This window comes from Pseudoalteromonas sp. XMcav1-K (assembly GCF_044005875.1).
Taxonomy (GTDB): Bacteria; Pseudomonadota; Gammaproteobacteria; order Enterobacterales; family Alteromonadaceae; genus Pseudoalteromonas; species Pseudoalteromonas spongiae.
The window spans coordinates 57,672-115,342 of record NZ_JBIPJE010000052.1; the positions used below are offsets into that span (position 1 = coordinate 57,672).

General features: G+C 39.7%; 49 protein-coding genes, 5 tRNA genes and 1 riboswitch (2 of these 55 cut by a window edge). Of the genes, 38 read left to right on the top strand and 16 right to left on the bottom strand.

Annotation, left to right across the window (positions count from 1 at the left end; all coding sequences use genetic code 11):
- From ACHSBP_RS21335 to ACHSBP_RS21360, 6 genes are all read left to right on the top strand, one after another.
- Positions 1-157: the end of a class I adenylate-forming enzyme family protein gene (locus ACHSBP_RS21335; protein WP_395390367.1), read on the top strand. Its footprint begins 1,211 nt before the window's first position; 157 of the gene's 1,368 nt are visible here — the last part of the coding sequence; its start codon lies off the left edge, out of view; the stop codon is at positions 155-157.
- On the top strand, positions 147-677 hold the full coding sequence (locus tag ACHSBP_RS21340; protein WP_395390368.1) for a GNAT family N-acetyltransferase: 531 nt from the start codon (positions 147-149) through the stop codon (positions 675-677). Before ACHSBP_RS21335 ends, ACHSBP_RS21340 begins: the two co-directional genes overlap by 11 nt.
- Before the next feature lie 15 nt (positions 678-692).
- Positions 693-1,424, top strand: a complete 732-nt coding sequence (locus tag ACHSBP_RS21345; RefSeq protein WP_395390369.1) for a 4'-phosphopantetheinyl transferase family protein — start codon at positions 693-695, stop codon at positions 1,422-1,424.
- 17 nt (positions 1,425-1,441) lie between these two features.
- Positions 1,442-2,380 (top strand): class I SAM-dependent methyltransferase, encoded by a 939-nt coding sequence (locus ACHSBP_RS21350; RefSeq protein WP_395390370.1) that lies wholly within the window; start codon positions 1,442-1,444, stop codon positions 2,378-2,380.
- Positions 2,381-2,525: 145 nt separating this feature from the next.
- On the top strand, positions 2,526-3,323 hold the full coding sequence (locus ACHSBP_RS21355) for a sulfotransferase domain-containing protein (RefSeq protein ID WP_395390371.1): 798 nt from the start codon (positions 2,526-2,528) through the stop codon (positions 3,321-3,323).
- Between the two features lie 10 nt (positions 3,324-3,333).
- Positions 3,334-4,215 carry a hypothetical protein gene (locus tag ACHSBP_RS21360; protein ID WP_395390372.1) on the top strand — a complete coding sequence of 294 codons (882 nt, stop codon included), beginning with the start codon at positions 3,334-3,336 and terminating at the stop codon, positions 4,213-4,215.
- Here ACHSBP_RS21360 and ACHSBP_RS21365 read toward each other — a convergent pair.
- Positions 4,212-5,660 carry a tail fiber domain-containing protein gene (locus ACHSBP_RS21365; protein ID WP_395390373.1) on the bottom strand — a complete coding sequence of 483 codons (1,449 nt, stop codon included), beginning with the start codon at positions 5,658-5,660 and terminating at the stop codon, positions 4,212-4,214. The genes ACHSBP_RS21360 and ACHSBP_RS21365 overlap by 4 nt on opposite strands.
- An 11-nt stretch (positions 5,661-5,671) precedes the next feature.
- Positions 5,672-6,133 carry a hypothetical protein gene (locus tag ACHSBP_RS21370; RefSeq protein ID WP_395390374.1) on the bottom strand — a complete coding sequence of 154 codons (462 nt, stop codon included), beginning with the start codon at positions 6,131-6,133 and terminating at the stop codon, positions 5,672-5,674.
- 238 nt (positions 6,134-6,371) lie between these two features.
- On the opposite strand from ACHSBP_RS21370, the gene ACHSBP_RS21375 reads away from it, so the two are divergent.
- Both ACHSBP_RS21375 and ACHSBP_RS21380 read left to right on the top strand, forming a co-directional pair.
- Positions 6,372-9,455 carry a CRTAC1 family protein gene (locus ACHSBP_RS21375; RefSeq protein WP_395390375.1) on the top strand — a complete coding sequence of 1,028 codons (3,084 nt, stop codon included), beginning with the start codon at positions 6,372-6,374 and terminating at the stop codon, positions 9,453-9,455.
- Between the two features lie 3 nt (positions 9,456-9,458).
- Positions 9,459-11,666: a thioredoxin domain-containing protein gene (locus tag ACHSBP_RS21380; protein ID WP_395390376.1), complete on the top strand. Its 2,208-nt coding sequence runs from the start codon at positions 9,459-9,461 to the stop codon at positions 11,664-11,666.
- 49 nt (positions 11,667-11,715) lie between these two features.
- Here the strand turns inward: ACHSBP_RS21380 and ACHSBP_RS21385 are convergent, their stop codons facing one another.
- Positions 11,716-12,654 (bottom strand): hypothetical protein, encoded by a 939-nt coding sequence (locus tag ACHSBP_RS21385; RefSeq protein ID WP_395390377.1) that lies wholly within the window; start codon positions 12,652-12,654, stop codon positions 11,716-11,718.
- 145 nt (positions 12,655-12,799) lie between these two features.
- On the opposite strand from ACHSBP_RS21385, the gene ACHSBP_RS21390 reads away from it, so the two are divergent.
- From ACHSBP_RS21390 to galE, 7 genes are all read left to right on the top strand, one after another.
- Positions 12,800-20,089 carry an Ig-like domain-containing protein gene (locus tag ACHSBP_RS21390; RefSeq protein WP_395390378.1) on the top strand — a complete coding sequence of 2,430 codons (7,290 nt, stop codon included), beginning with the start codon at positions 12,800-12,802 and terminating at the stop codon, positions 20,087-20,089.
- 11 nt (positions 20,090-20,100) lie between these two features.
- Positions 20,101-21,099, top strand: coding sequence for a glycosyltransferase family 2 protein (locus tag ACHSBP_RS21395; RefSeq protein WP_395390379.1), 999 nt, complete (start codon positions 20,101-20,103; stop codon positions 21,097-21,099).
- A 6-nt stretch (positions 21,100-21,105) separates the two neighbouring features.
- A complete protein-coding gene (locus ACHSBP_RS21400) occupies positions 21,106-21,993 on the top strand; it encodes a glycosyltransferase (protein ID WP_395390380.1) in 888 nt (295 codons plus the stop codon).
- A 68-nt stretch (positions 21,994-22,061) separates the two neighbouring features.
- Entirely contained in the window at positions 22,062-22,772 is a 711-nt protein-coding gene (locus ACHSBP_RS21405; RefSeq protein WP_395390381.1) for a glycosyltransferase family 2 protein, read from the top strand.
- Entirely contained in the window at positions 22,772-23,134 is a 363-nt protein-coding gene (locus tag ACHSBP_RS21410) for a DUF2304 domain-containing protein (RefSeq protein WP_395390382.1), read from the top strand. Before ACHSBP_RS21405 ends, ACHSBP_RS21410 begins: the two co-directional genes overlap by 1 nt.
- A 105-nt stretch (positions 23,135-23,239) precedes the next feature.
- Positions 23,240-24,196, top strand: coding sequence for a DHH family phosphoesterase (locus ACHSBP_RS21415; RefSeq protein ID WP_395390383.1), 957 nt, complete (start codon positions 23,240-23,242; stop codon positions 24,194-24,196).
- 18 nt (positions 24,197-24,214) lie between these two features.
- A complete protein-coding gene (galE, locus tag ACHSBP_RS21420) occupies positions 24,215-25,234 on the top strand; it encodes a UDP-glucose 4-epimerase GalE (RefSeq protein ID WP_395390384.1) in 1,020 nt (339 codons plus the stop codon).
- 39 nt (positions 25,235-25,273) lie between these two features.
- Here galE and ACHSBP_RS21425 read toward each other — a convergent pair whose 3' ends face one another.
- Complete coding sequence (locus tag ACHSBP_RS21425; protein WP_054979048.1) at positions 25,274-25,678, bottom strand: thioesterase family protein; 405 nt, start codon at positions 25,676-25,678, stop codon at positions 25,274-25,276.
- 129 nt (positions 25,679-25,807) lie between these two features.
- On the opposite strand from ACHSBP_RS21425, the gene ACHSBP_RS21430 reads away from it, so the two are divergent.
- From ACHSBP_RS21430 to ACHSBP_RS21445, 4 genes are all read left to right on the top strand, one after another.
- Positions 25,808-27,943 carry a TonB-dependent receptor gene (locus tag ACHSBP_RS21430; RefSeq protein ID WP_395390385.1) on the top strand — a complete coding sequence of 712 codons (2,136 nt, stop codon included), beginning with the start codon at positions 25,808-25,810 and terminating at the stop codon, positions 27,941-27,943.
- A gap of 107 nt (positions 27,944-28,050) precedes the next feature.
- Positions 28,051-28,311: a YkoF family thiamine/hydroxymethylpyrimidine-binding protein gene (locus ACHSBP_RS21435; protein ID WP_395390386.1), complete on the top strand. Its 261-nt coding sequence runs from the start codon at positions 28,051-28,053 to the stop codon at positions 28,309-28,311.
- Positions 28,312-28,926, top strand: coding sequence for a nicotinamide riboside transporter PnuC (pnuC, locus tag ACHSBP_RS21440; RefSeq protein ID WP_395390387.1), 615 nt, complete (start codon positions 28,312-28,314; stop codon positions 28,924-28,926). It abuts the gene before it with no gap.
- Positions 28,919-29,701: a phosphotransferase gene (locus tag ACHSBP_RS21445; RefSeq protein ID WP_395390388.1), complete on the top strand. Its 783-nt coding sequence runs from the start codon at positions 28,919-28,921 to the stop codon at positions 29,699-29,701. The genes pnuC and ACHSBP_RS21445 overlap by 8 nt, the downstream gene beginning before the upstream one ends.
- Here the strand turns inward: ACHSBP_RS21445 and ACHSBP_RS21450 are convergent.
- On the bottom strand, positions 29,698-29,880 hold the full coding sequence (locus ACHSBP_RS21450; protein WP_010561097.1) for a helix-turn-helix domain-containing protein: 183 nt from the start codon (positions 29,878-29,880) through the stop codon (positions 29,698-29,700). The two genes, ACHSBP_RS21445 and ACHSBP_RS21450, sit on opposite strands and share 4 nt — an antisense overlap.
- 437 nt (positions 29,881-30,317) lie before the next feature.
- Between ACHSBP_RS21450 and ACHSBP_RS21455 the strand changes: the two genes are divergently transcribed.
- The 8 genes from ACHSBP_RS21455 to ACHSBP_RS21490 all read left to right on the top strand — a co-directional run bounded on the left by ACHSBP_RS21455 (position 30,318) and on the right by ACHSBP_RS21490 (position 39,410).
- Positions 30,318-30,392, top strand: a tRNA-Arg gene (locus tag ACHSBP_RS21455).
- A gap of 91 nt (positions 30,393-30,483) precedes the next feature.
- A riboswitch (TPP riboswitch) is annotated at positions 30,484-30,600 on the top strand.
- Positions 30,601-30,743: 143 nt separating this feature from the next.
- The gene (gene thiC / locus ACHSBP_RS21460) at positions 30,744-32,702 is read left to right on the top strand and encodes a phosphomethylpyrimidine synthase ThiC (protein WP_395390389.1); all 1,959 of its coding nucleotides are present in this window, start codon (positions 30,744-30,746) and stop codon (positions 32,700-32,702) included.
- A 75-nt stretch (positions 32,703-32,777) separates the two neighbouring features.
- The gene (locus ACHSBP_RS21465; protein WP_395390390.1) at positions 32,778-33,779 is read left to right on the top strand and encodes an FAD-dependent oxidoreductase; all 1,002 of its coding nucleotides are present in this window, start codon (positions 32,778-32,780) and stop codon (positions 33,777-33,779) included.
- 9 nt (positions 33,780-33,788) lie between these two features.
- The gene (gene thiS, locus ACHSBP_RS21470) at positions 33,789-33,986 is read left to right on the top strand and encodes a sulfur carrier protein ThiS (RefSeq protein ID WP_395390391.1); all 198 of its coding nucleotides are present in this window, start codon (positions 33,789-33,791) and stop codon (positions 33,984-33,986) included.
- A complete protein-coding gene (locus tag ACHSBP_RS21475) occupies positions 33,986-34,771 on the top strand; it encodes a thiazole synthase (protein ID WP_138634693.1) in 786 nt (261 codons plus the stop codon). Before thiS ends, ACHSBP_RS21475 begins: the two co-directional genes overlap by 1 nt.
- A gap of 36 nt (positions 34,772-34,807) precedes the next feature.
- Positions 34,808-36,322, top strand: coding sequence for a thiamine phosphate synthase (thiE, locus tag ACHSBP_RS21480; RefSeq protein WP_395390392.1), 1,515 nt, complete (start codon positions 34,808-34,810; stop codon positions 36,320-36,322).
- Between the two features lie 2 nt (positions 36,323-36,324).
- Positions 36,325-37,077 (top strand): HesA/MoeB/ThiF family protein, encoded by a 753-nt coding sequence (locus ACHSBP_RS21485; protein ID WP_395390393.1) that lies wholly within the window; start codon positions 36,325-36,327, stop codon positions 37,075-37,077.
- Positions 37,078-37,208: 131 nt separating this feature from the next.
- Complete coding sequence (locus ACHSBP_RS21490; RefSeq protein ID WP_395390394.1) at positions 37,209-39,410, top strand: M14 family zinc carboxypeptidase; 2,202 nt, start codon at positions 37,209-37,211, stop codon at positions 39,408-39,410.
- Between the two features lie 40 nt (positions 39,411-39,450).
- Here ACHSBP_RS21490 and asd read toward each other — a convergent pair whose 3' ends face one another.
- Both asd and rsgA read right to left on the bottom strand, forming a co-directional pair.
- Entirely contained in the window at positions 39,451-40,359 is a 909-nt protein-coding gene (gene asd / locus ACHSBP_RS21495) for an archaetidylserine decarboxylase (protein ID WP_105170994.1), read from the bottom strand.
- Between the two features lie 54 nt (positions 40,360-40,413).
- The gene (rsgA, locus tag ACHSBP_RS21500) at positions 40,414-41,469 is read right to left on the bottom strand and encodes a small ribosomal subunit biogenesis GTPase RsgA (protein ID WP_010561088.1); all 1,056 of its coding nucleotides are present in this window, start codon (positions 41,467-41,469) and stop codon (positions 40,414-40,416) included.
- A gap of 111 nt (positions 41,470-41,580) precedes the next feature.
- Here rsgA and orn point away from each other — a divergent pair, with 111 nt between their 5' ends.
- The 5 genes from orn (at position 41,581) to ACHSBP_RS21525 (ending at position 42,784) form a co-directional block, all read left to right on the top strand.
- Positions 41,581-42,126 carry an oligoribonuclease gene (orn, locus tag ACHSBP_RS21505; protein WP_010561087.1) on the top strand — a complete coding sequence of 182 codons (546 nt, stop codon included), beginning with the start codon at positions 41,581-41,583 and terminating at the stop codon, positions 42,124-42,126.
- A 170-nt stretch (positions 42,127-42,296) separates the two neighbouring features.
- Positions 42,297-42,372: transfer RNA gene (locus ACHSBP_RS21510), tRNA-Gly, on the top strand.
- Between the two features lie 54 nt (positions 42,373-42,426).
- Positions 42,427-42,502, top strand: a tRNA-Gly gene (locus tag ACHSBP_RS21515).
- Between the two features lie 105 nt (positions 42,503-42,607).
- Positions 42,608-42,683, top strand: a tRNA-Gly gene (locus tag ACHSBP_RS21520).
- Between the two features lie 25 nt (positions 42,684-42,708).
- Positions 42,709-42,784, top strand: a tRNA-Gly gene (locus ACHSBP_RS21525).
- 305 nt (positions 42,785-43,089) lie between these two features.
- On the opposite strand, the gene ACHSBP_RS21530 is transcribed toward ACHSBP_RS21525, so the two are convergent.
- On the bottom strand, positions 43,090-43,989 hold the full coding sequence (locus ACHSBP_RS21530; RefSeq protein ID WP_010561086.1) for a phosphoribulokinase: 900 nt from the start codon (positions 43,987-43,989) through the stop codon (positions 43,090-43,092).
- A gap of 124 nt (positions 43,990-44,113) precedes the next feature.
- Here ACHSBP_RS21530 and ACHSBP_RS21535 point away from each other — a divergent pair, with 124 nt between their 5' ends.
- On the top strand, positions 44,114-44,995 hold the full coding sequence (locus ACHSBP_RS21535) for a hypothetical protein (protein ID WP_010561085.1): 882 nt from the start codon (positions 44,114-44,116) through the stop codon (positions 44,993-44,995).
- 23 nt (positions 44,996-45,018) lie between these two features.
- On the opposite strand, the gene ACHSBP_RS21540 is transcribed toward ACHSBP_RS21535, so the two are convergent.
- From ACHSBP_RS21540 to ACHSBP_RS21560, 5 genes are all read right to left on the bottom strand, one after another.
- Positions 45,019-45,693: a hypothetical protein gene (locus ACHSBP_RS21540; protein ID WP_010561084.1), complete on the bottom strand. Its 675-nt coding sequence runs from the start codon at positions 45,691-45,693 to the stop codon at positions 45,019-45,021.
- A 114-nt stretch (positions 45,694-45,807) separates the two neighbouring features.
- The gene (locus ACHSBP_RS21545; RefSeq protein WP_010561083.1) at positions 45,808-47,157 is read right to left on the bottom strand and encodes an FAD-binding oxidoreductase; all 1,350 of its coding nucleotides are present in this window, start codon (positions 47,155-47,157) and stop codon (positions 45,808-45,810) included.
- Positions 47,154-47,714 carry a GNAT family N-acetyltransferase gene (locus tag ACHSBP_RS21550; protein WP_010561082.1) on the bottom strand — a complete coding sequence of 187 codons (561 nt, stop codon included), beginning with the start codon at positions 47,712-47,714 and terminating at the stop codon, positions 47,154-47,156. The genes ACHSBP_RS21545 and ACHSBP_RS21550 overlap by 4 nt, the downstream gene beginning before the upstream one ends.
- Entirely contained in the window at positions 47,707-48,048 is a 342-nt protein-coding gene (locus tag ACHSBP_RS21555; protein ID WP_010561081.1) for a DUF2750 domain-containing protein, read from the bottom strand. Before ACHSBP_RS21555 ends, ACHSBP_RS21550 begins: the two co-directional genes overlap by 8 nt.
- Positions 48,049-48,053: 5 nt before the next feature.
- Entirely contained in the window at positions 48,054-48,632 is a 579-nt protein-coding gene (locus ACHSBP_RS21560) for a glutathione S-transferase family protein (RefSeq protein WP_010561080.1), read from the bottom strand.
- 96 nt (positions 48,633-48,728) lie between these two features.
- Between ACHSBP_RS21560 and ACHSBP_RS21565 the strand changes: the two genes are divergently transcribed.
- A complete protein-coding gene (locus ACHSBP_RS21565) occupies positions 48,729-49,223 on the top strand; it encodes a GNAT family N-acetyltransferase (protein ID WP_010561079.1) in 495 nt (164 codons plus the stop codon).
- Positions 49,224-49,550: 327 nt separating this feature from the next.
- Here the strand turns inward: ACHSBP_RS21565 and ACHSBP_RS21570 are convergent, their stop codons facing one another.
- Entirely contained in the window at positions 49,551-50,405 is an 855-nt protein-coding gene (locus ACHSBP_RS21570) for a collagenase (protein ID WP_395390395.1), read from the bottom strand.
- A 249-nt stretch (positions 50,406-50,654) separates the two neighbouring features.
- Positions 50,655-51,161, bottom strand: a complete 507-nt coding sequence (locus ACHSBP_RS21575; RefSeq protein ID WP_010561077.1) for a hypothetical protein — start codon at positions 51,159-51,161, stop codon at positions 50,655-50,657.
- 198 nt (positions 51,162-51,359) lie between these two features.
- On the opposite strand from ACHSBP_RS21575, the gene ACHSBP_RS21580 reads away from it, so the two are divergent.
- The 3 genes from ACHSBP_RS21580 to ACHSBP_RS21590 all read left to right on the top strand — a co-directional run bounded on the left by ACHSBP_RS21580 (position 51,360) and on the right by ACHSBP_RS21590 (position 56,903).
- A complete protein-coding gene (locus tag ACHSBP_RS21580) occupies positions 51,360-53,180 on the top strand; it encodes a sodium:proton antiporter (RefSeq protein ID WP_010561076.1) in 1,821 nt (606 codons plus the stop codon).
- A gap of 19 nt (positions 53,181-53,199) precedes the next feature.
- Positions 53,200-53,928: an ABC transporter substrate-binding protein gene (locus tag ACHSBP_RS21585; RefSeq protein WP_010561075.1), complete on the top strand. Its 729-nt coding sequence runs from the start codon at positions 53,200-53,202 to the stop codon at positions 53,926-53,928.
- 383 nt (positions 53,929-54,311) lie between these two features.
- Positions 54,312-56,903 (top strand): hypothetical protein, encoded by a 2,592-nt coding sequence (locus ACHSBP_RS21590; protein ID WP_395390396.1) that lies wholly within the window; start codon positions 54,312-54,314, stop codon positions 56,901-56,903.
- 97 nt (positions 56,904-57,000) lie between these two features.
- Here ACHSBP_RS21590 and ACHSBP_RS21595 read toward each other — a convergent pair whose 3' ends face one another.
- Positions 57,001-57,507 (bottom strand): hypothetical protein, encoded by a 507-nt coding sequence (locus ACHSBP_RS21595; protein WP_010561073.1) that lies wholly within the window; start codon positions 57,505-57,507, stop codon positions 57,001-57,003.
- A gap of 93 nt (positions 57,508-57,600) precedes the next feature.
- Here ACHSBP_RS21595 and ACHSBP_RS21600 point away from each other — a divergent pair, with 93 nt between their 5' ends.
- Positions 57,601-57,671, top strand: partial view of a DUF1289 domain-containing protein gene (locus ACHSBP_RS21600; protein WP_010561072.1) — the start only. 133 nt of this gene lie beyond the right edge of the window; 71 of the gene's 204 nt are visible here — the first part of the coding sequence; the start codon lies at positions 57,601-57,603; its stop codon lies off the right edge, out of view.

Below are 57,671 nucleotides of genomic sequence, written 5' to 3' on the forward strand. Positions count from 1 at the left end.
AGAAAAAGATGCCAAGAAGGAAATTAGAAGTCACTGTAAAGAGAGGCTAGACACCTATAAAATTCCTGTACGCTTTAAATTTAGCGACAAAACTAACTTTGGTGAACGGTTTAAAAAAATGCGTTTAACAAAAGTAGGTGATAAGGATGAAGCTTAGTAATTTTAGTGTAGAGCTACATCCGCTAAAGGAAGAGCATCTAGAACTCATGCGGTCTTGGAGAAATAGTGATTTTGTAAAGCAATATCTTCACTTTCAAGGAGAAATTACAGAGGAGATGCAGCGAAATTGGTTTTATTCTCTAAATGAGAGTAATAGCTACTATTTTTTAATGCATAATGGAAGTGAGTACTTTGGAAGTTGTGGCTTAAAAAATGTAAATGCGCAGCGTCGCGAAGCAGAAGGAACTATCTTTGTTGGTGAGGAGCGTTTTGTAGGTGGTTTAGATTCCATTAAGGCAATATTTATTATGTATGAATTTGCGTTTTCCTACTTAGGCGTTGACAAGATTGTTGGCGATATTATTAGTTCTAACAAACGTGCTATCCGATTCAACAAGTTGCTTGGTTTCAATATCGCGAAGCCCGACGAAAACGGTAATTGCGATATTTTATTAACTAAAGAAAACTTTAATTCAGCTTTAAGCAAGCATGAAAGTATTCTTAATAAAAGTCGCTGAGCCATTTAGTAATGTATGCCTAACTTAGATATTTATTACTACAAATGTAATTATATCGGTCAACGAAATTTTATTGACCGATGTAATTCCTTTCTAACTACATTAGATATTACTTTTGATGAAAGAAACGACTATCGAAGTATTTCTCGAGTTTTATTAATACAACTGCTTAATCAAATCTATAAGCTGCCATTGTCAGTAATATGTTTTGATTATACATCAACGGGTAAACCGTACCTAAGCGATAATTCAGCAGGAATTTTTTTTAGTATTAGCCACAAGAAAGATGTATTCGTTATCGCTATTTCAACGCAGTATGAAATTGGGGTGGATGTTGAGTATATTGCCAAACGACCAAAACTACTCAGGATTGCACAAAGGTTTTTTACAACCCGAGAAATACATAACATTACATCTAAGGTTTCTATCGACTGTAAATTAGACACGTTTTTTGATTTGTGGATTTTAAAAGAATCTTACCTTAAGGCATGTGGAGCAGGCTTTCAATTTGGAGTTGAAAAAGTTGAAGTTTATTCATCTGGTTTAAAACAGTACGGTTTTAAAGTAGGTGAAACCGATAACACTCAATATTCGGGGAAACTTTTTGAAAAAATATACTCAGAATATAAGTTTGGCATTGTCTTTCCTGGCAAATTAACACCAAAGTTTAAAACTTTTGAGCTGCTTGACCAAGATTTAAGTCTAAATAATCTTGCTATTCAAGAAACCAATTTAATGCGCGTATAATTAAGCAGGAGAGTGCTTTGAAAATAGTTGATTTAGGGTGTGGAAGAAAAAAAATTGAAGGTTCGATAGGAGTCGACTTTTCTTCCTTGTCTGATGCCGATATTTCACTTGACCTCAATACAGAAAAACTTCCTTTTGAAAATGACTCGATAGATTACTTTTTTAGTTCACATACGTTAGAACATTTGACGGTTGAAGGTTTTTTAAATGTAATTTCAGAGGTATATCGGTGTTTAAAACCTAGCGGACAGTTTCTATTATTAGTTCCTTATTATCAGGTTGATGTCAACTTTGCCAATATTTTTCATAATAATCAGATCGCGTTTAATGAACACACCTTTAGGTTTTTTTCATCAAGTTCAGAGTGCCTCGCGCTCGACAAAGAAGATTATCAAACGGCAGGGTGCCCTCATTGGGGGTTAAGATATTCTGCAAACTCTGAGCTGGCAATCGAATTTGAAACAATCGCAATTAACTTTTATTACTTTAGAGAATTTGAGGAGCTTTCGCAGCAAGAAAAGAGAATGTTGCGCCGGAAGTCAATGAATGTGGTTGAACAAATTAGCTACCATCTTAAACCTATAAAGCCTTGCCCAGTTAGACCCGAAACTGGCCCCATCGATGATGATACTGATAAATATGCATATATTGACGGACAAATAGATTATTTAATAGGGCAGGTGGATTATATTAAACACCATATCGAGCCACATTTAAATGGACCGAGTGTAATTGACTCGATGCTTACATTTGTGGATAAACATAAGAGTACCCTTGAGGCTTACAAAAAAGTTAAACAAATGGATAAAACACAGATATATCGTAGACAAGGAGAGCTTTTTATTGATGATGATGGCCTATTGTTTCCTCCTGGAATGGTGATTATGAACTTGCAGTCGAAAATAGATCAGTTTCAACAGTTTATTGATCAGTACGTTGTAAGTGTAACTATTTAACAGGTACATTTAACTATTTTGTAAATGTTAGATGCGATTGGTATCGTGGTTTTGTTGTGAGCTGCTAAATTAAGCCACTATGAATTGTTACTCATTGCTTCAGCAGAATAAATAGACAGAGAGAAAATTAATTAAAGGTATTTAAATGGATGAGCTCATATCAAAAATTGCGGAAAACTTCTCAAGCGATTTTGAGGTTAGCAAACTCAGAAACAGAGAAAAGCAATTTATTTGGCATGTTGCAATGCCAAAAAGTGGTTCCACATGGGTTAGTAATACGCTTTCTGAAATTCTTAATGGATTGGGTTGGGAGACTATGTCGTTATTACCCTGTTATGGCTATCGTCAACAGGAATTAGACACTAAATCAATTTTACAAAATAATCGACTCAATAAAGATTTATTTGCTATTCAACAACACTGTTGCGCTTCAGAATATGTTTTAGAGACTATTGCACTTTATGATATTAAAGTTGTGCTTCAGGTTCGTGATTTGCTTGATTGTTTAGTTAGCTCGTTAGATCACCTAGATAAAGAAAGTGTGATACAGCCAAATTCATTTATGACTATAGAGCAGTGGCAAGTTTTGGACAAAGATCAACGCACGAACTATATCGTTGATTTCATAGCTCCTTGGTATTTTAAATTTATTACAAGTTGGACTACGCTATTAAAGCAATACAATATCAAATATCACATTGTAAAATATGAGCAACTTTTGTTACAACCAGAACAAGTATTTGTTGATTTGTTTGAGTTTTGTGGTGTCTCTATGGACAACTTAGGTGCTAGTGTTGAAGAAATAATTACACCCGATAGGCCAAGTCGGTTAAATGTTGGAATAACTGGTCGTGGACAGACATTAAGTAATAATGTAAAACAAAAAGTCGATCAATTAAGGTCCTACTATTCTGAAATAGACCTCTCACTTGTTGGGCTATAAACAGTAGTTTATGTTGCCTATCCCTAACCTTGCAGCGGTAGTTATTGCATTTGAGCCGGATTGCCGAGTATTAAATAAGTTATTGACTCAGTTATCTTCAAGTGTAGAACACCTTATTGTCGTGTTTAACTCTGACTACCAGTCTTCACAAATTGAAGACTTTGAAAACTTATTGCTGATTCAAAATAACGAAAATTTAGGCATTGCTGAAGCATTGAATCAGGGAGTTCGCAAAGCGCTCGCACTAGACGCCTCGAAAGTGGTATTGTTTGACCAAGACTCTGATATTTGCAGTAACCACATACCATCACTTTACAATGAATTTCTAACCGCTCGAAAGTTATTGCCTAATGTGGCTGCTTTAAGTCCTAGGTTTTTCAATATCCATACGGGTATTCGAGAACCTTTTTACTCTTATAATAAAGGTAAACTGAAAAAAGATATTTATGCAAACAGTAGCATTTCCCTATTTTATAGCGACTTTTCGATTACATCGTCAATTCTGATTTCTAGTGAAGTATTTAGTCGGGTTGGTTTGTTTGATTCGAAACTATTTATTGATCAAGTCGATACCGAGTGGAATTTCCGAGTAAAAAAAAATGGGTATATAATTTGTGGTACTGATGGCGTTCAAATGAAGCATAGCCTAGGTGAAGAAGGCACGGATTTTTTTGGTAAAAAAGTATATATTCATAGTCCTTTTCGAGTTATGTATCAATTAAGAAATAGTATTCGCTTGGCTAAGTCGTGTTATATGCCAAAATGGTTTTTAATTAAACAAGCATGTTACCTACTTGTTTTATATTCTTATATAGGGTTTAAAAAAAGGGATTTAAACTACTTTAAATCCCTTGTGAGTGGATTAGTTAAAGGATTATTTAGCAAACATTAATTGCTACTAAGTGCGTTTACTTTTTGTTCTAGAGCTTCAATTTGTGCTGTTTTAGTATCAAGCTGATTTTTAAGTGCTTGAATCGCTGCTAATGATACGCCCGCAATATCAGTGATTGAGATGCGATCTGAGTACGTACCATTTAAGCCAAATACCTTGTGAAAGTCTTCTGCTATTGGCCCAATATGTTTGATATTACTTCCGTCTTTAATGTAGTTCCATTGCGATATATTCAAGCTCGAAACGCCGTCAAGAATGGTGTCTAAGTTTAGATTAGAAAAGTTCTCTTTTGTCATTATCGACGAGGTATAAGTTGTCCCGTTAGCAGTTAAGTTGCCAGGAATGGTCAAGTTACCACTGCTGTCCAATTGAAATGTAGAAAGGTAAGTGACAGCATTTAAATCTGCATAGTTTTGTTTAGAAATGCGAAAATCACCCGCACCATCTCTCAATATTAACCACCTATCTTGGTCTGCAGTGTGGTCTAGACCAATCCATGCTGGTCCGTTATTTTCTAAGTTCAATAGTAGTTTTGGATCGGTAGAGGGATCATTATCACGTAATTTAGCTAATGTGTCTGTCCGAGAGGATTTAGAACCAACAGCTTCAAAAGTTACGTCTGGTGATGAAGTTCCAATCCCCACATCACCATCAGACTGCACTATAAATTGTGATTGTCCGCCTGTCGTTTGCACATCAAACAATCCATTTGGCGTGTACCCGTTGTCGATATTTACACCTACATTACTTGAAGGGTCAATTAAAAAAGCATGGTTGTTAGCGTTTGACGAATGGGCAACGTCAAATTGACCATCAGGTGAGGTCGTTTCTAAACCAACATCGCCATCAGAAGCTATATAAATACTCGCATTGGACGCACCTGGTTGGATTCTAAATGGAAGTGTACCGCTGTTCGTTGCATCACGCACAAAGAAGTTACTCTCATTACCTGCAACATCCCAAGTCTGAGCAGAAAAGCCCGACGAACCGTCTTGTTCTAAGCGAAGTGTTGGTGTGTTACCCTCTTTAATGTGTACATTCGCAATTGGAGCACTGGTACCAACACCTATGCGACCCACATCGTCAATATATAGTGCGTTAGTTCTAGCGCCTGCTTCTACTGTAAATGGGGTTTTACCACCATCAATATCATCTATTGAGAATCGATTCGCGCCACCATTTGTAGAGTCATTTGCTGTAAGTTGCCAGTCATTTGATGGGAAAGAAGCCGATGAACTGGTATCTTGAAATTTAATGCGAACGTTATTTTCTTTTAAGCGAATAGTATCAAAATTGAAACTTTCACCGTTGTTACAATCTAGGCCAACACATACACTGCCTTGAACAATCAAATTATCTGAAATTTGTTGGTCAGCCTGAGCCTGTAAGCTCATCAATAGAGCTGTTGTTAGGGCACTGGTTTTAAATATATTTTTTGCGTTCATTATTTAGTACCCTATTCTAATCCTAGCTTAAAAGTTGGTTTTTTCTCAGTTGCTTGTTGATGTGTTTTTACTGAAAAATTCTCGGTAGTAAACTTACCACCAGTCACGTCTACTTTACTAATGTAGCCTCTCGCGTCTTCAGAACGACCATTGTTCATAGTGTCCTTGATTTCTTGCAGATAAGTAACAGCTTGTATCTGATAATTAAAAGTGCCATCCACAGGCAAGTTCAAATCACCAATATCTAGTGACGGCGTGTCAGACTCAAATGATTTCGAGAAGCCACTTGGGCCCGAAACAGAGATTATGTATTTGTCGTAGTGTTTTACCGGAGTGAAGTCGATATGGCTTGTCGATTTTGTAATGGCAATATGCTCAGATTTAGATTTTTGAATTTTTATTATATCGGCATTAGCTAATGCGCTGCCACTGGCAAACACACAGGCCAACATTAAGGTTAGCTTGCTGGACATTGTTCGTTCCTCTACGTTCGGGTACAACCCTAGTAAACGTGTGCGTTAGTTACACTGTTAAACACGAGATTGCTATTCAGTAATAGTTATTTATTAGTTTAACAAATATTTACAATTGTGGAATAATAGTTTCTATAATTATTGGTCTGAACAGTTCATGTTCGACCCATTTGTTATCATTCATAATAGATGAATAAATTCTTAATTATCCCTTGCTCATCGGTGGATACTAACGCGTATGTTTCTTTTAAAGCCTATTTATTTTTTTGCTATTGTTTGGGTGTTAATTCACTCTCAAGCTGTTTTGGCAAGTTCTAATAACTCCTTGAAAACGATTTTAAATGCCATTAATGAGCTCGAAAAAAAATCTGAGCCCAAATGTTATGCAACGGCTTCTCGTTTAGAGGACTTTATGTTTGGGACTCCACTAAGTGATAAGGCAAGATTTGCTAAAAACATGCTGCAAAAAGAGTATATTGAAATTCTATGGCAGCACGCACACGTTTTAGCTGAAGCTGAATCCGAGCAAGTCGTATTGAAAAGCCATATACTTGAAGCGCAAAAGCAGTTTTTTTTAGTGAATCAGGATAAAAATCAACACTGGCGCATCACGTTTTCTGGCGACAATAGTGTAACGTTACACAAAGATGATAAGCGTCAGTATGGAAGTATTGCTTATTCATTGAGGGCAGTCCTTGCCGTTCAACAAGATGCATTGCTCGATTTTGACAACCAACTACTGCCACTAACAGCTAGGGCTGTTGATGCAATGAAGAATAGCTTAGATTTTTACACGTTGGCAGCATTAAAAGTTGCAGACAACACTGCACGCATCAACAATCAAGCTGAAATTGAACTTGAAGTCATTAATTCGATTTGGCGTGAACTTGGTGTGAGAGAGAAGCCTGTTCAAAAACAAAATGGCTCTATTAAATACGCTAAGCGCTCACCTACATTACTTAATGCAATGGTTGAGAAAAAACTCAGTTCATATTCAGCTTACAATCAAGTTTCAAATCAAGTGTTTTTACGAAACCTACAGGTATATTTTGCTCGAACTTCTTGGCCAAGCAACAAATCTGATAGTGATGCAATAATTAATCTATACGCTGAGATAATAAGTGAGTTTGCAAGCGACCTCTATTTAGGCGCTCAGCAATTGGCGATGGAAAATAAACAAAGCTTAGTGCAAGAGAGTGATGTATATGAATTTGCTAATCAATTTATACCTCATAAAATTAATGAGTATGAAGATGCTTTGTTCTTCCCCAAGTTAGGTAATAAGGGAATGGTGTATATTGAGTCTTATGACATGGATGCATTTCGTGATGCTGGCGCACATTGGCATTACTTAAAAACAGCGATAAACAAGCCCGAGTTTGACTTATATATTGAACCAGACCCATTCGCAGCAGAGTTATTGACTGAAAACATTGCTCAATATGGTGTTTTACTATTACGAGAAGCTGGCTCAATTGCCAAACAAGATAATGCGGCTAATTTAAACGTTGCCCATTTATCTCGGGCAAAGCAGCTTATCATCGATAAAACCAAACAACATACTAACGCATTAGTATCTAATAATTATGAGCAACCATTAGCTTCTGCTGAACATAGTATTAAATCTGCAACGTTTTCTAATGTATCCAAACAAGCAAAATTTGATTATGAGCATCGCTCGTCAGATTGGTTAAATCGCCAACTTAGAACATTTTTACGTCGTGACAAGTCTACAGGTGTTATTACTATTCCTCCGGCATTCGGTGGCTCAGGGGTTGCTGCAGAAGATATAAACAATGACGGATTAATTGATATTTTTATATTAGGGGGGCGCGGCAACAAGCTGTTTTTGAACATGGGGGATGCTCAGTTTAATGATGTGACTGAACGCTACAAATTAAACTGGTCAAGAAAACAGGACAACCATCCAGGTGAAGCTCGTCAGCCGATAGTTGCCGATATTAATAACGATGGGTGGCAAGATATTATTGTTACTTACGTCAATGATACGCATCGCGTTTATCAAAATATCAAAGGGCAATATTTTAAAGATGTAACTGAAATCGCTCAACTGGGAGGGCAAGGTCTCGTCGGCGGTCCGGCTACCGTGTTTGATTATGATCGTGATGGCGATCTTGACTTATACATTACTTATTTTGGTAACTATATCACCGGCGATTTACCTACCTTAAAACGCCGTAATACCAATGGGAAACCCAATCAATTGTATGAAAATATTGGTAATTTCAAATTTAAAAATGTAACAAAAGGCTCTGGTTTAGACAATACAGGATGGGCTCAAGCAGTTGCGCACACCGATCTGAATAATGATGGTTGGCAAGACGTGATCGTTGGGAATGATTTTGGTGTTAATGGTTACTACATAAATCAAAAAAATGGCACATTCATCGATGTTTCCTCAAAAATTGGTACCGATAAGCCTTCATATACTATGGGAATTGGTATAGCGGACCTAAATCAAGATTCGTTACCTGATATATATATTTCAAATATCGTAACCATGAATAAAGATGAAACTTACGTCCTGCCAAATGAAGATACTCAAATGAAGTTCGATGCAGAGAAGCTTGCTCATATGCGAGTGATTGAAGCAAATGATCTGTTTATGTCCTCAAAAAGCGATGGCTTAAGTTATCAACCAAGTGAGCGTGTGGGGCGGGGGTACTCCTCAACGGGATGGTCTTGGGATGCTGACTTTTTTGATTATGATCTTGATGGAGATGATGATTTATATGTTCTAAATGGAATGAATGAGTTCAATTTATACAGTAGTAAAAACCCTTACTTTGAGGATCAACACGGAAACAAGCAAAAAGCACTTCTTCCTGTTAGCGAGAAAGAATTAAATATTTTCTTTGAGAATAAAGATGGGCACTTACAAACAATGGATAGTTCGCTAGGTTTAAATTTATTGAGTAACTCTCGAAGCGCCAGTTATTTTGACCTTGAAAATGATGGTGACTTGGATATCGTTTTAAACAATTACCATGAACCAGCAGCATTGTTTCAAAATAATTTAAAGACGAGCAGTGGCTGGTTAAAAGTTAAACTGTTAGGCGCTCCCCAAAAAAATGTAACGAAAGACGCTATTGGAGCTCGAATCTACCTAACACTTCCTAATGGACATAATATTTGGCGCGAGGTGCGAAGTACGGACGGATATATGTCAGTACATCCTAAAGTGCAGCACTTTGGTCTGGGCAATGCAAAATCGGTTAAACTTAAAGTCGTGTGGCCTAACGGCGAAACAAGCACTATTGAAAATGTAAAACCCAATCAATTGAAAGTAATAGAGCTTTAAACCGTGAATTATTTTAAATACGTAATTTTAGCTTTTTACCTAGTGTTAACCCTAGTGTTTAGTTTTGCACTTAACGCAAAAGTAATGCCTCCAATTAATGTAAACATAAATAACGTAGAGTTTACAAATTGGCTTGATCAATACAAAGAAAAGGCTACTGTCATTGATGAGTTGTTGTATTCCGCAGGGATAGAAAAACCAAGGCAAGTTTATTTGAATGGACTGGTGGTTGAAGCCTCCCCCTATCTACTTCGACACGCTGTCAACCCGATAAATTGGCAAGCGTGGAGTGACAAAGCACTTAATAATGCGAAACAAAAAAATAAACTAATTTTTTTATCAATAGGTTATTCAACATGTCACTGGTGCCATGTGATGGAAAAAGAAAGTTTTGTCGATATTGAAGTTGCAGAATTTCTTAATCAAAACTTTATTAACCTAAAGGTAGATAGAGAATTACAGCCTGCTGTTGACGCATATTTTACAGAGGTACTTACAACGGTTAAGGGCAGTGCCGGGTGGCCGATAACTGCTATTTTAACACCTGATGCTAAGCCAATTTGGATTGATTCATACGTATCTAAATCCGACTTATTAAAGATTAGCGCCCGCTTAGTTACTATTTGGGAAAAAAGTCCAAAGCGCCTGGAGCAAGTGGCTACAAATATTACCCAACAAGTTACGGCACCTAGTAGCGATAATAATGCAAAGTGGTCGCTCGAACGCGTTACTCAAAATATATCAGACACATTAAATCAGTTAGATGTTGATTTTGGAGGATTACCAGGTGCTCCTAAGTTTCCTAGTGAGGCTTTATTGTTACTAAGCCTAGAGCAATACAAGATAAACCCATCCAATGAATTAAAGAAAAAGTTAGTTGTGTGGTTAGATAATTTAAGTCAAAAAGGCATTCGTGATCATGTTCATGGTGGGTTTCACAGGTATGCAACTGATGCCTTTTGGCAGTTGCCACACTATGAAAAAATGCTTTATAACCAAGCGCTTTTAATTCAAGTTTTTGCACGTGCTAGTCATTTGTTAGAACGACCTGATTATCTTGATGTTGCCATAGATACCTTAGAATTTGCTACACACGTAATGCGTTCTCCTGAAGGTGGTTACTATAGCGCAATTGATGCCGACTATCAGAATCAAGAAGGGGGTTATTATCTGTTTAGCAGGCAAGATAAAGCACTTTTAAGTAAAGAAATAAAAGATGCCTTCTTATGGTATCAATTTAAAGACAAAGAGTTATTTGCACCATACTTACGTAACTCTGATTTACCGCCTATTGCACGTAATACACTGAGGGAAAGTAGAGAAAGTCTTCCTCTACCACATATCGATAAAAAAATATTGCTGTCTTGGAATGCACTTTTTGTTGATGCATTGATTGAATTGTATTTTGTTACCTCTGAACATAATTATTTAAAGTCAGCAGAGCAATTAATAGAATACCTTGAGGATAATCTTATTGTGCAAGGTGCATTAAAACGAGCCGTTTATCTTGATACAGCTGGAGGAGATGCAGCACTCGAAGATTATACATATTTGGCTCAGGTGTATGACAGAATGTACATCGCGACATTTAATAATGAATGGCGTAACAAAACAAAGAGCTTGCTTCATAATATTATTGGTGATCAAAAGTTGAATAAAAAGATTCTGAATGTAAATGATGGCGAATTAATATCTGTCGATGCTCTATTTTTGTCACTTTCGGAGCGTTACCGATATTCTGATAGTGTAATAGCTAGTGCTTATAGAAAGCACAAAAAAGACGTTCAAAAAGCGTATCTACGCGCTCCGATCTCTGCATTTAGTGTTGCAAAAGTGTTTTCTAGCGCAGTTCACCCAGTTGGCAGGGCATCATTTGCTCAGGGAAACGGTATGATATCAATTGAAGGGTTGTCTGATACCACGCCATATTTAACAATAGAGCTAAAGCCTGGATGGCATATCAACTCAAACTCGCCAAATCAAGCATCGCTATTAGCAACTTCAATATCTATTGACGGAAGTGCTATTGATAGTAGTTTTTATCCCCAACCAATAGAGAAAAAACTAGGATTTAGTGAACAGCCTTTAAGCTTATTTGATGAAAAAATAAAAGTTAGGTTACCAAGTTATGGCAGCTGGCTAACGCTGGAACTGCAGGCCTGTAGTGAACAGGTTTGTTTATTACCTGAGTCTTTTACATTTAAATTGTAAGTATGTACGGCATAAATTATCACTATGCCGTACAGCACGTTAAATAGGGCTATTTAAATTTAAACTGTTCAATGAGTTGTTCTAATTCTTGTATAAACTCAACCCGCTCAGGCTTCTTGCTGAGGGCTTGAACGACTAAAAATTTATTTTTTTGAAATGATGTAATTTGATAAACCCAAGATTGATTGCTTTGATGCAAAGCATAGGCTTGGGTCGCGAGCGCAGGGATTGAATCTATCTTTATCTGATTATTGGATATAATTTCAGGATCCGAAATACTATTACTATTTGATAAAAAGTGATTACTTAGTTGCTCGATATTATCTATCGGTTTGGCTAGTTTTCCGTGACTAAGAACAACTGTGGCACCTTTAATTTTATTTGAAATAAACACAACAGAGTTTAAATTTCTCTGAACAAGTTTGAACCCACTCGTATCTTTGAAGTAAAAAGGCAAGCCTGTGTATAAACGAGACGAATTATCGGTTTTTACTGCGGTGCTAAATAAACTTTTCTTTATCGCAGCCTTATGATTCATTGAAGACCCTTCAGGATAACTTGCCTCAATTTTAATACTCGACAACTTATCGCCTGCAATTAACCACAACTTTTCATAATAGGTGCCAGAAATTACCTGTTTAAATGTCAATAATGAACACTTTGCACCATTTACTTCTACGATTTCTGATTTCATTAGTTGTAGCTGATTTTTAAGAAAGTTCTCAGGTGTTAACTGCGTCAGATATGTTTGATAGGGAATTTCCACTTCACTAATCTTTATACGCGAAAAAGATTCGGGTTGTATAAAACCATAATGCTCTTGCGTTAACTTGAACCCTTGTGGTACTGAAAGTCGGACTTCGATACCTTGGTTTAGGCGGAAAGTCTGTGCAATTTCTTGGTTCTTATTCTGGTCAGATGTGCTTGAACATGCAGTCAATAACACAAAATATAGAGCCAGAGACAGCGTAATTAAAGGCTTTTTCATCAGATACTTTTTTTTGTAATACTTCATTACTTAGATTAACAAAAATTAATCTTTGTGAATAGATTGTGGTGCTGCTGGCTCTATACTAAAATTACTGTTTATTTTTCCCCAATAAACAGAGCAGTGTTCTCCTGAGCGTAGCGTAATGATAAATATAAATAAAAAACTTTCGTGGTTGTTTGGGGGGGCGTTGATAAGCGCAGCCTGCAACAGCTATGCAGCATCTTCAGTTACTCCAGTTTTTTCAACTGATACTATAGGCCCAGGTGCTAGTAGTCCGTTAGTTATGACTCTAAGCAATGGGAGCGGCACAAGTGATAGAAATATATCATTTACAGCGCCTTTGCCTGCAGGAGTTACTATTTCTAATCCAGTAATAGCGTCTAGCGATTGTGGTATTGACTCTCAGGTAACCGCTACTGCCGGGGGGGCAAGTTTTAGTTTGTCAAATGGCTCTCTAGCTACAGGTAGTGTATGTTCCGTTACTGTTTGGACAACAAGTTCAACACCCGGTACACATACTTTTACAATGCCATCAATCACCATTGGAAGTGATACGACATCATCAGCTAATGATGATTTAGTTGTAAATACATCTCGACCTGGAGTGTCTTTTTCATTTGCATCAGGAACTGCTGTTGTAGGAGAAAATATTAGAGCAACACTGACATTTGATAACTCTTCAAATGGTTCATTAGCGAGCTCATTAACAGCAAGCTTTACACTGCCTGACGGGCTGGAAATATCAGATTTTCCTGACACAACCAATACTTGTGATGCTAATGTTTTCACAGGCGGCAGTGTTGGTGCTCCTGGAGATAGCACCTTCTCACTGTCATTTGGAGGGGGGCTTGACGTCGCCGCTGTTGATGCAGGGGCAACATGCAGCGTTAGTCAAAATTTAAAAGCTAAGAAGCCCGTAAGTGGCATAGTTGCGTCATCTCTAATTAATTATCAAATGGGAGCTTTAGGTTATGCTGCTGATGATATTGTAATAAGTCAACCAGCTTTGATTATGGATGTGCTGTCGCCAGTTTCTCCTGGGCAAAGTACCCAGCTGCAATTTACAATAACAAACTTTGAGCGCTCGTCTTCAGCATCTGATATTGATTTTTCGGTGGATTTAGATGCGCTTACGCCGAGTTCAATTGCAGGGATTAGTTGGACATCTTCTGCAGTGAATAATGTATGTGGCAATGGCGATTTGTCAGGAAGTGGCAGTTCACTTATCACTTTTTCCAATGGCTCGTTAGGTGCGGAACAGAGTTGTACATTTAGCGTTGATGTAAATGTACCACTGGGTACAACTCCTGGATCATATAAAGTTAATTCAAGTACCGTACTAATCGACAGCGTATCTAAAGGCACGGCTACAACTGATCTCGTTGTTGTTGGAGCTCCTACAGCCGCGTTACGTTTTACTCAAAGTGGCGCGAGTGTATCTAGCGTTGCTGCTGGTAGCACCGTAGGTGTGGAATTCACTTTTTCCGATACTAGTAACTCGTCAGTAACTGACCTTCAGGCTTTACTTGAGTTAACTGGTGGGCTGCCATTCCCTATAAGTGCTACACTTCCGCCTACGCCCAACCCTCCATGTGGATCAGGCTCTTCATTATCACTGGTATTTATTGATTCTGACAGGCAAGGGTTGCAGTTGACTGGTGGTAATATAGCTGCAAACGGGTCCTGTACATTTACAGCGGATGTTACTATACCATCTGGACTAGAGACGAGTGTATTAAACTATACAATGACGTCCGCCTCGGCTACGGTAAATGCGCAAACAGTTAACCCAAAACTCCCCAGTTTTTCAATTACTGTAGTGGGTGCTCCAAGCTTAAAAGTAGATATGCCAAAAGGTGTATTAGGTGGGGATTCAGCAAATGCAGTATTCACTTTATCGCACCGAGATATTAGTCCTGCAGCTGCATCTAACATTGGCTTTACAATTGATTTAAATAGCGTTTTATCAGGTCTAACAGCTTCTAACCTTCCATTGTCAGATGTATGTGGCTCTGGTTCTAGTTTAACTGGGTCGGCAGGGGACAGTTTTGTCACTCTTACCGGAGCGAGTTTATCGCCAGACTCGAGTTGTAATTTTAACCTCGCGCTTAATATACCAAACGGTGTTACACCTGGTGAATTTAACGCTACTACTTCTAATGTGACAGCGACAGTTGATGGGTTGAATGTTACTGGTAAATCAGCATCTAGTGATTTATTGGTGGCTGGTCTTGAAGGAACTCTAGAGTTTCTAAGTTCCGCGATTCCAGGCGGCACAGTTACGGCAAGATATTCATTTAGTAATGTAGGGCCTACAGATGCTACATCAATAGTTTTTACTCATAACTTATCAGATCTTACATCAGGAACAGTCTATACTGGCGGTGATTTGAATAACATATGTGGTTCTGGTTCTGCGCTAACTGGAACAACACTTTTGACATTGACCGGTGGCAACCTTCAATCAGGCCAGAATTGCAGTTTTGACCTTGAGATAACGATTCCAGGTGGAGCTGCTTTGGGCAGCTATAACGCAATAACAAGCTCTGTAACATACAACGTAGGGTCCAGTGTTTCAATTGATGCATTGGTTGCGCAATTGAAAGTAGATGTACCTCTTGAGGTTACAGCTAAATTCACATCAGATTTTGTTAACGACAACAGCGCTGCGACACTCGAATACACTTTAATGAACTCAGGGTCACAGCCTATTACGAATATAGCTTTTACTGAGGATTTCAACAGTGCTTTACCAGGATCGAGTGCGAACATTAGCTCTGCAACTCAATGTGGAGGCTCTCTATCGGGGAGCTCAACTTTATCATTCAGTGGTGGTAGCTTAGCTGTAGGAGCATCTTGTACATTGACTGTTGGAGTTGATATGCCTAATGTGGACAGTCAAACCATTTTTTCATCATCTTCCTCGTCAATTACTGGTAATAGTAACTCTATTGCATTTTCTGTTTATCCGGTTTCCACAAATATAAAGGTAATAGATAGCGCGCAGGATATTGTTACAACAATTGGTGTACCAAGTTTGACGTTAACCAATACAGGCCCTGTTTCATTCCCAATTACATTTACCAACGCTGAAGAAGTTAATCTAACTGTGAGTGATGTGCTACTTACAACAACGGGTACAGCGAGCGCCTCTGTTTTTGTTAATAATGGTACAACTACAACTCCTGAAATAGTCTTGTCAAATATCTCAGGAGATGGCTCGTTAGCTTTTTCGATAAAAGCGAGCGTGGCAAGAAACAGTGCAGGTATCTCAATAGCGAGTTTGTCTTCGCAATCAATTAATGTGGATAATGTAAAACCCGTTATCACGATGACTTCAAGTCAAAATGGTAATACCTTGAATAACACAGTGCCATTTGTTGTAGCGATTGATTTTGCTACTGATCTTGACACGTTGAGTGTCAGTAAAAGTGATTTAACATTGGTAAACGCAAGTGTATCTGATTTTTCTGTAACTGATGGAAACAGTGCGAATATCACTTTTAATGCACTTGCAGATGGACCAGTTAGCATTACCTTACCGGCTAACCAAGTTAGAGATAGTGCGGGTAATGGTAATGACGTTCAAACGGTGAACTTTATCTCCGACAATACAAGACCAGTAGTGACTATCAGTACGAATAAAGTAGCTAACAATGGCTCATTTTCGGCAAGCATTAATTTTTCAGAAGTGGTAACGGGCTTCGACGTGAACGATATTGTTGTCGGAAACGCTGCGTTATCTGGTTTCAGTGGTGCAGGCAGCGACTATTCCGTTACAGTGACTCCAGGGGTTGAGGGAACGGTTACACTGGATGTTGCAGAAAATGTTGCCACAGATAATGCAAATAATGGCAATTTGGCGTCCAGTCAGTTAAGTGTTGAATATGACATAACTTTGCCAACTGTTGTTATTACGGCCCCTAGCACTACTCAAACTAACAGTTTCTCTATTTCAGTTGCTTTTAGCGAAATAGTTTCAGGTTTCGACATTGGAGATGTTAACGCAACTAATGCGGTTCTCAGTAACTTTACAGACAATGGCTCTGGTAGCTATTCAATAGATGTAACACCGTCATCTGATGGTGTCGTTTTAATTGATATTTTGGCTGGCGTTGCTTCGGATGCGGCCGGGAATAATAATACTGCAGCTGAACAAAAGAGTGTCTCTTTTGATGGTTCAAGACCAACCGTTGCTATTAGTGGTCCAGCTCAAGTCGGCGGAGCCAAGTTTGATATTCAAATAGCTTTCTCGGAACCGGTAATTGGTTTTGAAAGCTCAGACATTTCTGTTTCAAATGCTAGTGTCGTTTCACTTGATGGGTCTGGGAGTAATTATACAGCGACAATTGTACCCTCAGCAGGTAATTTAGTCACAATCTCAATACCTGAAAACATCGCATTAGACAGTAATGGCAATGCTAATCAAGCTTCTAATCAGCTAGACATAGCGATAGATGACACTAAGGTCAGAGTTACAATAAATGCTCCAGAGAAAGCAAAATCAACGTTTACGACAACAATTGACTTTACTGATAGTGTGACAGGATTCGATATCTCTGACATCCAAGTTATAAACGGGCAATTGAGTAATTTTGTAGCACTTTCAGGGTCTAGTTATAGTGTAGATGTTACAGGTTCACAATCTCTTCAAATCAAACTATTTATTCCTGAAGATGTTGTTTTAGATCAGCTAGGAAATGGTAATGTAGAATCATTAGAGGTTTTAGTTTCTTATGATAGCTTAGCTCCAAAAGTAGAGAGTCTAGTTCCCGTGAATAATAGCGATTCGATTCCAATAACGACTTCGTTCAGTATTGGTTTTGATGAATCGATTGAACTAGGTTCTGGGAAAATCAAGCTGATTGATATTGATAATGGTGACACGATAGAGGCGTCTCAAAGAACAATATTAGGAAACACAATTGAGTTTTCATTTGGTGTCGACTTAAAAGTAGAGACTCGATACCAGGTGCTTGTTGAGCAGGGAGCCGTTCAAGATACTATTGGAAATACAGCACTAGAAATTACAAATTGGTTTTTCACCACTAGCAATACCGCCCCACTAGCAAATGACGATTCAGTAATTGTTAATGAAGATTCAGTGGCAACGATTAATGTGGTGGAAAATGATACTGACGTGGAGGGAGAATTAGATCTTTCCTCTATTGAATTGAATCAGCCTCGTAATGGTTCCGCGGTAGTTAATAATTCTGGGGGGGTAATCTATACTCCAAATTCAGATTATTTTGGAAATGATAGTTTTAGTTATTCAATTGCTGATAAGGCTGGCTTGCGCTCCAATTTAGCTGAGGTTGTGATTACTGTAGAGAATGTTAACGATGCCCCTAAATTTGATTCTCAACCAAATACGGTCGCTGTAGGTGAAGAACTCTATAGTTATGATGTGAAAATATCGGATATCGATAGTGAATCTACTTCTGTAAGGGCTTTGACTAAACCAGATTGGATTGAACTCAATGGCACTAAACTTACTGGAACTCCATCAAGTGAGTTGATTGGTCAATCAATTCCTATCGTTTTGGAGGCATCTGATGGTGAATTAACACAGCAGCAAGCGTTCTCGGTCGAAGTGATCGCATTTGATAATTCCAATTTGATTGTTAGTCAGGAAATAAGCGTATCACCTATTTTAGTTGGGGATGCATTCTTACTGACATTAGAAATTGCGAATAATTCGTCTCAAAGTATTTCTATTGATGCATTGTCTATAGATATTGAAGGTGTGACTATTGAACAGATGACTAATGAATGTTCAGTGTCAGACGCTTCTATTAATTGTCAGATTCCGCAATCATTAGAACCTAGTGCTAAGGAAATTGTGCTGGTGACACTATCTGCAAATTCGGCCGGCGAATTTGTATCAACAGCGACACTAGATTTTAATAGCGGGTACACGAAAAACAATAAATTAGCGAAGGCAATTACGGAGTCTAAATCAGATGAAGTTGGGGCTTCGATAGATATTACCGATGTAAATAGTTTTGCTTTGGGTGATATGAATAATGATGATCTGATTGATATTATTTATGCAGGTAACAAAACTAGTTCTATATATCTCAACCAGGGCGCAGGGCAATATATATTAGGTGCCAATGTTTTAAGTTCTGAAAATGTTTTAGATGTTGAAATATCGGACTTAGATGGTGATGGTAACAATGATATTATTTTTGCAACCGAATCTGAATATGGCTCAGGAGTTTGGTTTAACTCTGGAGACCTAAGCACCGCATCAATACAAATACTCTCAAAATTACCTAGTAAAGCTGTGTTTGTATTTGATGTTACAGGTGATGAAGTTGAAGATGTTGTCTTCCTTGACAATTCTCAGCCAGGGTTCAGTATATTCGCTCAACCATTTGAGCCGCTAATTCAATCTACAAATCGATCTGTACAATTTACGTTAGGTGATCAAGTTCAAGTCAATGATTTGACCAGTGCTGATTTAAATGGTGACGGCCTAGAGGATATGATCTTAGCAATTTCAGAGGCACCTCTAGAGCTTTGGATTCAAACTGAAGTAGGCGAGTTCGAAAAACAGCAGACTTCAATTTCTAATGTCCAACGTGTCTTAACTGCTGAGCTATTAGAGAGCGGTATTCTCAACATAGTCACATTGTCCCAAGATGGTGTTCGAGTACTTAATAATTCAGGCACAGAAATAGAGTCCCTATCGAGTATTGAGTATATCGATATTAGCATTGATAATTTACTTGGTGATGAGGCAAGCGAAATCTTACTTCTAGCCGAAAATGGTGATATTACTTACCTAGAGCGTATGGGAAATGGTTATAAGTTGTCACCGACTGTATTCACTAGTGAAGGTGCAAGCAAATTTAAAGTTGCTGATGTAGATTCAGATGACGACTTAGATATTGTAAGTATCTCTAAAGATGGAAGAAGTCATATTCGTTATAATCAGGGTAGCGGGCGATTTGGTCTGCAGACGACCGACTTAAATCTTACAACAAGTAACTCTTCATTAAATGCTATTGAAGGAAATAGCGAAGAAATTTCAATTGTTATTTCAAATAACGGCTTGTCTCAAGCAGAGATGTTTGAATTAAACATAGCGGCTATTGGTAATACGGTTTCAATTACAAATTCGGGTATTGTTACCTGTGAGGAGAACTCAACAGGTCATTTGTGTAAGGGCAATGAGCCTCTTACTAAAGGTGAAAGCGCCAATATTCAAGTTACCGTGATGTTTAATCAAGTTGGTGATGGTTCTATAAACCTATCTGTAACAAGTAATCGAGTAGATGATAATTTTGAGGATAATGTGGTTGAAGTTTCGACTAAAACCACTGCGAAACCAATCATTGTCGAACCTCCGAAGAAAAAGTCTTCGGGAGGGACTAGTTATCTACTATTTATAATTATATTCTTAGTGTACCGTCGGATACGTTAAAAAAGTTAAAGGTGCTAGAGTTAGCGCCTTTTTTGTATAAATCAATCATGACTGAAAAATATAAAATATTAGTACTATTAGCTACTTATAATGGTGAAAAATTCTTAGAGGCACAGCTGAACTCTATAATGAACCAAAAAAATGTTGAAGTTCATGTTTGTGTTCGAGATGATTCTTCTGAAGATAAAACCTTAGAAATACTGGACTCATTTAGTGCTAAGTTTCCTGAAAAATTTAAAATCATAGAAAAATGTAAAGACAGTCGTCATAGCTCAGGAGTTCTCTCAAATTTTTCGGCTTTAGCAGAGTATGCATCGAAGACTGATTTCGATTATTTTTGTTTTTCAGATCAGGATGATATTTGGTTGCCATATAAATTATCAAGTTTATTAAGTCACTTAAAGTCTTCTGAAATAGCAGAATCAAATCCGATTTTGGTTTTTAGTGATCTAATGGGAATAGATGAAGAAGGAAACTTATTATTCAATTCATTTATGACTCGGCTAAATCTACCAACTCCTGAAAATCAAAATATTTATGAAGCATGTTTTCAAAATACAGTGACAGGATGTGCGTCGTTATTTAACAGGAGGCTGTTAGATATGGCATTGCCAATTTCAAAGTATGCGATAATTCATGATTTCTGGTTTGCCTTAATAGCAAAGTATTATGGTGAACTTATTTACGTAAATCAGCCCTTAGTACATTATCGACAACATGATAATAATGTCATTGGTGCTAATCAAAAGTCTTTTTTTATATTGCTGAAAAAGCTCTCTACATATCACTTGAGAGTTTTTGATTATATAAATCAAGCTAAAGCGTTGTTTAGCTTGAGAGATAATGAAGCAAACTCTAGGATTTTATTGTTAGAAAAGTTGGAGGATATATACACGCAAAGTCTAATACCTAGAATTAAGATGGCATTGTTATGTGCTCCAAAAGGTAGCATTTTTATCAAGTGTTATTATTGTGTCGTTTTCGCTTTTTTGCCATTCAGAAATAAATAACTTTATATGATTACTTTTGCTATTCCTTGCTTTAACTCGAATATAAGCTTTCTGATGCATGCTATAGAGTCTGTCAAAATGCAGACATTACCATGTTGGAAGTTGATTATTGTAGATGGAAACCAAGAAAGGAATCTAACTCTTGAATCTATAGTACTAAAGGAGAGAGACGAACGAATTTCGTATAAAAGAAATGATGATGACTTATCGATGGCAGGTAATTGGAATTTCGCATTTGATGCCGCTGAGACTGAATTTGTTGTTTTACTGCATGATGATGATGTTTTATCCGCAAACTATATAGAAGAAATGAGTAAGTTAATAGATTCTAATAAGCGAGCTGCATTGTACTTTTGTGATGTATTTCTGATAGATGCCTATGGCAAGAATGTATCAACGGTACCTGATTTGGTTAAATCGTTGATAAAACCTAAAAAAGCAATGTTGACTCTTGAGGGAGACATTGGCTTATCAAGCCTTCTGAAAGGGTGTTATATTTTTTGTCCAACGTCGTGTTATCGGAAAAGTCAGATAAAGAACTCGCCATTTACGAATAATTGGAAAATGGTGACAGATTTTCAGATGTATTTTGATTTATTGGCTTCTGGAAAAAAATTAACGGGTACAAATCAAAAATTATATTCCTATCGAAGACATAATAATAATCAAACGGTTCATTTGACAAGTAACTTCACCCGTTTTGAAGAAGAGGTAGAGTTTTACAATATGGTTAACAAAACAATAGGTATAAGCTGGGTGAGGTCGAAAAAATTGTCCGAGAAGAAGCGGATTATTAAATTACATTTACTATATGTCGCATTTAAAAATGCTGTGCAGCTAAACTTTCGTAATTCAATGAAGTGCTTTAGGTTTTTTTTTAAACTTAATGCATAGTTTAAACTACTATATCTAACACTTAAAATTAGTTAGACTTAGGTTTGATTTTTTTCCAAGCTATTGTAATGAATACGCCACTTGTAATAATCCCAGCCCACAATGAAGAATCAACTATCGGTTTAGTACTGGATGATTTACGTCGTCATGGCTATAAAAATATCCTAGTAGTAGATGATTGTAGTTCTGATAATACTGCGTCTTTAGCTTCTCAAAAGGGAGCTAAAGTTATGTCTTTGGCTTATAATCTTGGAGCTTGGAAGGCAACTCAAGCAGGCTTAAGGTATGCGGCAAAAATGGGCGTTTTTCATGCTGTGACTTTTGATGCAGATCAGCAACATTTAGCAAGCCAAATAAAAAAATTATTTACACATCAAGCTAAAAGTAAAAAAGATATGATTATTGGCTCTTGTATTAGTAGAGGGTCATTTTCTAGACATATAGCTTGGAGGTTTTTTAGAGCTTTGTCAGGGGTTAGTGTACTTGATCTAACCTCTGGGTTTAGACTTTATAATCGAAAAGCAATAGAGGTCCTCAGCCGAAGTGAAGGAACATTAATAGAGTATCAAGATGTTGGCGTTTTACTCCTTTTACGAACTTTTAATATTTCTAAAAGTGAAATTGATGTTGAGATGCAAGATAGAACTGTTGGCATCTCGAGGATTTTTTATTCGTGGTGGGCTGTACTGTACTATATGAGTTATACCACGGTATTATGTTGTAGTAAGTTGGCTAAATCTAACAAGCTACTTTCTTCTCCCGAAGTCAAGGATTCTTAGTGCATATTTATCAGATTTTCACTTCGATAGTCGCGATAGTATTTTTTCTTTTCGTAGTAATTTTAATTCGCCGAGACTCAATTTTAATGGGCGCTGCTTTTCGCTGGCTTATTCTGGCTATATCCATTTTAGTGTTAGGTGTGTTCCCGCAAGTGGCAGATATTGCCGCTGGTTGGGTTGGCATTGCTTACTCACCAATTTTACCGGTTATTCTCGCGTGTTTACTGTTAATGTTAAAAGCGCTAATAGCAGATATTGAGCGTGCAAAAACGCAAGTTAAAATGGATCGCATCGCGCAAAAACTCGCGATGGTTGAAATGGAACTTGAACAGTTAAAACAAACTAAGCGAGCTGGGTCTTAGTATTTGTTTCCAATTGCGTACTAAGGTTTATCTATGAATAAAAAGTTATTTGCATAACGTGACATAGCTCGCCAAGATCTGTTTTATTTTTAAGTGCATATTATTATGAACTACGACGTATTTAACGGTGATGCCGACGGCATTATCGCACTTCTTCAATTGCAGCTTGCAAACCCTACTGAAAGTAAAAAAATTACTGGTGTAAAACGCGATATTCAATTGCTTAAACAGGTAGATGTTAAGCCAGATGATAAAATTCGTGTACTCGATATCTCAATGGAAAAAAACATGGAAGCGCTCAATAAGTGTTTAGATGTTGGTGCAGAAGTGTTTTATGTCGATCATCATCGTGCAGGAGAAATTCCAACAAGTAATAAATTAGAAGCGCATATCGATTTAGATGCCAATACTTGTACAAGCTTGATTGTCAGTAATTTACTCGATAAGCAATATCATCTTTGGGCAATTACTGCGGCTTATGGCGATAATATGATTGCCACCGCAGATGCAGAGGCCGATAAACTCGGATTAACACAAGAGCAAAAAGACAAGCTAAAAGCGTTAGGGATTTATATTAACTATAACGGGTATGGTGGTTCGATTGAGGATTTATATTTTCATCCAGAAGCGCTGTTTGAACTATTGCTTGATTACCCATCACCTTTGCAAGTTATAGAGCAGAAAGATTCGATTTTTTACCAGTTAGAATCGCTATATGAAGCGGATATGGCAAAGGCGCAAGCTGCGCAAGTTATGTATGAAAGCGATGCGGTCAAAGTTATTTTATTGGAAGATGCACCATGGGCAAGGCGTGTAAGTGGCGTTTTAGGTAATGAACTCGCAAATCAATCACCAAATAAAGCGCATGCGGTACTCACTCACCATAAAGAGTCGGGCTATACTGTAAGTATTAGGGCGCCATTAAATAATAAACAAGGTGCAGACAAAGTAGTAAGTCAATTCGCGACAGGTGGTGGGCGAGCAGCAGCAGCTGGAATAAACCAACTAAGTGAAAGTGAACTCACTCGATTTTATCAAGTATTTAGCGATTACTACTCATAACGTTTAAGGATTTAACAAATGACGGTACTGGTTACTGGTGGGGCGGGATATATTGGCTCGCATACTGTAGTTGAGCTTTTGCAAACGAATTTTGATGTGGTTGTAATTGATAACTTATCAAATTCATCCGAAGAGGCGTTAAAGCGTGTTCAGCACATCACAGATAAGTCAGTAACATTTTATCAAGGTGATATTTTAGATTCTGACCTGTTAGATTCAATTTTTACTAAGCATAGAATTGATAGTGTTGTTCATTTTGCAGGGCTAAAGTCTGTGAATGAGTCTATTACCATGCCGCATAAGTATTATGAGAATAACGTTCAAGGCACGCTCAATCTGCTTGCAGCAATGGATAGAGCAGGTGTTAACAAATTAGTCTTTAGCTCGTCTGCAAATGTTTATGGTACGCCAGAATCACTACCTGTAGTTGAAACCGCTCCGGTAGGGGGAACAAGTAACCCTTACGGAACATCTAAATACATGGTTGAACGTATTTTACAAGATTTAGCCGCATCAAATGAAAAATGGCGTTTTGCAATTTTACGTTATTTCAACCCAGTAGGTGCGCATAAATCAGGCTTGATTGGTGAAGATCCTAACGATATTCCAAACAATTTGTTACCTTACATTTCGCAAGTAGCCATCGGTAAATTGGACTGCTTAGGCGTATTCGGTGATGACTACAATACGCCCGATGGTACAGGTGTACGTGACTATATTCATGTGGTTGACCTTGCACTTGGTCATCTGAAAGCGCTTAGCAAGTTAGAATCAGCTAGTGGGGCGTTAGTCTATAACTTAGGCACTGGTAATGGTTTTTCTGTACTTGAGATGGTCAAAGCCTTTGAAATTGCATCAAAAAGAAGCGTTAGGTTTAAAATAAAGCCACGTCGTCCTGGTGATATTGCAGTATGTTATGCAAATCCTGAAAAAGCTAAAAAAGAATTAGGCTGGGTAGCAGCGCGCGGACTAGAGGATATGATGGTCGATGCATGGCGTTGGCAAAGTCAAAACCCTAATGGCTACGCTGGCAACTAATTAATAAAAAGGATGCTTATGCATCCTTTTTAATGATTATTACTTGCTACCACTCAAAGGGAACAAGTCATTGATCTCATTTGGTAAAAATGGCCTGCCCTTTTCATTTACTGATGTGCCAATAACAAGTGCTTCTACGGCTACTTTGTTATCTTTTTTTCGCACAACGCGTTGGCGAAAACCAAATTTTAGTTTTGAAATGCGTTCTGGGCTCACTTCCACATAAAACTCGTCGCCCGGTTGCAATGAAGTTTTAAAATCAATTTCGCTGCGTATTACCACTAAGTTGATCTTATCGGCTGCTAGTTTGGCAAAATCGACATTGTTGGCATATAAAAACTCGTGGCGTGCATGTTCTAGGTAATTAAAATACACACCGTTGTTTACAATGCCTTGTAAGTCACATTCGTAATCTCTTACTTTTAGTTCTATTCGAAAGGTCATAAATTGGTACTCAAAATCTTTTTTAGCAGTTTACCTAAATCTTTGATTAAAGAGGTATGACTTATGCTCTCAAATACGAACTTTTCTCGCTTACACAATTAACTTCTTATAAACTATGCGGCAATTACTATGTATCAAAGATGGGATGCCAAAGTGAAAACCAGCTTAAAACTCGTTTCTGCAGCTATTCTCGCGTCAATTTCAGCAACCAGTGTTGCTAATCAAGAACCAGACAATATTGAAGTTATTACTGTTACTGGTGACTTTAAAAAAGAAAGTATTCAAACGTTAAGCGCAAGTGTGCATGTACTTGGTGAGCAAGATATTGCAATGCGTAATGCCGTGCATTTGGATGAAATGTTAAACACGGCTGCTAACGTTAATTATACGTCTGGCGCATCGCGCGGACGTTTTATTCAAATTCGTGGTATCGGTTTACGTTCGCAATTTGTTGATCCGATTAATCCATCAGTAGGGTTATTAATTGATGGTATTAATTACTCTGGTTTAGGCGGAGCAGCGTTGTTGTTTGATACACAGCAAGCTGAGATTTACCGTGGTCCTCAGGGAACGCGTTTTGGCGCAGACGCTCTGGCAGGCATGATCCACATTGATACAAGTGAAGCTACAACAGATGGGCGCGCCAAGTTGCAGCTCGGCGCCGGAAATTACAATTCCTATAACCTAGGTATTGCTGCTGGTGGCGGTATTGATGATGTTGTTGGTATGCGTGCTAGCGTGTACCAAAATAGCTCAGATGGTTATGTTGATAACATTTACTTAAATGAGTCTACCCAAGATCAAGATGAACTGGTTGCACGCTTTAAAGTAAAAACAGATTTCAGCGATGTGTTTGTCAGCGAATTGAACTTACATTATATCGATATTGAAAATGGTTATGATGCCTTTACCCTCGATAATTCACGTAAATCAGTAGCTGATCAGCCAGGGCAAGATAACCAAGAAAGTTACGGCGTTAGCTGGCGTAATAATTTTTCAGGTTTTGATAGTTTTGATATCAATTTCAATGTTAACGCGCTCAATGCTGATTTATTGTATAGCTATGATGAAGATTGGGTATGTAATGACCCAGAAGAAGCTGAGTTATGCAGTGCTGGTCTTCACCCTTGGGGCTATAGTTCGACCGATGCGTATGATCGAGACCGTAAAGACCGTTCCGTTGAATTAAACGTGCAAAGCAAAGAAGGGACTTGGATTGGCGGCGTATATTATCAAAGCAAAGACGTTGACTTAACACGCGTTTATACATGGCAAGCACAAGACTTTGAGTCAAATTATCAAATAGATAATATTGCTGTATTTGGTCAATTAGAAACACGCATTGATGATCGTACGGTTTTGATTACGGGCGTGCGTGCAGAAAATTACCAAGGTGATTATTTTGATAACAATGGTTTTTCAGAATCAGTTGATGATTCAATGGTAGGCGGAAAGCTTGCACTTGAGCACCAAGTAAACCAGCAAGCGATGATCTATACCAGCCTCACAAGTGGTTACAAAGCAGGTGGCATCAATGGTGAAGCACTAGCAAAAGCGCGAGATGAAGGCGTAGATCAAAGTTTCTTTGAAACCATTAAATATTTTGATCCAGAGTATTTATGGAGCGGTGAGTTTGGCGTTAAAGGTATGTCTAAAGATAAGCGACTGGTACTTCGTTTAGCTGCGTTTTATATGTACCGCGATAATATGCAAGTTAAGGCGTACAAAGAATACAAAGCCGATGAAACGTCAGAGCCTGTATTCGTTGGTTACCTTGATAACGCAGCTAGTGGCCGTAACTACGGTATCGAAATCGATGGACGTTATCAGTTAACTGAACGCATAAGTTTAAATGGTGCGGTAGGTTATTTACGTACCCGAATGGATGACTTTGTTAATGCTGATGGCGAGAGCAAAAATGGCCGCGAACAAGCCCAGGCACCGCGCTACAACTATGCCTTCTCGGCACGTTTCGATGCAACGGAAAATCTATACGTTAATTTAGGTATTGAAGGTAAAGATGACTACTACTTCTCAGATAGTCACGACTCAAGGGCTGAAAGTGTAAATCTGGTTAATGCTAAGATTGGTTATAGCCGCAATGGATGGGAAGTAAGTGCTTGGGTTCGCAATATGTTCAATCAAGATTACGCAACCCGTGGTTTTGAGTTTGGTAATGATCCGCGAGATTTTTACGAAACCCATACTTATGTGCAATTTGCTGAGCCGCGTATGGCAGGTGTAAGTTTTACCTATCAGTATTAATTCAATTATAAGTAATGTGTTTGGGTTTCAGATGTGGCTGTTAGGATCTTCTGAAACCTGAAACCTGAAACCTGAAACCTGAAACCTGAAACCTGAAACCAAAAGTTATGAAATTATCTGTAGAAATTAGTAAATACCCGTTGCACCAAGATTATATTCCATTTATCAAAGGGTTTATTGACCGTTTAAATGCGAACGCAAACCTAGAAGTGATTACTAACACCATGTCTACGCAGGTGTTTGGTGACTACGATGAGGTAATGAACGCAGTAACGAGTGAAATTAAACGTTCACATCAAGAATTTGGTAAGGCAATTTTTGTCTGTAAATTTATCGGTGGCGATTTATCACCAAATAAAGAGGCTTAAATGGAATTTCTATCGCAAGCACTAAATGGTTTTACAGCAATGAGCTATTGGGAATATATCGCGGTAGCGCTTGGCCTTGCTTACTTAGTGTTTGTGATGAAAGAAAGCTTGTGGGCGTGGCCCTGTGCCTTTGTCAGTACCTTTATTTACACTCTGCTATTTTGGAACGGTGCTTTATTAATGGAGTCATTACTGAATTTTTATTATTTGGCAATGGCGGTTTATGGTTTCTATTGTTGGAAAAATGGTAAAGAAAAAAAAGAATTACCCATCTCAAGTTGGCAGTTTAATACTCACCTTATCATTATCATGGTAACCAGTTTAATTGCACTAGCCTTGGGTTATGTGATGGATAACTACACGCATGCAGATTTTGCTTACCTAGACTCCTTTACTACCTGTTTCGCGGTAATGACTACTTACTTAGTTGCCAAAAAGGTACTTGAAAACTGGCTTTACTGGCTAGTGATTGATGCGGCATCTATTTATCTGTATCTACAAAAAGGGTATTACCCAACAGTTGTACTATTTGCGATTTATACCGGTATGGTGATTTGGGGCTATTTGCAATGGCGCCAGCATTTTCAGCTACAAAGAGAGCAGGCTTTTGCTTAATCAATGCCAAGACTATCTAGTTAAACTTGGCTTAGAGTTTGTAGCTAAAAAAGCGCTTTACCTTACTCAAGGCGTTAATAACACCTGTTTTCGGGTTGAAACCCAGTGTGGAAAAACTCTGCTATTAAAGCATTTTGATCGTGAAAATAACTTTAAAGTGACTTTGGTTGAGCAGCATTTAGCAAAAGAAGATGTTGTGCCAAACGTTATAGCGACTAGTGAAAAACATAAGCTTATTGCTTATCAATTTATTGAAAGCGTAGAGTTTAATAAACCGCTCCACCTTCAATCGTTAGTAGCAAAGTTAGTTGTTTTACATAATTTGAATAGTGATTATGACTATGAAGAGATAAATCTAAGTACACTCTTTAGTAGTTACATTGAGCTAGCAGAATATAAAAACTATCAAACAACAATTAATCAATTACTTGCGAAGTTAAAAAATTACCCATATGAACTTGGCGTGTGTCATAACGACTTAGTGCGAGAAAATCTAATTTTTTCAAATAAAACGAGTTGGTTAATCGATTTTGAGTATGTGGGACTTAATGATGTTTACTTTGATTTGGCGGCGCTTTGTAGCTCACTGACACTTAACCTCAGTGACAAAAAATATTTGTTAGCCTGCTATTTTAAGCTACCAAGCGTGTCGTCACAGCAATTAGAAAAGCTAGACTTATATCAGCAGCTTTACAATTTAATTTGTTACTTGTGGTATTTAAAGCATGGCTTTACAAGCCATGCTCAAGTGCTAAAGCCGTTTATAAACGATTAGATACCACCAATACGTTCAGCTAATTCTTTATAGCGTTTAACGTCGTCTTCGTTGAATTTTGCGTTGCCTGCATCGTCTTTTTCAGCAGCAATTAGCAAGCTCTCACGCTCTAAACGACGGACGCGTTCTTCTTTTACGCCAAGAAATTCTGCAACTTGTTCTGTAGTCATTAATGCCATTTTGTTCTCCTAGTAATTAGGGTCTGTTGATCTTTAAAGTTCGTTTTTGCAGCAGTTTGACTGGCTTTTATACAAGGCAGAGGCTGCGTGGCATGGTTATTCCACGTAAGTCAGCCGATAACGCTGTAGAAAAGCCAATCAAGCGCTGCCTCTCGGCTCTTTTGAGCGCACTTTTCTTGTTGTTGTTCGATATTCGCTTAGATGACTAGGCCACACATCGAACGCCGCGATAAAAGCACGCTCAAAGAGAGCAAAAATAGAACCGCAAAGGTCAACAGACCCTAGGCATGCTTCAAGTGAATCTTTTAATTAAAGCGTTTTTTATTAAAAAATGCGAGTAAATTACAACTTAATTGTAACTATCTTGTTGATATATTAGCCAAGTGAGTTTCCATTCGCTGGTAATTCGAAGGTTTAGCCATTATTATTGTCGCCGTGCTCTCGTGGTGAAATGGATATCACGTGGCCCTCCGGAGGCCGAGTTCTAGGTTCGATCCCTAGCGAGAGCGCCAATTCTTATTTGGCACAGTCAATTACTTCTCCATTGGTCTTATCAGCTTAATCTTTTATTGCGTCGTTTAGAATAAACGCATAGAATTCAATCGTTACTTGTCGGAGTGCCTTTTACTTTTTGAGTAAAACTAAGGCTGAGATCGCATAAGCGGGATCCGTGAACCTGAATAGATTAGAATCTACGTAGGAAACAAGCAGCTTGGTGGCAAGCGTTTGTTTGCCATTTGGCAAAAAACCTTTTCACTGTTGTCTTAATTATATTAAGAACTGCCTCCTAGGCGCTGTGTGCGCTTCAATCATCACGAACTTTGGCAAGACCGTCACTCGATTTAATTATTTAAAGGTGCGTCATGTCACAAAGTAATACTAAGCCAGCAAATCAAATGAGCCGTCGCGAAGCGCGACAAGCGGCATCTGATTATATATACAACCTAAAAACCCAGCCATTTCCTAATTCACAGAAAATTTATGTGGAAGGTGAAAACCCGGGCGTACGCGTTGGTATGCGCGAAATCACGTTAAGCGATACTTTTGCTGGTGGTACAGAAGAAAACCCTATTTTTGAAAAGAACGAGCCAGTACGCGTTTACGACACTTCGGGTCCTTATACCGACCCGAATGCTGAGCTTAATGTTGAAGTTGGTTTACCAAAATTCCGTCAAGCGTGGATTGAAGGTCGTGATGATACCGAAGAGCTAGAGTCGGTAACCTCACAATACACTCAGCAGCGTATGGCTGATGAAGGGTTAGATCACTTACGTTTTGAAAACCTACCAAAAGTGCGTTGTGCTAAAGCGGGTAAAAACGTCACGCAAATGCATTATGCGCGTCAGGGCATTATCACACCAGAAATGGAATACGTTGCGATTCGTGAAAATATGGGCCGTAAAAAAATTCGTGAAGAAATTTTAGCGCAGCAACACAAAGGCGAATCGTTTGGTGCAGAACTGCCAGATTTTATTACGCCAGAATTTGTCCGCGATGAAATTGCACGCGGCCGTGCGGTATTACCAAATAATATTAACCACCCTGAATCTGAGCCGATGATTATTGGCCGTAATTTCTTGGTTAAAGTAAATTCAAACATTGGTAACTCGTCAGTATCAAGCTCAATTGAAGAAGAAGTTGAGAAGCTCGTATGGTCAACTCGCTGGGGCGCAGATACGGTAATGGATTTATCGACTGGCCGTTATATTCACGAAACACGTGAATGGATTGTGCGTAACTCGCCAGTACCAATTGGTACCGTACCAATTTACCAAGCGCTTGAAAAAGTAAACGGTGTAGCAGAAGACCTAACTTGGGAAATCTTCCGTGACACGCTCATTGAGCAAGCAGAGCAGGGGGTGGATTACTTTACTATTCACGCCGGTGTTTTACTTCGCTATGTACCAATGACGGCAAAACGTGTCACAGGTATTGTGTCACGTGGTGGTTCAATTATGGCGAAATGGTGTTTAGCGCACCATAAAGAAAACTTCTTATACACTCACTTTGAAGAAATCTGTGAAATTTTAAAGCAATACGATGTGTGTTTCTCACTCGGTGATGGCCTGCGCCCAGGCTCTGTGGCTGATGCAAACGACGAGGCGCAATTTTCAGAGTTACGTACATTAGGTGAGCTAACTCAAATTGCTTGGAAACACGATGTGCAGGTATTCATCGAAGGCCCAGGTCACGTGCCAATGCACATGATCAAAGCCAATATGGACGAGCAGCTTAAGCATTGTCATGAAGCACCATTTTATACCTTAGGTCCACTAACAACCGATATTGCACCGGGTTATGATCACTTCACATCAGGTATTGGGGCAGCGCAAATTGCTTGGTACGGCACAGCAATGCTTTGTTATGTAACGCCAAAAGAGCATTTAGGTTTACCGAATAAAGATGATGTTAAAGAAGGCCTTATTACCTATAAGATTGCAGCGCATGCAGCAGATTTGGCAAAAGGTCACCCAGGTGCGCAAATTCGCGATAACGCCCTTTCTAAAGCACGTTTTGAGTTCCGTTGGCACGATCAGTTTAATCTTGGTTTAGATCCTGAACGCGCGCTTGAGTATCACGATGAAACCCTTCCGCAAGAATCAGGCAAAGTTGCACATTTTTGTTCAATGTGTGGTCCTAAATTCTGTTCGATGAAAATCACTCAAGAAGTGCGTGATTACGCGAAAGATTTAGAAAGTCAGGGCGTAGATATTTCTGATGCGAATGCAATTGAAATCAAAATGATTGACGTTGAAGCAGAAATGAAAGCGAAATCAGAAGAGTTCAAATCGGCTGGTTCTGAGATTTATCAGAAAGTATAAATCAGCAATAAGTAGTCAGAATTCAGTAACTAAACGTGCTGAATTCTGACACCTATTTAACTGCTTGGGCGTATTATGACAGCAACTTCACAGCGAAAAAAAATAGCGATTTTAGGTTACGGTTTAACGGGGCGCTTAGCGGCATTACAGCTTTATAAGCAGCATCAAGTATCGGTATTTGAGTCAGGTAAAGTGAGCGGTGAGCAAAGTGCAGGTTTTGTTGCCGCAGCCATGCTTGCGCCGTTGGCTGAATCGGTATTATGTGAAGCTGATTTAGCCGAGCTTGGCTTGCAGGCGATGCCGCTGTGGCAGTCAGTCCTTGAGTTGTTAGATGAGCCGGTGTTTTTTCAACAACACGGCAGCTTAGTGGTTGCACATCAGCAAGATAAAGGCGATTTAGAGTCGTTTGGCAATCGCTTAAAGCCGCTGGCAGAGCAAAGTGCTAAGAAGCTTAATGGTGCGCAGCTTGCAGAACTGGAGCCAGCACTTGCCGGGCGTTTTCACCAAGGTATTTATTTACCGTGTGAAGGTCAGCTTGATAATCGTGCGTTTTATGCGGCAAGTTACCAACAAGTAAAAGACAAGGTCACTTTCTTTGAGTCGTTTTCAGGCAATATTAACGAAAAACACTTTGATGTGATTTTGGATTGCCGTGGTTTAGGCGCTAAACCTCTCCTTAATAACCTTCGCGGTGTGCGCGGTGAAGTGGTGCGCTTATATGCGCCAGAAGTGACGCTTAATCGCCCTGTGCGCTTAATGCACCCGCGCTATCCAATCTATATTGTGCCAAAGCCGAATCATGAGTTTGTAATTGGCGCGACAGAAATTGAATCGCAATCAACAAAGCCAATGACGTTGCGCTCTGCCATGGAATTATTGTCAGCTGCATACACAGTGCACAGTGGCTTTGCTGAGGCCGAAATATTGGAAATGCAAGCAGGGCTAAGGCCAAGCTTGCCCGATAACCGTCCACTGGTTAAAAAGCAAGGCAAGCGTATTGTGATTAATGGCTTGTATAGACATGGTTATTTACTGGCGCCAAAAGTGGTTGAAATGGCGCTTGAACAGATGAACTAAGAGTGCAAAATGAATTTAATAATTAATGGTGAAAAGCGCGAAGTTGAAAGCAATACGACCTTGCTTGCTTTGCTATCGCAGCTTGGTGCGAGTGAACCTTACGCGGTGGCGGTAAATCAAAGCTTTGTGCCGCGTGAACAATGCGAAGGCATCACTTTGGCTGATGGCGATCAGATTGAAATTCTTTCGCCAATACAGGGGGGCTAATGGATAAGCCGTTAACTATTTATGGTCAAACGCTGTCGAGCCGTTTATTTATTGGCTCAGCCTTGTACCCATCTCCTGCAGTAATGCAACAATCAATTAAGGCATCGGGTGCTGAGGTGGTGACGGTATCGTTGCGCAGGCAAGGTACTCTTGAAGCTGGTAATGACTTTTGGCAATTAATTAAAGATACCGGCCTTAAAGTATTACCCAATACCGCAGGTTGCCATAGTGTGCAAGAAGCCGTAACGCTTGCCAAAATGTGTCGCGAAGTGTTTCAAACTAATTGGATAAAACTTGAACTTATTGGCGATGAGTACAACTTACAGCCCGACCCGATTGGTTTATTGGAAGCAACAAAACAACTAATTGATGACGGTTTTGAAGTATTACCTTATTGCACCGACGACTTAGTTATTTGCCAAAAATTAGTCGATTTAGGTTGTGAAGTTCTAATGCCATGGGGCGCGCCAATTGGTACTGGTAAAGGGTTGTTAAATCCGTATGCGTTAAAAACCATTCGTGAGCGTTTACCTAATACCACATTGCTTGTGGATGCAGGTCTTGGCTTACCTTCACACGCAGCAACCGCAATGGAAATGGGGTATGATGCGGTACTATTAAATAGTGCGGTAGCGCAAGCGGGCGACCCAATTGCAATGGCAAAGGCATTTTCACTTGCGGTAGACGCAGGCAGAATCGCTTATGAGGCCAAAGCAATGCCAGAGAAAGAGGTCGCAAAACCGTCAACCCCGACAATGGGTATGCCTTTTTGGCATCAGCAGTAAATCGCACAATATAAATCAGTTTAAAATTGGGAACTAATGGGTAATTTAATTTGGACTATTGCTGGCTCTGACGCTGGTGGCGGCGCGGGAATTCAAGCTGATATAAAAGCAGCGCAAAGTTTTGGTGTGCATGCATGTAGTGTAATTACGGCACTTACTGCGCAAAATAGCATGGGTGTTGAAGAGATTAATGGCGTTACAATCAAGGTGATTGAGTCCCAACTCGATGCCCTTGAGCAAGATGTACAACCTAAAGTGATTAAAATTGGCATGCTTGCCAATGAGCAACAGGTTGAGTTTATTGCTAATACACTTAAACGCTATAAAACCACATGGCAAACGCCGCCAATTGTTGTTTACGACCCAGTAGCGGTAGCCTCCAGCGGCGATAGCTTAACTGAAGAAGATATTCTGCCGGCAATTAAAACCCACTTGTTACCACAAATAGATGTGATCACCCCTAATACCCAAGAAACGCAAATCCTTACCGGGGTGTATTTAATTGGCCCAAGCGCAGTGCAAGATGCAGCGAAAGCGTTCAACGAATTAGGTGTACCAAGTGTGCTGATAAAAGGCGGACATTGGGATTATCCTAAAGGCTACTGCATCGATTTCGGCGCTCATCAAGGTGAAGAGTATTGGCTAGGCAATAAAGCCATTAACACACCGCACAGTCATGGTACAGGGTGTTCTTTTGCGTCCAGTGTTGCAGCCAATCTTGCTAAAGACTATCCACTGAAAGATGCCTTTATCCTTGCTAAAGCTTATATTAATCAAGGCTTAAAACATGCAGAGCGGTTTGGGCAAGGTATAGGCCCTGTGGCCCATTGTGGATTCCCACACGATATAAATGACTATCCAGAAGTGATTGAAGCGGATTCGTGGCTAGGTCAGGAACTTGATTTGGCAGTAGATTCAGAGCAAGTTAGCGCACGTGATTTTGCCAAAATAGAAACGCGTAATTTGGGTATTTACCCTGTGGTTGATTCCGTTGATTGGATTGAGCGCTGCTTAAAAGCGGGCATTAAAACCATTCAGCTGCGTATTAAAGATAGCAGCGATGCTGATCTTGAAGAGAAAATTGCAACCGCGATTACCCTTGGTAAAAAATACGACGCGCGTTTATTTATTAATGACTACTGGCAATTAGCGATAAAACATGGCGCTTACGGTATTCACCTTGGCCAAGAAGATATTTCGGTCGCTAATTTAGCTGAAATTAAACAAGCGGGTATTCGCTTAGGTGTATCGACTCACGGTTTTTATGAAATGCTGCGCGCGCATAATTATCGCCCAAGCTATTTAGCCTTTGGTGCAATTTATCCAACCACAACTAAAGATATGACGGGGCAAATTCAGGGCTTAGAAAAATTAAAACACTTTGTACCACTAATGCATGATTACCCTGTAGTGGCAATTGGCGGAATAGACTTAGCCCGTGCTGAAGAGGTTGCGAAAACTGGTGTTGGCAGTATTGCGGTTGTGCGCGCAATTACAGAAGCTGCTGACCCGGAAGCGGCGATTGTAGAACTTGAGAGTGTGCTGAACTAGCTATGTCATCGTTATCAAACCAAGAATTAATTCGTTATTCTCGCCAGCTACTATTGCCTGAAATTGATGAGAATGCGCAGCTTAAATTAAAAGCGGCGCGTGTGTTAATTATTGGTTTGGGTGGTCTTGGTTCTCCCGCAGCGTTTTATTTGGCAGCGTCGGGTATCGGGCAGCTAACGTTGGTCGACCATGATGAGGTTGAGCTATCTAATTTGCAGCGGCAAATTCTCTATAAAATTAGTCATATAGGGCAAAGTAAAAGTAAAGCCGCGGGCAAAACGCTGCAAGCGCTGAATAACCAAGTATCACTATCTTCAATCTCAGAAAAGTTGGATGAGCAAAATGCTAAATCGCTTGTCGAAAATTGTGATTTAGTACTCGATTGCAGTGATAACTTCAAAACACGCTATTTAATTAATCGCCTTGCTAAGCAGTTTGCTAAGCCGCTTGTTTCCGGTGCAGCTATGGGCTGGCAGGGGCAATTGTGTATTGTCGATAACAAAGATGATAACGCACCTTGCTACGAATGCTTGTTTGCCAACCAAGGTGCAAGTAGTGCACTAAACTGCGATACCTTAGGCGTTATCAGCCCGCTGCTTGGTGTAATTGGCGCGCAGCAGGCAATTGCAGCAATACTTTTACTGTTGGGGGAAGGTAACTTACCGCAGTTTTTACAATTTGATGCGCAGAGCTTTATGCAAAGTGCTTTTGCATTTACAAAGTCAAAAACCTGTACAGTGTGTAACAAACGTTAAGCTAAATAAGTATCTAGATAAAAGCGATACGATTCTACGCAAAACTACCTTTTATTTACATTTCCCAACGTTATGGTGTTTGTGTTTTTACCCAAATTAGGTATTTTAGTTTAATGCTAATTGGAGGGAACATGCTTAGAAAATTATTAATTTCAGCAGCAATGCTTGGCGCGGCAAATGCGCATGCACAGCCATCACAACACTACTTAGTCACTTTTCCTAATGAGGATATTGAAGCCAAAGCTAAGATAAGTTTGCATCATAACTTAATTGGCGATCGTCCAAATGGTGTGTTGTTTACACTCTCCAGTGAAGAACAATCCTTATTAAAGCGCTTTGGTGCAACCTTGCAACCTGCAGATAATCTGGCAAAGCAGTTTTTAACCAAGCAAAAAAATATTTTTGATAAGCTAACTAACACAAGCACAGGGATCCCTGGTTTTAGTTGTTACGCAACGGTAGAAGAAACTTTTCAGCAAGTAGATGATTTAGTAGCAGCTCACTCCGAATACACCGAACTGGTAGATATTGGTGATTCATGGCAAAAACAAAATAAAGGCGAAGGCTATGATTTAAAGGTTTTAAAAATCGGTAAAAAAGATTTAGTTAATCCGCCAATTTTATTTATTCAAAGCGCCATGCATGCCCGTGAGCTAGCTACAGCCGCGCTGACATTAGATTTTGCCAAACAGTTATTAGCAGAGCGCGAAACCAATGCCGATATCAACTGGATTTTAGAAACACAGCAAATTCATATTCTCTTTCAAACAAATCCTGATGGACGAAAAATTGCGGAAACAGGCGTTTCTCAGCGTAAAAATGTTAACGAAAATCATTGTTTAGAGGCCAATGTTGGTGTTGATTTAAATCGTAACTTTAGCTTTGGCTGGGGCTCGGTTGATGGAGGCTCTAGTGGTGATGCGTGCTCTGCAACGTATCGGGGAGATAGCCCCGGTTCAGAGCCTGAAGTGGCCGCAGTTGAGAATTATGTTCGTAGTATTTTCCCTGATCAACGCGGGCCAAACGTTAGTGATGCGGCGCCAGAAAATACTCAAGGCTTGTATTTAGACATTCACAGCTACAGTCAGCTTATTTTATGGCCTTGGGGGGGCAGTTATGATGCTGCGCCAAATGCCAAAGGGTTAGAATCGTTAGGTCGAAAACTTGCGTATTTTAATGACTATCGGCCAATGCAATCGGTAGGTTTATATCCGACCGATGGTACTTCAGATAATTTAGCTTATGGTGAACTTGGTATTGCGCATATTACCTTTGAATTAGGTACCGCATTTTTCCAATCGTGTGGTTATTATGGTGCGTTAATCAAGCCAGATAACTTAAAAGCACTACTTTATGCAGCTAAAGTAACAAAAGCGCCTTATCAGTTAACACAGGGTCCAGATATTGCCGATATAAGTTTGGCGTTGAATGCGCAGCAGCAAATAGTTTTAAAAGCGAACGCAACGGATACACGCTTTAAAAACAATAGCTCCTGGCCAATGCAAAATATTTCTAAGGTAAGGTATGCGGTTAATCAGCTGGTGTCAGATGACAATCAACAGCTGGCGATGTTTAGTGATGGTAACGCAGATAGCATCACTGAGCAGTTTGAGATTGTGATTAACGACAATCAACTAATCGACAAAAAAGCAATTGTGTATATGCAAGCGCAGGATAATGACGGTTATTGGGGTACCATTACGGCACAAAGTATCGATACGAATCCGCCAAGTGTTGCAGGCAAGGTTGTGTGTTCTGGCGCTAAATGCCAATTTAATGTGGAAAACCCAGTAAGTGGCTTCAACTACAAATGGCAACTGTCTACCGGTGATGCGCTCGAAGGGGAAGAGGCGACACATATATTGCCTTCACTTGGTGACTATTCAGCAACCCTTTTTGTGACTAACTCGATTGGTGTGTCAAATAGCTTAGCTATAGATTTTAATGTTACAGAGTTATTTGCGCCAGAAGTAGTTGCTTCACACCGGTGTAACTATTTAGCGTGTGAGTTTGATGCATCGCTTAGTACAGATGCTGATAGCAACACGTTAAGCTATGCTTGGAAAGCGGAAGACGCATCGGCGAGTGGTATGGTATTCTCGCATAACTTCTCTCAATCAGGCAGCTATAAAGTTGAGTTAGTGATAACTGATGAACATGAGCAAGCGGCGCGTTATGAGTTTGATTTACAAGTTGAGTCAGAACCAGATCCCGTGCCTCTTCCAGAGGTACTAGATGACGTTAAAAAAGAGTCTTCTGGCAGTAACTCATGGTTAATGTTGTTTATTCTTACTGCTGGCGCATTGATAAGAAGACAGCGCGTAAAAAATTAAAAAAGGGAGCGGTTGCTCCCTTTTTTGACTTTAATACTGATTAATCTTCAGTAGGGGTTTCAGCTGGTTCGCTTTGCTCTTCTTTATTTTTGATTTTCGCAAATGGCGTACCCATGCGCGTTACTGTGCCTGCAACTTCACCATCAAGGAAATCTGCTACTTCAGAACCCCACGCTAAAATAACGGTAGAGCCCAATTTAAAGCGGCCCATTTCATCACCTTTATTTAAAATAAGTTGATTGTGGCCGTTTTCAGGGTAATCCCATGTGAATACGTCTTTACCTGCTGGTGGTGTTACTGTGCCAGCCCAAATAGTTTCGATGCTAGCTACAATGGTTGCACCCACTAATACCATAGCAAGAGGGCCAATCTCAGTATCAAAAATAGCAACTACACGCTCATTGCGTGAGAACAAGTTTGGTACATTTTCAGCGGTAAGTGGGTTTACCGAGAATAAATCACCCGGTACATACACCATTTTGCGCAGTTTACCGCCAATTGGCATATGAATGCGGTGGTAGTCTTTTGGTGCTAAGTAAATCGTTGCAAATTTACCGCCTTGAAACGGCGCTGCTACATTTTCATCCCCGCCAAGTAATTCTTGTAAGCTAAAGTCGTGGCCTTTTGCTTGAATCAAACGATCATCAACTACGTCACCAAGTTGCGAAATTTTACCGTCTACAGGGTGAGCGATAATGTCTTTATCTTCCGCGATTGGGCGCAAGCCGTCTTTTAATGGACGAGTGAAAAATTCGTTAAAGGTTTTATAGTGAGCCGGATCTTCGTATTTGGCTTCGCTCATATCTATGCCGTACTGCTTAATAAAGCCTTTAATTAAGCTGGTGGTTAGTTTGCCTGCTTGTGCTGCTGCTAATTTACCCACTAAGCGAGATATAAGGTGTTTTGGCATGGCGTACTGCGCGCCAATTTTGAATTTATCTAAACTCACGAGGTCGTATCCCTAAAAAATTTTTCGTATTTTACATCAAGTTGTTGAATGACTCTATACTCTTGGATTGCGAGCACCTGCTCGACCATCTTCCATTGATTCTAAAATGCGATGGTAGCTATCAAAGCGTAATTCGCTGATTTTACCTTCGTCAACGGCTTCACGGATAATGCAACCAGGGTCATCAAGGTGTTTGCAGTCTCTAAACTTGCAGCCACCAATAAACTCACGGAACTCTTTAAAGCACCAGGTAACGCGATCATTTTCTAAATGCCATAAGCCAAACTCTCGAATTCCAGGTGAGTCGATTAAATCACCACCCGAGGCTAAATGATGCAGTGTTGAAACCGTTGTAGTGTGCTGACCTAAGCCTGAAACTTCAGATACTTCTTGGGTTAAGATATTCGCGTCGGGTAATAGGCTGTTCACTAATGTGGACTTACCAACACCTGACTGGCCAACAAAAATGCTGCTTTTATCTTTTAATAACGCTTTAAGTTCTTCGACGCCTTGGCCTGTTTTATTACTAATGAAATAAACTTGGTAGCCAATATCGCGATAAATATCGAGCACTTCATCTAAGTACTCAATGCCTTCATCATCGAGTAAGTCGACTTTGTTAAGCACTAAAATTGGCTCTATTCCCATATCTTCGCAGGCAACTAAGTAGCGGTCGATGATGTTGGGAGTAAATTCCGGTAATACGGCCGATACCATTAAAATTTGGTCAATATTGGCGGCAACTACTTTTACACCGTCGTAAAAGTCAGGGCGCGTAAGCTGGCTGGTGCGTTCTTCAACAAGTTCAATTACCCCTGCTAAATCACCTTCGCTTACTTTTGCTGGACGAAAAATAACGTTGTCACCGCAAACAAGGCTTTTAATCGTACGGCGAATATTACAGCGTAGGATCTCGCCGTCAGCTGTTTCAATATCAGCATGTTGACCAAAGCGGCTGATCACTCTGGCGTTTTGTTGCGGACCAAGATTATCGCTTTGCCAAGATTGCTCTTCAGTCTGCTGATTGCCTTTAGCCTGCTTTAAACGCTTTTGATGGTTTGCGCTAATTCTGCGAGATTGACCTTTGCTGAGTTTTTTCCGTTTTGCCACTTTTAGCCTATAACTTAAATAACACTTAAAAAAAGCGTTTTATCTATTGAAGAAGCATAATATGATATATCCAAATTCATTAAATCGAAAGGAAAGCACCGCTAGGTAGTTATGGCTTTTCATGAATCTAATTTAATTTGGCTTGATTTGGAAATGACCGGATTAGAGCCAAGCCAAGATCGCATCTTAGAAATTGCTACAGTAGTAACAGACTCTGAGCTTAATGTTTTAGCTGAAGGCCCTGTAATTGCAGTCCATCAGTCAGACGAAGTACTGGCCGGTATGGACGAGTGGTGCACCAATCAACACGGTAACTCGGGTTTAACTGAACGTGTTCGCAAAAGTAAGCACAGCGAAGAAATGGCAATTCGCGAAACCATCGCATTTCTCGAAAAGTGGGTGCCAAAAGGTGTTTCGCCAATGTGTGGTAACTCAATTGGACAAGATCGACGCTTTTTAAACGTGTATATGCGCGAATTGGAAGATTACTTTCATTACCGCAACATTGACGTTAGCTCAATTAAAGAGCTAGTAAGACGTTGGTCGCCAGACATGCTTAACCTTGTTAAAAAGCAAGGCACACACTTAGCGCTTGATGATATTCGTGAATCAATCGCTGAATTACGTGTTTATCGCCAAAATATCTTCAAAATTTAAAAAATTTTAGCTTTGCTGCTTGCAAAGCTAAATTCTTTATGTAAAATCACGCCCCGCTTAGACGATAAAAGACTTTAAGCATTGGTATGCGAGTACAGTTCAGCTGCTCGAGGTGATAGGTGCGACTAAGGTTGCGCTAACGCTAAGTTAAAAAACGGTTGGTATGGAATGCGAGTATAGCTCAGCTGGTAGAGCGCGACCTTGCCAAGGTCGAGGTCACGAGTTCGAACCTCGTTACTCGCTCCAAATACAATAGGTTAAAACAACCAGAACGTTTTAATCTTATATCTGCATGATTATGCGAGTATAGCTCAGCTGGTAGAGCGCGACCTTGCCAAGGTCGAGGTCACGAGTTCGAACCTCGTTACTCGCTCCAATCATTCAAAAATGCATTATGTAGTACGAGTATAGTTAAGCTGCTCGAGGTGATAGGCGCGACAAGTCGCGCTATAACCAAGTTAAAAAACGGTTTACATGGAATGCGAGTATAGCTCAGCTGGTAGAGCGCGACCTTGCCAAGGTCGAGGTCACGAGTTCGAACCTCGTTACTCGCTCCAATTATTCAAAAATGCATTATGTGACGCGAGTATAGCTCAGCTGGTAGAGCGCGACCTTGCCAAGGTCGAGGTCACGAGTTCGAACCTCGTTACTCGCTCCAACTCTTCTTCAAGTAAATCCCGATAAGTTAACCGCCAAGGTCGAACTTTTAATATTAAGAGTTCTAACCACGTTACTAGCTCCAATTCTTCTTCAAGTGAATTCAGATAAGTTAATTGCTAAGCACTAAATTTCTAACTTTATTTTAGTTTTTTTAGAAATTAGATAAAAAGATTTCAGAATTCAGAAAAACAATCTGAAACTTTCTTTAGAAATCTCAAATCTCAAATCTCAAATCTCAAATCTCAAATCTCAAATCTCAAATCTCAAATCTCAAATCTCAAATCTCAAATCTCAAATCTAGTTTTAAATTGGCAATGAGTTTTGTCTTAAGTCTTGAAGGGCACGCTTTTTATTGATGATATCCTCTATGAGAGGTCGCAGTATCAGCTCCATTGCTAAGCCCATCTTTCCGCCTGGTACCACCATGGTATTCATACGTGACATAAACGCACCATTGATCATTTGCAAATAGTACGGAAAATCTACATCACCAATACCGCGAAAACGAATAACCACAAAGCTTTCATCAAGTGATGGGATATCTTTTGCGCTAAATGGGTTTGATGTATCAACCGTTGGCACACGTTGAAAGTTAATATGGGTGCGAGAAAACTGTGGTGTAATATGGTTAATATAATCATCCATAGAACGCACGATAGAGCCCATTACAGCCTCATGTGAATGGCCTCGGTCTTGTGTATCGCGAATAAGTTTTTGGATCCATTCAAGGTTAATAATAGGAACCATGCCGATTAGCAAATCAACATGGCGTGCAACATCAACATCGTTGTCTACTGCGCCGCCATGTAATCCTTCATAGAATAAAATATCAGTGTCATTTTCAAGGTCTTGCCACGGCGTAAATGTGCCGGGTAACTGGTTGTAAGGAACAGCTTCGTCAAAGGTATGCAAATAGCGACGGCTTTTACCCGAACCAGTATTGCCGTAGTCAGTAAATAACTGTTCTAACGATGCAAGATCGTTGGCTTCTGTACCAAAATAGCTAATATGCTTGCCTTCTTGATGCGCTTCGCGAATACGCTTATCCATTTCAGGGCGTGTATAGCGGTGAAAGCTATCTCCCTCAACAAATGCCGCATTAATATTTAAGCTGCGGAAGATGTGTTTAATTGCATTGGTTGATGTGGTCGTTCCTGCACCGGATGAACCTGTGATTGCAATAATGGGGTGTTTGGCTGACATAGAGCACACTATTTTTAGTTGTTTATGTGTTTATATCTGGGCGGCAGTGATTGGTCAAGTTTGTCTTTATTACAATAGCTGTGATATTAATGGAAAAAATACGCATAATAGTTTGAAAATAATAATGAAAAAAACCGTGATCTTTGCTTTGTTGGCATCTGCATGTAGCACTGTTTTTGCTAGTAATACGGCATCGAGTTTACCTAATACCGATGTGTTTTTAGTTAAATTCAACAACAATAAACTCGTTAGCGCTAAAAATATCTCTAACCGTCTTGGATACGATAATCAACCTAACTTTATTGATGGTGGTTTGCTTTATACCGCAGGGCTACAGTCTGGTGAATCGTGGCAAACAGATGTAATGCATTACGATTTCAAAACCAAACAAACAACGAATTTAACCAACACCAAAGTTAGTGAATATTCGCCAACAAAAGTGCCAAATGAAGACAGCTTTTCAGTTATTTTAGAAGGACATGATGGTAGCCAAGAATTGTGGCAATACGGTTTAAATAAGCCAAAGCCTGCCAAATTATTACGCAAGGAAGTAGGCAAAATTGGCTATCACGCTTGGGGAAGAAATTACGATTTAATTACCTTTGTGCTTGGAGAGCCACATTCCCTTTATTTTGGTAATACACAAAAACAAACTGGTAAACCTGTTGCTGGCAATATAGGTCGCACTTTAGCGTTTAATCAAACGCTAAATGTGTATTCGTTTAGCCAATATAAAAATAATCAGCAGTGGGTTACGTTATTTAGTAGCGAAGATCATTCATTTAAACCTGTATTACAGTTGCCCGAAGGTGTTGATTATTATGCATGGCAAGGTGATGATGCGCTGATTTATGGTAAAGAAAATGTAATTTATCGTTGGTCATTAAACAGTGCTAAAAAGCCAGCTAAATGGCTTGATTTAAGTGCACACTGCGAGCATAAAATTACCCGACTAAAATATCAAAAAGAAACTGAGTTATTGGCTTTTGTTTGTGATAGAAGTTAGTTTTTGGGGTTAAAAATAAAAGCCTAGTGCCTATCACAAAAGCGTTGCCATGAAATACTGCCTGGCAGCGCTCTCACACCACGGATAATCTGCCACAATAATTTGCTGTTTTCGAATTCAGAGTGTGCGTAGTCCTTAAACCCCATTAAATAATTAAATGCATCTTTGCTACCAGCTTGAATGGATGAAATGCGAATTTGTGCTTCAAAGTTCAATCGAAACGAGCTTATTGCCGCTTTTCTGCCATCTAAATCAATATTTGGAATATGGCATTTTTGCAAGTAACCCGCGCGTTCACCTTCACCAGAGAACCATATGCGCACTTTTTCACTGTAACGGCCTGACTTAGCAGGCAAGTCGAACATTAAGCGTTGCTGCCCTTGTTGCTTTAAAAAGTGAAGGTAGTCTAAAAAACCATGCTCAATAAGCATAGGGTGCACAGGAATACGACGTGGTTTTATTTTGTTATTGGTATGAAAGTCAAAAAAGTAATGACCATCTTGCTTCGTTACATTATCCAGTGTGAGTTGACCAATTTCGTCACTAAATGTGCCAGTGTAATAACTTATTAATGGCAGCCAAAAGTGCCAATGCTTAGCTTGCTCTCGCGGCATTTTGTGGTCGCCATAAATATACCCTTTGAATAAGGTATGAATTTCCATATTAGTAAACGGGCGGCGGCCTAAATGGGTTTTCACTGAATATCCAATAAATGAATGAGTTAGCAACTATTTTAGCAAATATTGGTGGAATAACTAGAGCTTAGGTTGTTACTAAGTGAAATCGTTAAATAATGCGCATAAGCGCACCATTTAATAAAAGCGGTCTTTCACTTGTGCATATTGATAATAAGCAAACTGTCCTAACCGTCTAAAATGCGGAAAAGGTAAGTAGGGTAGAGGTGTGTTGTAAAGAGGTAAGTTTGGTACTGTTTTACCTGCTACCATTTGTGCCATGCGATAGCCTGCCTGTGCACTAAACGACACGCCTGCACCACAATAACCTAGTATAAAGCCAAGCTTACCGTCAAAATTAATATGCGGCATATCATCGAGAGCAGCAGCAATAAAACCATTCCAGTAATAATCATGCTCGATATTAGCAAGGCTTGGAAAACAATCGCTTAGGCCCTTTTTTAAGTTGGCTAAATACACCGATTTATTTTGATGTTTGGCATAAACAGCCCCGCGACCACCGAATAACAGCCGGTTGTCTGGCAATAATCGGTAATAGTATTTTAGTGTTCGCGTGTCCATACATACTTGGTTGGTTTGCAGGCCTGATTCTGCTAATTGTTTTGCTGTAAGTGGCTTAGAGACAAATATACTGCTTAAAATAGGCAGATATCGGTTGTTAATAGCCTTATGTGTTAGTTTGCTATTATATGCGTTGCCCGCGATAACTAATTTATTGCAGCTTAGTTGGCAGCCATTAACGGATAACTGAAAGCCACTTGCTGTTTCCGTTATATTTTCAACTAACGCGTTTTCAAACAGGGTGACACCGCTCTCAAGCATAGCAGTACGATAGCCAAGTAATAACTTTAATGGATTCACACCAAAACTATCGCTGTAGCGCAGTGCGCCATAGGCTTGTTGATTTTTCATGTAGTGCGCACTGAGCTCGTCTTGGCTCAGCCATTGGCAAGGCGGTGTGCTTGAACTTTGCAAGTGTGTTTGAATATATTCAGCTTGGGCATTTAAGGTTTGCAGTGCATTTTGATTGTGTGCAATTTTTAAATAACCGTTTTCTTGTTTATCACATGCAATATCATGTTTTGCAATAAGTTGCTCTACGCGATTTACAGCATCACTGAATTCGGCATAAATCCCTTTGCTAACATCCACTCCCCACTTCTCGGTCATTTGAGGGTAGCTTAGGCGACCTGAGCCTTTAAGCACAAAACCTGCATTTCGCGCACTGGCACCAAAACCTACCTGATTTGCTTCAAGTACGCATACATCTAAGTGATGTTCAGTTGCTAAATGATATGCAGTTAAAAGTCCTGAATAACCGCCGCCAATTATTGCAACATCAAACTGCTGTTGACTGGTGACGCTTGATTTAGCCGTTGGCAAATCAATAGTGCTGGCCCAATAACTAGGGGCAAAGGCTTGTCCTTGGCAGTGGGGATGTTGTAGCGGATCGTATAATTGGCTCATGCAAATTCAATCGCCATTTCTGCCGCACTGCAGTAGCAAGGTACGCCGCAAATAGTGCAGTGATAATTCTCTTCAATGCTGTAGTTATACCAGCGGTTTTTGTGCTCTTTAATCAATTTTCCGCCGGCATTAGTAAAATATTTTACCGCACCATTGCCTGGGCTTTGCTGCCATAAGTGGCCAATACCCGCTTTTGCACCTTGTTCCTTAAGCGCTTCGATTGATGCACTTAATAGCTTAGGGCCAATGCCTTTACCCTGTTGATTAGGATCAACGGCAATGCATTTAAAGTACGCCATTTTATCTTGTTGGCAAGGCCATAAAGACGGGCTGCACCATTCATCAAGTGGCCATTGATTGGCTGCATAACTTAAGCGCAGGCCCACGACGTTATCATCTTCTAATGCAATAAAGTTGGCATTGATACCATTTTTGTTAGCCTTGTTTTGCATTTCCATTAAGTTTGCTAAATCAAGGTAGTTGTCGCCGTGAACTAAGTTAGCAAGCGCAATCGCTTGCTGATAATACTGTTCACCAAGAGGGATAACTTTAATCATTTGAAAGTGCTTCAAGCAATGAATCGGCTTCTAGCTCAATTGCGATTTGTTCGTCACTTAAGTCTAAACCAATAAGTAACTCATCTTCTTTAAGGTGCGGTAACAAATCTAAAACATCATCATAATTGATTTCGATAACATTAAAGTGTTGCCACTCGCCTTGACACTGTTGTTGCGCAATTTCTGATGATGACCAAATTAATAGTGCATCGCGCTCATCATTAAATTCTGATTGCGCGATTAGTAAACCACTTTCACTTGATAGCACAAATGCTTGTTGTGACTGTTTTAACTGGTTTACAAAGTCATCAATGCGTTCTAAATGTTCGCTCATAGTGTCTAATCTCTTGGTGCTGTTTCTATGTTCGAAGCACGATTTTTATGTTCTGAATGGAATACTTGAAGCGCACTATAGCAAGTCAAATCGGTTAAGTTTCTGAAGATAATCCAATCTAGTAAGCAAAATAGTGATATAGCAACGTAGTTATAATCGCTAAATGTACCTTGTTCTGCGGCATCATTTAACACTGATAAAACACCGTTTATACGCTCACGTTGTAAATTGAAAAACAGTTTGTCGTCATTGGTGTCGAATTCCGAGCGCTGACAAATTAAAAGCTCAACCAAAGAATCGTTCGCAGAGTTAATTAGGGTTAGTGTATTTTCTTGGTTCCAGCTTAACGGGGTGAAATCTAATTTTTGGGCCAAGTAACGGTAAATAACGTTTGAATCAAAAATCACCTGCTCACCGTCAAGTAACATAGGAATTTTTCGCGTTGGGTTGAGTTTAACTAAGGTTTCTCGGTCTTTCTCGGCAAAAATATTAAGGTTTAAAAAGTGTAATTCAATATCTTTTTCGATAGCCAATGCGCGAAGGCGGCGTACATAAGGGGAGGTTAGCGAACCATAAAGTTGCATAAGTAGCTCTCGCTTAATATGAAATTTAGTTATTTATATCAGGTCTTGGCGAGTGATACTATGGCTTGGCAGTGACAATTTTATTTAGAACTAAAAATGAAAACGCGTATAGCAAAACAAATCGATTTACCCGCAATAGTCGACATTTATAACCAAACGATAGACAGTCGAATGGTAACCGCGGATACCGAACCACAATCAGTGGCAAGTAAACAAGCATGGTTTGATAGCCATACTGACACTCGGCCAATTTATGTTGTTGAAGATAATGAACAGGTGGTTGCATGGTTAAGCTTTAAGTCGTTTTACGGTCGCCCGGCATATAATGGTACTGTTGAAATTGCCATTTATGTTGACAGCAATCAGCGCGGTAAGCAGATTGGGCAAACGTTATTGCAGTTTGCAGAGTCTCTTTCACCTAAGCTTCAAATCAAAAGTTTGTTGGCATTTATTTTTAGCCACAATACACCCAGCATGCGACTTTTTATTAAAAATGATTTTGCCGTTTGGGGTGAGTTGCCAAATGTGGCAAAAATGGATGATAAAGAATACAGTTTAACGATTTTAGGTAAGCGAGTAGGCGAAAATTAAGTTTAAAAAAGGCTTTAATATTTAACATTAAAGCCTTTGCTAGGGTCTGTTGAACTTTGCTGTTCTATTTTTGTTCTGCTTGAGCGTGCTTTTATCGCGGCGCTCGATATGTGGCCTAGCAATCTAAGCGAATATCGAGCAACAATGAGAAAAGTGCGCTCAAAAGAACCATTCGGCAGCGCTTGATTGGGTTTTCTACTGTGTTATCGGCTGACTTACATAGAATAACTATGCCACGCAGCCTCTGCCTTGTATAAAACCCAATCAAACTGCTGCAAAAACGAACTTGAAAGGTCAACAGACCCTAGGTATAGCTTAGATAAGTTACTATTTAAGCTCTGCAAGCCATTGGCTAAAATCATTATCCATTGATTTACCCCATTGTTTTACCAACGCTTGGTAGCGGGTGTATTGACCTTTGCGCGTTAGTGCCAGCATTTGTTCAACTTTGTCGCGCTGTTTTTCCATCATATAGCGCGATGCTAAATAACCCCAAACATAAACGCGTTCCGAGCCGCCATTTTGCTCATAACTGGTGTTAAATAGTTCACTTAGATGAATGATTTGTTTTTTTGCTGCTTTTACTGCACGTTCGTTATCTTTACCTTTTGCGATGTACTCAGCAATACCTTCACTCCACCACACTAAGTGAGGTAATAACGGTGCTGGTTTTGGGCAGTATTCTGGGCCCGAATGAGAGTCATGTAGGTTAGCGCAAAAGTCACCAAACATATTAAAGCGGCCATCCAGATAATGCACATATTCATGGCTTAAATTCCAAATCTGACCTTTCTTTTGGTAAGCGACGAATTCAGCTGAGTTATTGGGTAAATGCGGTAAACCTTCCAGGTACATGCCGCCATTATCGCTTGGAACATCAAAGTGTTCAGTTACATACTGCACATAGGCATCGCGATCTTGATAAATATTGGCTCGCAAGCGGTGATTATTATCATTCGCTACAGGTTTACCTTTAGTATTAAAAACACTATGAAAACGAGCTTCTTGCGCTGACAGCATTTTACATGCAGCGTTTTCTTGTTCTTTGCTGAGCGCTTGATGACGCAGTACGATGGTATTACTGCAATTTTTAACATTGACCAAAACGTCGTCCACACTGGGTGTAGCTGCACAGGCATAAGTTGTAAATAAAAAGCTGGATAACAGCGTTAATCTTTTCATTGGTATATTGTATTCAATTTCAAATTAAAATGATTACAACAAATTAATTTACATTGGTCAATCAAGTGTTTTCCAAAGGTGCTCTTGCGTATGTTTTTCTCATTGTTGGCTAGGTGAATGTCAATTAGGGGCGTGAGAAGGATATACAGGGTTACTTGATATTCGCATAGATTGCTTAGCCACATATTGAATGCTGCAACAAAAACGCTCAATAGAGAGCAAGAATAGAATTGTAACGATCAACAGCCCCTAGGGGTAAAGTTGGGTTAAACCAGATTGGCCTTGCATATCGCCAATAATCCAAACTTGCTCAAATGGGTGCGGGGTTGGCATAGCAAAATGATGTTGCAGGGCTTGAATATCGTCATTGCGCCAAAATGGATTTGCGTTGCGGATCACCAGCCACACGCGTTTAGAATCATAATGTTTTAATGCTTTGTTAGCTAAAATGCGCTGCAGAGCTTTTGTTAAACGAGTTTCTATTGGTTCGAGTAGAAGCGCTTTTAGGTTGTCTTTGGTTTCGCTGCTGAGTTCGCGGTGCAGAATTGCCATTGCCTCTTTCTCGCTACCGTAAAGGTGGGCAATTTCAATATCGAGCTTATCTTCGCCTTGGTAACAGCTTACATCAGGTTTACTCGGTTGGTTATGCCAAATATGGCGCATGGGTAAGCTAAATTGTTTTTCAAATAGGCGTAAAAAGAGCTTGGCTGCTTGATGCTCTAGTTCAATTTTTTCTTTATCGCTGGCGCTTAACATGAAATATTTGGCTGAAAATACGGCTAAAATCGTTGCGATTACTGTAGCGTGAGAGTGTTTTAGAATGCAAGTGGTGGTGTGTGAAACAAACGTTAATACACTTGATTTGAAATAAAATTTTATTGTGAAAAAAGCTATAGAATTAATTATCCAAGATATACTATTGTAATATTCAATTTATAAATTTGTGAATTCTCAATGTCAGCGGTATATATTGCACTGGTTGCTTTGTTTTCAGTAGCAGCGCAGTGGTTAGCATGGATTTTTAAAGTACCAGCTATTTTATTCCTACTTGTTACCGGTCTTTTATTAGGGCCTGGTTTTAATGTAATTGACCCAGATGCGTTATTTGGTGACTTACTGTTTCCGATAATCTCCTTAGCTGTTGCCGTTATTTTATTTGAAGGTGCACTTACCCTCCATTTTAGAGAATTAAAAGGGCTCGAAAAAGTCGTGCGCAACCTGTGCTCCATCGGTATGTTGGCATCGTTTGTGGTGATCGGCTGTGCTGGGTATTTTGTGTTAGGTCTCGATTGGCGTGTGGCTGCTGTACTTGGCGCAGTGTTAGTTGTAACCGGCCCAACGGTTATCGCACCTTTATTAAATGCGATGAGGCCGCATAAAGACATTGATAAAGTATTACGTTGGGAAGGCATTGTAATTGATCCTATAGGTGCTTTATTCGCCGTATTAGTATTCGAAGCAGTTATGCTGACAGGCCAAGAAAGTATTTTTAACCACACACTTGGCGCGTTGTTTATGACATTAGTGGTGGGGTTATCACTGGGTCTCTTTGCCGGTTGGTTTACAAGTTTATTAATTCGCCGTCAATGGCTACCGTATGAATTGCATAAATTTGGTATTTTAGCATTGGTATTAGCAACCTTCAGTGTTTCAAATTACCTGAGCCACGAATCGGGATTACTTGCTGTAACCGTTTTTGGTATTTGGCTGGCGAATCAAGATGACTTAGAAATTGATGCTGTGCTTGAATTTAAAGAAGATTTATCAATGATCTTAATTTCAAGCTTGTTTATTTTACTCGCAGCGCGATTACATGTAGACGATATTAAACAACTTGGTGCTAATGTTCTTATTTTTATGGCATTTGTGTTGTTTGTGGCACGTCCGCTGTCGATTTTGTTATCAACATTTGGGTCAGACCTTAATTATCGCGCCCGTGCATTACTTAGCTGGATTGCTCCCCGTGGTATTGTTGCTGCCGCGGTAGGTTCTGTATTTGCGCTTAGTATGGTTAAGGCCGGTGTGCCTACTTCTGAGAAGTTAGTACCGCTTATCTTTACCGTTATTATTGTGACGGTTGTTTTGCAAAGTTTAACTGCTGTGCCACTTACCAAGTTGTTAAAGCTGCGCCAGCCTGAACCAGCAACAGTACTGATTATTGGTGCAAACCATGTGGCACGCGAAGTGGCAAGGGGCCTCAAAGATATCGGTGTGAGTGTTTACCTTTCAGATCCTGCATGGGAAAACTGCAAAATGGCGCGCATGGATGGTTTCCCTTGTTATTACGGTAACCCGCAATCAGAGCATGCTGAGCGTTATTTGCCGTTAACTGACATTAGTAAAGTGCTAGGCTTATCGCCAAACCGCCTTTACAACGCATTAGGTATTCAACATTTCGCACATTTAATCGGTGAGGATAAAGTATTTTCATTGAAATCATCTGATGTGCACGCGAAAGCAAACAAAGACAGTGCGACTTTCTTGTCGCGCCAGAATTTATTTGCACAAGATGCTACGTTTGCGCGTCTTTCCGGCATGATAGCGAAAGGAGGTAAAGTCAGTGCAACACGCATTGCTGACGCATTTACTTGGGAAGATTATTTGGAAGTAAATAAAGACGCAATTCCGTTGTTTATTTGGCGTCAGCAAAAATTTATCGAACCAGTGCAAATTGGCGGTGAACAAAAACCGGAGGAGGGCGACTCTGTTATTGCACTTCAGCCGCCGAAAATGTCTATTTTAAAAGAGTCGCAAGCTAACCAAGCGGCAACATAAAGCAAGGAGCTACTCGCTAGTGCGTTCAATTGCGGCAGTATTACTTTTACTATTTTGTTATGAACTGAAAGCCTCTGATGAGGTTTCGTTGGCGGTTGTCACTGAAGAGTGGCGACCATTTAATTATACCGACGATAACGGCATTATCGTTGGCCGCTCAACAACAAAAGTAAGAGCAATACTCGATAGCTTGGGATACAAATATGATATTCGAAGCTACCCTTGGACGCGTGCCATGAGGATGGCTGAAAACGATGAAAATACACTTATCTATTCGATTTTTAGAACGCCAGAGCGAGAGCATAAATACCAATGGGCATGTCCGCTTATGGCTCCGGTGAAAGTGTATTTCTTTCACCTTGCAACACGTGATGATATTAACGTTACGTCACTTGACGATGCAAAAAACTACGTTATTTCAGTAGGGCGAAATGCACGTAGCCATGAAACCTTACTCGAAAAAGGTTTTATTGAAGGGCAACATTTGGATGTGTCAGCCGATCCTAGCGCCGAATTAAGAAAGTTTCTTGCAGGGCGAGTGGATTTTTTGGTGCAATCTGAATGGGAAATGTCTGAATCGTTAAAGGGAGTTGAGCGGCAATATACAGACGTTGTGCGAAGCCTCGAAGTAGCAAATGTAAGTGATCGTTCAGCCTGCATCGCCTTCAGTAAAAAAACCGACAAAGAAATTGTTAATCGCGTACAGGTAGCACTTGAACAGTACAATAAAAAATTCGGTCTTGAGTAGCGTAATTGTGACAAATCATCAGCTCCCTTTGATATTGTTTTTAGTTAAGTCAACGACAACTGTTAATTCGTAAATCCTCCTTTATTTTTTGTATAACCAAGCGTTCTAAAAAGCTTTTATTGTTTAATTTGAACTATTCATGGGTTATATACCTGAACTTAAATCAAAAATATTGCTTTAATTCGATAAATTAGCGAACGGATATATTGGCAATAATGCGTGAAATGCGTAAGCTTATAACAAGTCGTTAATTTGGTTAAAGTTTGGTTACATAGTCGATGGGTAAAGTTAGAGTTTTATTACTTTCTATTGTGTTATTTTGTGCATTTTTTTCGTCAGAAAGTAATGCCAATTCAGCTGCTTGTATATTGCTGAAACAACAAATGAGCAATTATCAGCATAGCAAAACCCACCCAACCTATCGCCGAGCTCAGCGTGACTACGAACGCCTGTGTAATCAACCTGAAGTAGTTGAAGATAAAGCAACAGAAAGCGCAAAAACGCAACAAACGATTTTAAGCGAAGAAGAAAAGCGTTTAGCACAAGAGCGATTTGAAGCGATTGAAGCTAAGCAGCAAGAACAACAAACTGTTGAAACCAAAGAAGATGCTAGTGATGATTTAACTAACAACGGAGAAGTAACCAATAGTAACGAACAGCAGACCGTTGAAATTGACTCAAAAACGCAAAGCGAAGTAAAAGAAACGCCTAAAGCTCAACCTGCTGCGCCAGTTAAAAGAGCACCTGTCACCTGGCAAAATGATATTCCAGTAGAAGAATCGAGCTTATTAGAAGCGATGATGCTGCCGATTATTTTATTGCTTGTTGTGTTGGTTGCCATATTTGTCTACGTGAAATTTGTGCGTTCACGCATGGACGAAATTAAAGAGAAAGCCAAAGAAAAAGCCCAAGAAATGTCAAAAGACATTGCTGCAATGGGCTCAAAAGTTGCTGAAAAGAAAAAGAACAAGTTACCAAAAGGCGCACTCGACCCAGATTTATACTTCCGTCGTCAACGTGTTGAAGTAACACTCGCAAATGGTCAGGAAGTAGTATTAGACAGTGTTATAGCATCGCAATATGGCATTTTCGTTGTACTGCCGCAAAAGCAGCGCGGCGCAATTATCGGTAGCGCAACCTTACCAGAGTGGAAAGAGCAAGTTGGGGAAGAACTTATTGGTTTTGAGAGCCCATTACAAGTAGTGAATCAATGCTGTCACGCCGTTGCGCAGATTTTAGGATTAAATGATGAAATAGAGCCGATTGTCGCGTTTAACGATATGGCGGTATTTAAATCACAATTTCCAATTGTAGTGATGCATAAAAAGCAAGTGAATCCATACATTCTAGGCTTTAAAGAGCTGAGATTTAGCGACCAGCAAGTTGACGAATGGATGGCGTTGATTGATAGCCACAACGAAGCGAAGCGAGAAGAGAAAAAACGCGCTGAAGAGCGTCAACGCGAAGAGAATATGACTCGTCACAATGAGCCTAAATTTGATACTTCAGCGCCATCGCCAGCGGAAGTTGCCGAACAAGAAATGCAAGAAAAGCAGCAAGAAACGGTTTACCCAGAACCTGGCTCATATGAAAACTCAGTGTCTGAAATTACGCCGGATAATCAGGATATTCATCGTGCAGAAGAGACAGACAAACCCGCGGTTGACCATATTGCTGAGCTTGATGCAATTCTCAATAAAGCAAAACAGTTTACTGAAAAGTTAGACGATATTAGCAGTGCAACTCCGAAAACTAGCGATGATGAAACGCAACCTCCGACACTAAGCGTACAGGACGCAGAGCTATTAAATAATGAAACTGAACAGCCAAGCGCAACCTCAGACGAAAGTAGTTTAGAGTCAGAGGAAAACGATTTATCTAATGACTTTACGCCTGATACCAATGCAGAATTCAAAAAAACAACGCAATCATTTTCATCTGATGACTCATTCGATATGCCATTTAACGAAGCCACTACGCAGCAGGCCGGTGCATCAGGTTTGGATAATGATGACTCAACTAAAAATACGTTAGATAACGACCTAATGGATGACAGTGCAGCGCTTACTCACTCCAACGCGTTACAGGAAGAATTAGGTCAATCTGAAGTTCAATCTCAAGATGATGATAGCTTATTGCCACCAGATAGCAGTGAACCCGCTACGGCATACACTGACCCTGATTATTTTAAGTCAGCTGATGACGATGCGCCTGAAAATATGGTTCCTCATTCTGAGTTTAAACGCCGTGCGGCAAAACGAGCAGTTGATGACGGTATGTTTGATTATTTAAATCACTACGACAAATCAGCAGAAAACGACGAGCAATCAGATGGTGAATATTCGCTTGAAGAAGAGTTGGCGCAAAGCCTTGCTGCGGGTAAGGGATTTTTGTCGGGGTTAGAGCAAAAGGATAATTCTCTTGATGAAGAGCCAAAATTACCAGCGCGCGACGATGCGGATATGTTAGCTCAAGTTGAAACCAAATTAGATCAAGAGATGGCTAATTTATCAGCTGATAACGATCTTCATGAGCAGTCTGACACAAGCTTACAACAAGATCTTAATGATTTTGATATCAATTCACTAGAGCAAGACCTAGTTGATAATCAGCCGACTATCAGTGATAGCGTTGAAAGTACAGAGAATGATAGCAGCGATGTGAATCAAGGCGGTTGGCGTGCAATTAAAGCGCAAATGAATGAGCAATCTGACGAGCAGATTTTACCGCCTTCAGTAGAAAGTGAAGCGCAAGATGAACAGCCTAAATCAAGCTGGCGTGCGTTAAAAGAACAAGTAAATGATGAAATTGACGATGAATTTAACAAGACTGATCAAGACAGCGAAGCTGATAAAGATGACAGTGAAAAATCGTCACCATTTTCTAACTTACAGCTCGATCCTGATTGGGCGCCTAAGCCACCACCGGAAAAGGTGTTTAAAACAAAACCTGAAGACGACCCTGATAATAATTAATCAATAAAAAATGGTCAGCAATTGCTGACCATTTTTTTATTTTACTTGAATTAGCATCACTAATATTTAGTGATATTAACGCAAGATACAACAATCCTTATTCACATTGCTCTACAAGCGAACGTAGGTGCTGCCCTAAATCTTGTGTTTTTGTTTTACCATTCGCTACTAACTCAGAGGCTTGCTGTTGAATTTCAGCAACATCGTACTGCGATAACATATGCTTTACGTAAGTTAATACATCGCCACCTTGGCGGATAAGATCTGGCAGGCTTTCGAGAGAAAGCTCTTGTTCAGATAGGTTTGACAGTGTTTCAATGAATTGAGATAAATCCATCGAATCTTGCAATGCACCTTCTACCTCAACTAATGCGCCCATGGGGTCTGCATCTAGCTTACCAGCAACACATGCTGCAACTGAGCCTGCCTCGGAGCCTTGTTTAACGGCTTCAATGCCTTGAGCACGGATCGCTTCAATTACTTCTTGTAACTCTTGGTGCTCTGCAAAATATTGACGTTCCAACGCCTTCTTAGGATCTTCTGCAAGATCACAGGCTGTTAAAGTGGTGGCGAAAGTCGTCGCTAGTAACAGTGCTTTTTTCATGATTTCTCCGCAATTATTCGCGTTATTTACAGCGAGTATATCGCAATGTTCTAAACTATAAGTAAGCAAAAATATGAAAATAAACTAAATTTTATGCCGCAACAAACCGTTAAAAGTCCGTGTGTTGAAAATTGTTGCTTAAATGAGGATGACGTATGTTTAGG

Bases quoted from the DNA above. Each gene is read 5' to 3' on its own strand.
- orn (WP_010561087.1), top strand. From the start codon at position 41,581: ATGGCTTTTCATGAATCTAATTTAATTTGGCTTGATTTGGAAATGACC.
- ACHSBP_RS21375 (WP_395390375.1), top strand. From the start codon at position 6,372: ATGTTTCTTTTAAAGCCTATTTATTTTTTTGCTATTGTTTGGGTGTTA.
- thiS (WP_395390391.1), top strand. From the start codon at position 33,789: ATGAATTTAATAATTAATGGTGAAAAGCGCGAAGTTGAAAGCAATACG.
- ACHSBP_RS21340 (WP_395390368.1), top strand. From the start codon at position 147: ATGAAGCTTAGTAATTTTAGTGTAGAGCTACATCCGCTAAAGGAAGAG.
- ACHSBP_RS21570 (WP_395390395.1), bottom strand. From the start codon at position 50,405: ATGAAAAGATTAACGCTGTTATCCAGCTTTTTATTTACAACTTATGCC.
- ACHSBP_RS21485 (WP_395390393.1), top strand. From the start codon at position 36,325: ATGTCATCGTTATCAAACCAAGAATTAATTCGTTATTCTCGCCAGCTA.
- pnuC (WP_395390387.1), top strand. From the start codon at position 28,312: ATGGAATTTCTATCGCAAGCACTAAATGGTTTTACAGCAATGAGCTAT.
- ACHSBP_RS21575 (WP_010561077.1), bottom strand. From the start codon at position 51,161: ATGTTAAGCGCCAGCGATAAAGAAAAAATTGAACTAGAGCATCAAGCA.
- ACHSBP_RS21535 (WP_010561085.1), top strand. From the start codon at position 44,114: ATGAAAAAAACCGTGATCTTTGCTTTGTTGGCATCTGCATGTAGCACT.
- ACHSBP_RS21390 (WP_395390378.1), top strand. From the start codon at position 12,800: ATGATAAATATAAATAAAAAACTTTCGTGGTTGTTTGGGGGGGCGTTG.
- ACHSBP_RS21415 (WP_395390383.1), top strand. From the start codon at position 23,240: ATGAACTACGACGTATTTAACGGTGATGCCGACGGCATTATCGCACTT.
- ACHSBP_RS21355 (WP_395390371.1), top strand. From the start codon at position 2,526: ATGGATGAGCTCATATCAAAAATTGCGGAAAACTTCTCAAGCGATTTT.
- ACHSBP_RS21560 (WP_010561080.1), bottom strand. From the start codon at position 48,632: ATGCAACTTTATGGTTCGCTAACCTCCCCTTATGTACGCCGCCTTCGC.
- ACHSBP_RS21490 (WP_395390394.1), top strand. From the start codon at position 37,209: ATGCTTAGAAAATTATTAATTTCAGCAGCAATGCTTGGCGCGGCAAAT.
- ACHSBP_RS21450 (WP_010561097.1), bottom strand. From the start codon at position 29,880: ATGGCATTAATGACTACAGAACAAGTTGCAGAATTTCTTGGCGTAAAA.
- ACHSBP_RS21430 (WP_395390385.1), top strand. From the start codon at position 25,808: ATGTATCAAAGATGGGATGCCAAAGTGAAAACCAGCTTAAAACTCGTT.
- ACHSBP_RS21565 (WP_010561079.1), top strand. From the start codon at position 48,729: ATGAAAACGCGTATAGCAAAACAAATCGATTTACCCGCAATAGTCGAC.
- ACHSBP_RS21385 (WP_395390377.1), bottom strand. From the start codon at position 12,654: ATGAAAAAGCCTTTAATTACGCTGTCTCTGGCTCTATATTTTGTGTTA.
- ACHSBP_RS21465 (WP_395390390.1), top strand. From the start codon at position 32,778: ATGACAGCAACTTCACAGCGAAAAAAAATAGCGATTTTAGGTTACGGT.
- thiC (WP_395390389.1), top strand. From the start codon at position 30,744: ATGTCACAAAGTAATACTAAGCCAGCAAATCAAATGAGCCGTCGCGAA.
- ACHSBP_RS21435 (WP_395390386.1), top strand. From the start codon at position 28,051: ATGAAATTATCTGTAGAAATTAGTAAATACCCGTTGCACCAAGATTAT.
- ACHSBP_RS21400 (WP_395390380.1), top strand. From the start codon at position 21,106: ATGATTACTTTTGCTATTCCTTGCTTTAACTCGAATATAAGCTTTCTG.
- ACHSBP_RS21590 (WP_395390396.1), top strand. From the start codon at position 54,312: ATGAGCAATTATCAGCATAGCAAAACCCACCCAACCTATCGCCGAGCT.
- ACHSBP_RS21360 (WP_395390372.1), top strand. From the start codon at position 3,334: ATGTTGCCTATCCCTAACCTTGCAGCGGTAGTTATTGCATTTGAGCCG.
- ACHSBP_RS21370 (WP_395390374.1), bottom strand. From the start codon at position 6,133: ATGTCCAGCAAGCTAACCTTAATGTTGGCCTGTGTGTTTGCCAGTGGC.
- ACHSBP_RS21555 (WP_010561081.1), bottom strand. From the start codon at position 48,048: ATGAGCGAACATTTAGAACGCATTGATGACTTTGTAAACCAGTTAAAA.
- ACHSBP_RS21580 (WP_010561076.1), top strand. From the start codon at position 51,360: ATGTCAGCGGTATATATTGCACTGGTTGCTTTGTTTTCAGTAGCAGCG.
- ACHSBP_RS21345 (WP_395390369.1), top strand. From the start codon at position 693: ATGCCTAACTTAGATATTTATTACTACAAATGTAATTATATCGGTCAA.
- ACHSBP_RS21550 (WP_010561082.1), bottom strand. From the start codon at position 47,714: ATGATTAAAGTTATCCCTCTTGGTGAACAGTATTATCAGCAAGCGATT.
- ACHSBP_RS21475 (WP_138634693.1), top strand. From the start codon at position 33,986: ATGGATAAGCCGTTAACTATTTATGGTCAAACGCTGTCGAGCCGTTTA.
- ACHSBP_RS21595 (WP_010561073.1), bottom strand. From the start codon at position 57,507: ATGAAAAAAGCACTGTTACTAGCGACGACTTTCGCCACCACTTTAACA.
- galE (WP_395390384.1), top strand. From the start codon at position 24,215: ATGACGGTACTGGTTACTGGTGGGGCGGGATATATTGGCTCGCATACT.
- thiE (WP_395390392.1), top strand. From the start codon at position 34,808: ATGGGTAATTTAATTTGGACTATTGCTGGCTCTGACGCTGGTGGCGGC.
- ACHSBP_RS21425 (WP_054979048.1), bottom strand. From the start codon at position 25,678: ATGACCTTTCGAATAGAACTAAAAGTAAGAGATTACGAATGTGACTTA.
- ACHSBP_RS21365 (WP_395390373.1), bottom strand. From the start codon at position 5,660: ATGAACGCAAAAAATATATTTAAAACCAGTGCCCTAACAACAGCTCTA.
- ACHSBP_RS21405 (WP_395390381.1), top strand. From the start codon at position 22,062: ATGAATACGCCACTTGTAATAATCCCAGCCCACAATGAAGAATCAACT.
- ACHSBP_RS21545 (WP_010561083.1), bottom strand. From the start codon at position 47,157: ATGAGCCAATTATACGATCCGCTACAACATCCCCACTGCCAAGGACAA.
- ACHSBP_RS21530 (WP_010561086.1), bottom strand. From the start codon at position 43,989: ATGTCAGCCAAACACCCCATTATTGCAATCACAGGTTCATCCGGTGCA.